The organism is Janthinobacterium sp. P210005, assembly GCF_036231865.1.
Classification (GTDB): Bacteria; Pseudomonadota; Gammaproteobacteria; order Burkholderiales; family Burkholderiaceae_D; genus Janthinobacterium; species Janthinobacterium kumbetense.
Genome location: NZ_JAZARC010000006.1, coordinates 230687 through 288357 on the forward strand (window position 1 = coordinate 230687; position 57671 = coordinate 288357).

48 protein-coding genes, 1 other RNA gene and 1 pseudogene (2 of these 50 running past the window's edge) are annotated in these 57671 nt (G+C 64.2%); 24 read left to right on the forward strand and 26 right to left on the reverse strand.

The genetic code is table 11. The features are described from left to right. The 9 genes and pseudogenes from VPH40_RS22915 to VPH40_RS22955 all read left to right on the forward strand — a co-directional run. Positions 1–80, forward strand: the 3' end of a protein-coding gene (locus tag VPH40_RS22915) for a carbohydrate ABC transporter permease (protein ID WP_328574601.1). The gene continues 817 nt to the left of window position 1, outside the view; 80 of the gene's 897 nt are visible here — the last part of the coding sequence; its start codon lies off the left edge, out of view; the stop codon is at positions 78–80. Next, positions 68–895 (forward strand): carbohydrate ABC transporter permease, encoded by an 828-nt coding sequence (locus VPH40_RS22920; RefSeq protein WP_328574602.1) that lies wholly within the window; start codon positions 68–70, stop codon positions 893–895. Before VPH40_RS22915 ends, VPH40_RS22920 begins: the two co-directional genes overlap by 13 nt. A gap of 21 nt (positions 896–916) precedes the next feature. Then, a complete protein-coding gene (locus VPH40_RS22925; protein WP_328574603.1) occupies positions 917–1957 on the forward strand; it encodes an NAD(P)-dependent alcohol dehydrogenase in 1041 nt (346 codons plus the stop codon). Positions 1958–1959: 2 nt separating this feature from the next. Beyond that, positions 1960–3075, forward strand: a pseudogene (locus VPH40_RS22930) (ABC transporter ATP-binding protein); the annotation flags it as partial. Between the two features lie 55 nt (positions 3076–3130). After that, positions 3131–4021 (forward strand): AraC family transcriptional regulator, encoded by an 891-nt coding sequence (locus tag VPH40_RS22935; RefSeq protein WP_152250393.1) that lies wholly within the window; start codon positions 3131–3133, stop codon positions 4019–4021. A gap of 17 nt (positions 4022–4038) precedes the next feature. Further along, the gene (gene xylB, locus VPH40_RS22940; RefSeq protein ID WP_328574604.1) at positions 4039–5508 is read left to right on the forward strand and encodes a xylulokinase; all 1470 of its coding nucleotides are present in this window, start codon (positions 4039–4041) and stop codon (positions 5506–5508) included. 85 nt (positions 5509–5593) lie between these two features. Next, positions 5594–6253 carry a TetR/AcrR family transcriptional regulator gene (locus tag VPH40_RS22945; RefSeq protein ID WP_289916947.1) on the forward strand — a complete coding sequence of 220 codons (660 nt, stop codon included), beginning with the start codon at positions 5594–5596 and terminating at the stop codon, positions 6251–6253. Further along, positions 6237–6809 carry a cytochrome b gene (locus tag VPH40_RS22950; protein ID WP_328574605.1) on the forward strand — a complete coding sequence of 191 codons (573 nt, stop codon included), beginning with the start codon at positions 6237–6239 and terminating at the stop codon, positions 6807–6809. The genes VPH40_RS22945 and VPH40_RS22950 overlap by 17 nt, the downstream gene beginning before the upstream one ends. 229 nt (positions 6810–7038) lie before the next feature. Further along, the gene (locus tag VPH40_RS22955) at positions 7039–8664 is read left to right on the forward strand and encodes a methyl-accepting chemotaxis protein (RefSeq protein ID WP_328574606.1); all 1626 of its coding nucleotides are present in this window, start codon (positions 7039–7041) and stop codon (positions 8662–8664) included. Here the strand turns inward: VPH40_RS22955 and VPH40_RS22960 are convergent. After that, positions 8661–10775: a TonB-dependent siderophore receptor gene (locus tag VPH40_RS22960; protein WP_328574607.1), complete on the reverse strand. Its 2115-nt coding sequence runs from the start codon at positions 10773–10775 to the stop codon at positions 8661–8663. The two genes, VPH40_RS22955 and VPH40_RS22960, sit on opposite strands and share 4 nt — an antisense overlap. Before the next feature lie 458 nt (positions 10776–11233). On the opposite strand from VPH40_RS22960, the gene VPH40_RS22965 reads away from it, so the two are divergent. After that, positions 11234–13048, forward strand: coding sequence for a putative bifunctional diguanylate cyclase/phosphodiesterase (locus VPH40_RS22965; RefSeq protein ID WP_077408092.1), 1815 nt, complete (start codon positions 11234–11236; stop codon positions 13046–13048). On the opposite strand, the gene VPH40_RS22970 is transcribed toward VPH40_RS22965, so the two are convergent. The 10 genes from VPH40_RS22970 to VPH40_RS23015 all read right to left on the reverse strand — a co-directional run bounded on the left by VPH40_RS22970 (position 13039) and on the right by VPH40_RS23015 (position 24700). Further along, entirely contained in the window at positions 13039–15489 is a 2451-nt protein-coding gene (locus VPH40_RS22970) for a TonB-dependent siderophore receptor (protein WP_328574608.1), read from the reverse strand. The genes VPH40_RS22965 and VPH40_RS22970 overlap by 10 nt on opposite strands. Before the next feature lie 77 nt (positions 15490–15566). After that, positions 15567–16520, reverse strand: a complete 954-nt coding sequence (locus tag VPH40_RS22975; RefSeq protein WP_328574609.1) for a FecR domain-containing protein — start codon at positions 16518–16520, stop codon at positions 15567–15569. Beyond that, entirely contained in the window at positions 16517–17059 is a 543-nt protein-coding gene (locus VPH40_RS22980; protein ID WP_099666753.1) for a sigma-70 family RNA polymerase sigma factor, read from the reverse strand. Before VPH40_RS22980 ends, VPH40_RS22975 begins: the two co-directional genes overlap by 4 nt. A gap of 122 nt (positions 17060–17181) precedes the next feature. After that, positions 17182–17535 carry a DUF3325 domain-containing protein gene (locus VPH40_RS22985; protein ID WP_328574683.1) on the reverse strand — a complete coding sequence of 118 codons (354 nt, stop codon included), beginning with the start codon at positions 17533–17535 and terminating at the stop codon, positions 17182–17184. Beyond that, positions 17535–19169 carry a PepSY-associated TM helix domain-containing protein gene (locus tag VPH40_RS22990; protein WP_328574610.1) on the reverse strand — a complete coding sequence of 545 codons (1635 nt, stop codon included), beginning with the start codon at positions 19167–19169 and terminating at the stop codon, positions 17535–17537. Before VPH40_RS22990 ends, VPH40_RS22985 begins: the two co-directional genes overlap by 1 nt. After that, on the reverse strand, positions 19166–19504 hold the full coding sequence (locus tag VPH40_RS22995) for a DUF3649 domain-containing protein (RefSeq protein ID WP_251350631.1): 339 nt from the start codon (positions 19502–19504) through the stop codon (positions 19166–19168). The genes VPH40_RS22990 and VPH40_RS22995 overlap by 4 nt, the downstream gene beginning before the upstream one ends. Positions 19505–19506: 2 nt before the next feature. After that, complete coding sequence (locus VPH40_RS23000) at positions 19507–20250, reverse strand: DUF4198 domain-containing protein (protein ID WP_305062623.1); 744 nt, start codon at positions 20248–20250, stop codon at positions 19507–19509. A 376-nt stretch (positions 20251–20626) separates the two neighbouring features. Beyond that, positions 20627–23023, reverse strand: coding sequence for a TonB-dependent siderophore receptor (locus VPH40_RS23005; RefSeq protein ID WP_328574611.1), 2397 nt, complete (start codon positions 23021–23023; stop codon positions 20627–20629). 91 nt (positions 23024–23114) lie between these two features. Then, a complete protein-coding gene (locus tag VPH40_RS23010) occupies positions 23115–24215 on the reverse strand; it encodes a FecR family protein (RefSeq protein WP_328574612.1) in 1101 nt (366 codons plus the stop codon). Beyond that, a complete protein-coding gene (locus VPH40_RS23015) occupies positions 24215–24700 on the reverse strand; it encodes a sigma-70 family RNA polymerase sigma factor (protein WP_180278703.1) in 486 nt (161 codons plus the stop codon). The genes VPH40_RS23010 and VPH40_RS23015 overlap by 1 nt, the downstream gene beginning before the upstream one ends. Before the next feature lie 168 nt (positions 24701–24868). Here VPH40_RS23015 and VPH40_RS23020 point away from each other — a divergent pair, with 168 nt between their 5' ends. After that, the gene (locus VPH40_RS23020) at positions 24869–26500 is read left to right on the forward strand and encodes an alpha-D-glucose phosphate-specific phosphoglucomutase (RefSeq protein WP_328574613.1); all 1632 of its coding nucleotides are present in this window, start codon (positions 24869–24871) and stop codon (positions 26498–26500) included. Between the two features lie 47 nt (positions 26501–26547). On the opposite strand, the gene VPH40_RS23025 is transcribed toward VPH40_RS23020, so the two are convergent. The 5 genes from VPH40_RS23025 to groES all read right to left on the reverse strand — a co-directional run bounded on the left by VPH40_RS23025 (position 26548) and on the right by groES (position 31570). Further along, complete coding sequence (locus VPH40_RS23025; RefSeq protein ID WP_171985176.1) at positions 26548–28086, reverse strand: POT-type proton-dependent oligopeptide transporter; 1539 nt, start codon at positions 28084–28086, stop codon at positions 26548–26550. Positions 28087–28204: 118 nt separating this feature from the next. Further along, positions 28205–28762, reverse strand: a complete 558-nt coding sequence (locus VPH40_RS23030) for a GNAT family N-acetyltransferase (RefSeq protein WP_099666761.1) — start codon at positions 28760–28762, stop codon at positions 28205–28207. Between the two features lie 93 nt (positions 28763–28855). Continuing rightward, positions 28856–29332 carry a hypothetical protein gene (locus VPH40_RS23035; RefSeq protein WP_305062618.1) on the reverse strand — a complete coding sequence of 159 codons (477 nt, stop codon included), beginning with the start codon at positions 29330–29332 and terminating at the stop codon, positions 28856–28858. 247 nt (positions 29333–29579) lie between these two features. Next, positions 29580–31229: a chaperonin GroEL gene (gene groL, locus VPH40_RS23040; RefSeq protein WP_034786546.1), complete on the reverse strand. Its 1650-nt coding sequence runs from the start codon at positions 31227–31229 to the stop codon at positions 29580–29582. A gap of 50 nt (positions 31230–31279) precedes the next feature. Continuing rightward, the gene (gene groES, locus VPH40_RS23045) at positions 31280–31570 is read right to left on the reverse strand and encodes a co-chaperone GroES (RefSeq protein ID WP_010400979.1); all 291 of its coding nucleotides are present in this window, start codon (positions 31568–31570) and stop codon (positions 31280–31282) included. Between the two features lie 524 nt (positions 31571–32094). Between groES and VPH40_RS23050 the strand changes: the two genes are divergently transcribed. The 5 genes from VPH40_RS23050 to VPH40_RS23070 all read left to right on the forward strand — a co-directional run bounded on the left by VPH40_RS23050 (position 32095) and on the right by VPH40_RS23070 (position 34347). Then, positions 32095–32841 (forward strand): hypothetical protein, encoded by a 747-nt coding sequence (locus VPH40_RS23050; RefSeq protein WP_328574614.1) that lies wholly within the window; start codon positions 32095–32097, stop codon positions 32839–32841. Positions 32842–32970: 129 nt separating this feature from the next. After that, positions 32971–33261: a DUF904 domain-containing protein gene (locus VPH40_RS23055; RefSeq protein WP_306558416.1), complete on the forward strand. Its 291-nt coding sequence runs from the start codon at positions 32971–32973 to the stop codon at positions 33259–33261. Next, positions 33261–33572 carry a cell division protein ZapA gene (locus VPH40_RS23060; protein ID WP_034747344.1) on the forward strand — a complete coding sequence of 104 codons (312 nt, stop codon included), beginning with the start codon at positions 33261–33263 and terminating at the stop codon, positions 33570–33572. The genes VPH40_RS23055 and VPH40_RS23060 overlap by 1 nt, the downstream gene beginning before the upstream one ends. A gap of 54 nt (positions 33573–33626) precedes the next feature. Continuing rightward, positions 33627–33804, forward strand: a non-coding RNA gene (gene ssrS / locus VPH40_RS23065) — 6S RNA. A 78-nt stretch (positions 33805–33882) separates the two neighbouring features. Next, positions 33883–34347 carry an EVE domain-containing protein gene (locus VPH40_RS23070; protein ID WP_328574615.1) on the forward strand — a complete coding sequence of 155 codons (465 nt, stop codon included), beginning with the start codon at positions 33883–33885 and terminating at the stop codon, positions 34345–34347. Positions 34348–34354: 7 nt separating this feature from the next. Here the strand turns inward: VPH40_RS23070 and VPH40_RS23075 are convergent, their stop codons facing one another. The 3 genes from VPH40_RS23075 to VPH40_RS23085 all read right to left on the reverse strand — a co-directional run bounded on the left by VPH40_RS23075 (position 34355) and on the right by VPH40_RS23085 (position 37853). Further along, on the reverse strand, positions 34355–35836 hold the full coding sequence (locus VPH40_RS23075; RefSeq protein WP_328574616.1) for a GGDEF domain-containing protein: 1482 nt from the start codon (positions 35834–35836) through the stop codon (positions 34355–34357). A 192-nt stretch (positions 35837–36028) separates the two neighbouring features. After that, entirely contained in the window at positions 36029–36859 is an 831-nt protein-coding gene (gene lgt / locus VPH40_RS23080) for a prolipoprotein diacylglyceryl transferase (protein ID WP_152283306.1), read from the reverse strand. 79 nt (positions 36860–36938) lie between these two features. Beyond that, entirely contained in the window at positions 36939–37853 is a 915-nt protein-coding gene (locus VPH40_RS23085) for a LysR family transcriptional regulator (RefSeq protein WP_328574617.1), read from the reverse strand. Between the two features lie 182 nt (positions 37854–38035). Between VPH40_RS23085 and ilvD the strand changes: the two genes are divergently transcribed. Further along, entirely contained in the window at positions 38036–39901 is a 1866-nt protein-coding gene (gene ilvD, locus VPH40_RS23090; RefSeq protein WP_289898712.1) for a dihydroxy-acid dehydratase, read from the forward strand. 220 nt (positions 39902–40121) lie between these two features. After that, positions 40122–40433 carry a c-type cytochrome gene (locus tag VPH40_RS23095; RefSeq protein WP_099666767.1) on the forward strand — a complete coding sequence of 104 codons (312 nt, stop codon included), beginning with the start codon at positions 40122–40124 and terminating at the stop codon, positions 40431–40433. Positions 40434–40454: 21 nt separating this feature from the next. Here VPH40_RS23095 and VPH40_RS23100 read toward each other — a convergent pair whose 3' ends face one another. After that, positions 40455–41462 (reverse strand): SDR family oxidoreductase, encoded by a 1008-nt coding sequence (locus VPH40_RS23100; protein WP_328574618.1) that lies wholly within the window; start codon positions 41460–41462, stop codon positions 40455–40457. Between the two features lie 91 nt (positions 41463–41553). On the opposite strand from VPH40_RS23100, the gene VPH40_RS23105 reads away from it, so the two are divergent. Continuing rightward, positions 41554–42456 carry a LysR family transcriptional regulator gene (locus VPH40_RS23105; protein ID WP_328574619.1) on the forward strand — a complete coding sequence of 301 codons (903 nt, stop codon included), beginning with the start codon at positions 41554–41556 and terminating at the stop codon, positions 42454–42456. Here VPH40_RS23105 and VPH40_RS23110 read toward each other — a convergent pair. From VPH40_RS23110 to folD, 5 genes are all read right to left on the reverse strand, one after another. Then, positions 42449–43591 (reverse strand): branched-chain amino acid ABC transporter substrate-binding protein, encoded by a 1143-nt coding sequence (locus VPH40_RS23110; protein ID WP_070257968.1) that lies wholly within the window; start codon positions 43589–43591, stop codon positions 42449–42451. The genes VPH40_RS23105 and VPH40_RS23110 overlap by 8 nt on opposite strands. Positions 43592–43840: 249 nt before the next feature. After that, positions 43841–44218, reverse strand: a complete 378-nt coding sequence (locus VPH40_RS23115; protein ID WP_328574620.1) for a hypothetical protein — start codon at positions 44216–44218, stop codon at positions 43841–43843. Beyond that, positions 44215–44640 carry a DNA polymerase III subunit chi gene (locus tag VPH40_RS23120; protein WP_328574621.1) on the reverse strand — a complete coding sequence of 142 codons (426 nt, stop codon included), beginning with the start codon at positions 44638–44640 and terminating at the stop codon, positions 44215–44217. The genes VPH40_RS23115 and VPH40_RS23120 overlap by 4 nt, the downstream gene beginning before the upstream one ends. Before the next feature lie 5 nt (positions 44641–44645). Further along, positions 44646–46730 (reverse strand): M3 family metallopeptidase, encoded by a 2085-nt coding sequence (locus VPH40_RS23125; protein ID WP_442906680.1) that lies wholly within the window; start codon positions 46728–46730, stop codon positions 44646–44648. Between the two features lie 79 nt (positions 46731–46809). Continuing rightward, on the reverse strand, positions 46810–47655 hold the full coding sequence (gene folD, locus VPH40_RS23130) for a bifunctional methylenetetrahydrofolate dehydrogenase/methenyltetrahydrofolate cyclohydrolase FolD (RefSeq protein ID WP_099666771.1): 846 nt from the start codon (positions 47653–47655) through the stop codon (positions 46810–46812). A 541-nt stretch (positions 47656–48196) separates the two neighbouring features. Here folD and aceE point away from each other — a divergent pair. The 4 genes from aceE to VPH40_RS23150 all read left to right on the forward strand — a co-directional run bounded on the left by aceE (position 48197) and on the right by VPH40_RS23150 (position 56225). Then, complete coding sequence (gene aceE, locus VPH40_RS23135; RefSeq protein WP_251350656.1) at positions 48197–50893, forward strand: pyruvate dehydrogenase (acetyl-transferring), homodimeric type; 2697 nt, start codon at positions 48197–48199, stop codon at positions 50891–50893. A gap of 94 nt (positions 50894–50987) precedes the next feature. Further along, positions 50988–52652 (forward strand): dihydrolipoyllysine-residue acetyltransferase, encoded by a 1665-nt coding sequence (gene aceF, locus VPH40_RS23140; RefSeq protein WP_305062610.1) that lies wholly within the window; start codon positions 50988–50990, stop codon positions 52650–52652. A gap of 10 nt (positions 52653–52662) precedes the next feature. Then, positions 52663–54447, forward strand: a complete 1785-nt coding sequence (lpdA, locus tag VPH40_RS23145) for a dihydrolipoyl dehydrogenase (RefSeq protein WP_328574622.1) — start codon at positions 52663–52665, stop codon at positions 54445–54447. Between the two features lie 608 nt (positions 54448–55055). Then, positions 55056–56225, forward strand: a complete 1170-nt coding sequence (locus VPH40_RS23150; RefSeq protein ID WP_328574623.1) for a hypothetical protein — start codon at positions 55056–55058, stop codon at positions 56223–56225. 23 nt (positions 56226–56248) lie between these two features. On the opposite strand, the gene VPH40_RS23155 is transcribed toward VPH40_RS23150, so the two are convergent. Continuing rightward, on the reverse strand, positions 56249–56968 hold the full coding sequence (locus VPH40_RS23155; protein WP_289898705.1) for a TetR/AcrR family transcriptional regulator: 720 nt from the start codon (positions 56966–56968) through the stop codon (positions 56249–56251). Between the two features lie 144 nt (positions 56969–57112). On the opposite strand from VPH40_RS23155, the gene VPH40_RS23160 reads away from it, so the two are divergent. Beyond that, positions 57113–57671: the 5' end (the start) of an HlyD family secretion protein gene (locus VPH40_RS23160; RefSeq protein WP_328574624.1), read on the forward strand. 635 nt of this gene lie beyond the right edge of the window; only the first 559 of its 1194 coding nucleotides appear in the window; its start codon is at positions 57113–57115; its stop codon lies off the right edge, out of view.

The following is a 57671-nucleotide window of genomic DNA, read 5'->3' on the forward strand; positions in this document are numbered from 1 at the left end:
GCATGGCCGTGCTGATGATGCTGGCCACCACCGTCATCTTCACCTTACTCTGGAAGCGGGTCGCCAAATGGGAAAATTAACGATCAGGCGCGGCGTTGGCGCCGTCACCACCACTGCCATCACCACGGTGATCGTCCTTGTGGCGCTGTTTCCCATCCTGTGGGCCGTGCTCAATTCCTTCAAGGAGCTGATGGACATCGTCACGCCCGTGCCGCGCTTTTTCTTCAGCCCGACCCTGGCTAACTACAAGCAGGTGCTGGCCAGTCCGGAAGTGCTGACGGGACTGGGCAACAGCGTGGCCATCGTCGGCGTGGCCGTGCTCCTGGGCGCTGTGCTGGGCGTGCCGGCCGCGTATGCGATCGCCCGCTATCCGGTTCCCGCCAAGAAGGATATCCAGTTCTTCCTGCTGTCCTTGCGCTTCTTGCCGCCCGTGGCCGTCGCCATTCCACTGATTTCGATCTGGATCGACCTGGGCTTGTACGACTCGCGCCTGTCGATGGTGGTGACGTATCTGCTGGTGACCTTGTCGACCATCATCTGGCTGTCGATTCCCGCCTTTGCGCGCATCCCGAAAGAGATCGAGGAAGCGGCGGCGCTCGATGGCTATGGCCCGTACCAGGTGTTCTGGCACGTTGCCCTGCCGGTGGCCTCGAAGACCCTGATGGGCGGCATCGTCTTCAGCTTCGTGCTGGTCTGGAATGAACTGATGATCGCGCTGGCGCTCACCTCGTCGAAAAGCATGACCCTGCCCGTGGTGGCGTCGGCTTTCACGTCGATGGGGCAGGAAGTGCCGTGGGGCGTGGTGAACGCTTCCACCGTGCTGCTGGCGCTGCCGCCGCTGCTGTTCGTCGGCATCCTGGGCCGGTTGCTCAACTCCATGCTCAAACATAAATAACGATAAACAAGGAAGACAATCATGCAAGCACTCGTACTGGAACAGGCGCATTCAATCACCTTGCGCGACATCGACGTGCCGCTCGCCGTCGGCCCGCGCGACGTGAAAATCAGGATTCATACCGTAGGTATCTGCGGCAGCGACGTGCATTACTTCAAGCACGGCAGGATCGGCCCCTTCGCCGTCGAGGCGCCGATGGTGCTCGGCCACGAGGCCTCCGGCGTGGTGGCGGAAGTGGGCGATGAAGTCACGCACCTGAAGGTGGGCGACCGGGTCTGCATGGAGCCGGGCGTGCCGCAGTTCGATTCGCCGGCCACCATGCGCGGCCTGTACAACCTCGATCCGGCGGTGCGCTTCTGGGCCACGCCGCCCATCCACGGCTGCCTCACGCCGTACGTCGTGCATCCGGCCGCGTTCACCTTCAAGCTGCCCGACAGCGTCAGCTTCGGCGAAGGCGCCATCGTCGAACCGCTGGCCATCGGCTTGCAGGCGGCGAAAAAGGCGGCCATCAAGCCGGGTGACGTGGCCGTGGTGATCGGCGCGGGCACCATCGGCGCCATGAATGCGCTGGCCGCGCTGGCGGGCGGCTGCTCGCGCGTGATCCTGGCCGACCTGGTGCCGGAAAAGCTGGCCCTGTTCGCGGACAATCCCGCCGTGACCACGGTCGACGTGCGCCACGCCAGCCTGGCCGACACGGTGCGCGAGGCTACCGATGGCTGGGGAGCCGACATCGTCTTCGAGGCCAGCGGCAGCATGCGCGCCTACGACAACATCGTCGACCTGCTGTGCCCGAACGGCTGCCTGGTGCTGGTCGGCATGCCGCCGGATAAGGTGCCTTTGGATATCGTCGCCATCCAGGCCAAGGAAGTGCGCATCGAGTCGGTGTTCCGCTACGCGAACATCTTCCCGCGCGCCATCGCCTTGCTGGCCTCCGGCAAGATCGACGTCAAGCCCTTCATTTCGCGCACCTTCGGCTTTGCCGACGGCGTGCAGGCGTTCGAGGAAGCGGCCAAGGGCCATCCGCGCGACGTCAAGATCCAGATCGAACTGGCGGGAGACTGATCATGGCAAATATCGCCTGCAGGCAGCTGCACAAGACGTATGACGAGAAGACGGCCGTGCTGCAGCCGTTCGACCTGGAAATCGATGACGGCGAATTCATCGTCCTGCTGGGGCCATCGGGCTGCGGCAAGTCGACCTTGCTGCGCATGATCGCGGGCCTGGAAGACATCAGCGGCGGCGAGCTGCTGATCGGCGGCGCCGTCGTTAACGACTTGCCGCCCCGCGCGCGCAACGTGGCGATGGTATTCCAGAACTACGCGCTGTATCCGCACATGACGGTGTACGACAATATCGCCTTCGGCCTGCGCCGCCTGAAGGTGCCGAACGACGAGATCGAGCGTCGCGTGCGCGAGGTGGCGGCCATCCTCAGCCTGGACAGCCTGCTCGATCGCAAGCCACGCGCCATGTCGGGCGGCCAGCAGCAGCGCACGGCGATTGCGCGCGCCATGATCAAGACGCCGCAGGTGTTCCTGTTCGACGAACCGCTGTCGAATCTCGATGCCAAGCTGCGCGCGCAGCTGCGTGCCGACATCAAGCGCTTGCACCGTCGCTTGCGCACCACCACGTTGTACGTCACGCACGACCAGCTCGAAGCGATGACCCTGGCCGACCGGGTGGTGCTGATGAAAGGCGGGCATATCGAGCAGATCGGCACGCCGGCGGAACTGTACAACCATCCGCGCACCCTGTTCGCGGCCGGCTTCATCGGCACGCCGGCCATGAACTTCATCGATGGCGTCGTCGAAAAGGAGGGCGGACAAACGGTGCTGGTGTGCGCCGGCTACCGCTGGCCCCTGGTGTCGCCACGCTTCGCCGCGCTGCCGGCGGGCATGCGCGTGGTCTTCGGCCTGCGCCCGAATCATTTGCGGGCGGCGCCAGCGCAGGCACGAACGCAGGAACCGGCTGGCACGCATGGCCTGGCGTGCGTGGTCGACCTGGTCGAGCTGCTGGGCGCGGAAGCGCTGATCAGTTTTCAGTGCGGCGCCTTGACCTTGTCGGCCCTGCTGCCGGCGAATGCGGCCAACAGTGCGGTGCAGGTAGGGCAGACCCTGGCGCTGGCCTTCGATGAAGAGCACATGCATCTGTTCGACGCCGACAGCGGGCTGGCCGTGGCGCTCAGTGGTCAGTAAGTGGTTAGAATAGCTGGCACCGAGACTGCGCAAGGGAACTGCCGTGACGCCTGACCTGGAACTGATCCACAAACCGATCCACGAATCGTTTCGCGCGTGGGCGCACGGCTTTCCGCACACCGTGGCGAAATGGCATTTTCATCCCGAGTACGAGCTGCACTTCATCATTACATCGAGCGGAAAATTTTTTATCGGCGACCATATCGGCAGTTACGGGGCGGGCAATCTGATCCTGACAGGGCCGAACCTGCCGCATAACTGGGTCAGCGAATTGCCGGAAGGCGTGGTCCTGCCCGAGCGCGACCTGGTGCTGCAGTTTTCCAGCGACTTCATCGAACGTTGCGCGCTGCTGTTCCCGGAAATGGCGCCCCTGAAAGCCCTGCTGGCCGAGGCGGGCAGGGGCTTGCAGTTTCCCGATGCGCTGGGCCTGCGCCTGGTGCCGCTGATGAAGGAATTGACGACGGCGCAGGGCTTGCGCCGCGTCGAACTGTTTACGCGCCTGTTCGGCGAGCTGTGCGACTGCCGCGAGCGGCGCCCGCTGGCCAGCGTCACCTACCTGGCGCAGGCGGGGCGCTACATGTCGTCCACCATCAACCTGGTGCTGGCCTACATCAAGCAGAACATCACCCTGGATTTCTGCGAGCAGGACGTGGCCGACGTGGCGGAAATGAACACCTTGAAATTCACGCGTTTCTTCCGCAAGCATACGGGCACCTCGTTCATTCAATACGTGAACCAGGAGCGCATCGCTCTGGCCTGCGAGCTGCTGATGAACACGGACATGAAGGTTACCGATATCTGCTACCGCACTGGATTCAACAACCTTTCCAATTTCAACCGCCAGTTTTTGGCCCACAAGCAGATGTCGCCGTCGAAATTCCGCTCCTGCCTGCTGATGAACATGCCCGAGCCGTCAGGCGACGGCCATTCTTAACTTTCTTTTGGAATCAAATGACTTATCTCGGTATCGATATCGGCACTTCCGAAGTCAAGGCCATCCTCACCGATGACGCCCAGGCCATCCTTGCCAGCGCCGGCGTGACCCTGCGCGTCTCCAGTCCCCATCCCGGCTGGTCGGAACAGAATCCCGAGGATTGGTGGCATGCCACCCTGGACGTCATCGCCGCCATCCGCGTCGCGCAGCCGGTGGCGTTTTCCGGCCTGCGCGGCATCGCCCTGTCGGGCCAGATGCATGGCGCCACCCTGCTCGACAAGCAGCAGCACGTGCTGCGCGCGGCCATCCTGTGGAACGATACGCGCGCGTTTGCCGAATGCGTGGAACTGGAAGCATTGGTGCCCGAGTCGCGCGCCATCACGGGCAACCAGGCCATGCCGGGTTTTACGGCGCCCAAGCTGCTGTGGCTGCAAAAGTACGAACCGTCGCTGTTCCGCGCCACGGCCAAGGTCTTGCTGCCGAAGGATTACGTGGCGCTGCGCTTGACAGGCGAGTATGTGTCCGACATGTCCGACGCTTCCGGCACCCTGTGGCTGGACGTGGCCAGGCGCGACTGGTCCGAGCGCATGCTGGCCGCTACTGGCTTGACGCGCGAGCATATGCCGCGCCTCGTCGAAGGTAGCGCCGCCGCCGCGCAGGTGCGCCCATCCCTGTGCCAGGAGTGGGGCATCGCGCATCCGGTGCTGCTGGCCGGCGGCGCGGGCGACAACGCGGCCGCCGCCGTGGGCCTGGGCGTGGTGGAGCCGGGCGCCGGCCTGCTGTCGCTGGGTACCTCGGGCGTGCTGTTCGCGGGCAGCGATGGTTTTGCGCCGAATCCGGGCCAGGGCGTGCATGCGTTCTGCCATTGCCTGCCCGAGCGCTGGCACCAGATGAGCGTGATCCTCAGCGCCGCCTCCAGCCTCAGTTGGGTGGCGCGGCTGACGCAGTCGGGCGACATCGGCGAACTGACAAGGCTGGCGGAGAACGTCGAGGCGCGCACGGCACCCATCTTCCTGCCGTATTTGAGCGGCGAACGCACGCCGCACAACGACGCCTCCGCGCGCGGCGTGTTTTTCGGCCTGTCGACGGAACACGGGCGCGCCGAGCTGGCCTACAGCGCGATGGAAGGCGTGGCCTTTGCCATGGCCGACGGCAACGCAGCCTTGCGCAGCGCCGGCACGCAGCTGCAGGAAGCGTCATTCGTGGGCGGCGGTTCGCGCAGCCGCTTCTGGGCCCAGCTGTGCGCGAATGCGTCCGGCCTGGACGTGCTGCGCCACGACCATGGCGTGGCCGGCGGCACCATGGGCGCGGCGCGCCTGGCGCAGATGGCGGTGACGGGCTTGCCGCCCGCGCAGGTGTGCACGCGCCCGCCCGTGCAGGAAACGGTGGCGCCGCAAGCGTCCGCCGTGCTAGACGACCGCCTGGCGCGCTACCGGCGCCTGTATCCGCTGCTGCGCGCGGAGTTCGCGGGAGCGGCTGCGCACTGACGCCGGCAGGTATTTTTGCATTGACATACGCAACGTATGTCAATAACATGCTTTCACATACGCTACGTATGTGAAAGGACTGACCATGCCCGTCTCCACCGTATCACCCCCGCGCCGCAGCCGCAGCAGCATGATCGAGGAAACCCGCGCCCGGCTGCTGGCGGCGGCGCGCCATGCGTTCGCCGAGCAGGGGTATGCGAATACCTCGATGGATGATTTCACGGCCGCCGCCGGCCTGACCCGCGGCGCGCTGTACCACCATTTCGGCAGCAAGGAAAAATTGCTGCTTGCCGTGATCGATCAGCTCGAGGGCGAAGTGGGCGAGCGCCTGCAAGCCATGGCGGACGCCGCGCCCTCTTCGTGGCAAGCGTTTCGCCGCCGCTGCCAGGGCTACCTGGAACTGGCGCTGGTGCCCGAACTGCGCCGCATCATCCTGCAGGATGCGCGCGCCATGTTCGGCGACGTGCCGCAGGCGCACCAGAGCGTCGGCATCGCCGCGTTGCAGGCGGCGCTGCAGGGGCTGATCGATGAAGGCGTGGCGCTGCCTGCGCATACTGGCGTGACGGCCCGCATGCTGTATGGCGCCGTGACCGAAGCGGCCTTCTGGATCGCCGAAGCCGATGGCGACCCGCCCGCGCGGCTGGCCATGTCGCTGGCCGCCCTCGACAAGCTGCTCAGCGGCCTGCTGGCCGACCCCGCATCCGCTTTCACTTCCCAGGAACCGCCCCATGCAATGGAAAAATAACGCCGACCGTTTTGGTGCGCTCGCCAAGTTCTTTCACTGGACCAGCGCCGCCGCCTTTATCGGCGCGTATGTCGTTGTCTACTATGTGATCTGGTTCCTGGACGAAGAGGCGCCCGGTACGCTGGCGGTATTGAACGTGCACTGGATGCTGGGCTTACTGGTGGGCGCGCTGGTGCTGCCGCGCCTGGCGTGGCGGCTGCTCGACGTGCAGCCGCAGGACCCGCCCGGCTCCGCGCTGGAGCACAAACTGGCGCACGCCGCGCACTGGGGCCTGTATGGCTTGCTGATCGTGCTGCCCCTGACCGGCTACGTGGGCACGGGCCTGCATACCGACTTTGGCCTGTTTACCGTGCCCAGCTTTCGCGATACGGCGCTGTTCGAGTCGATGGCGACGACTTTCGGCGTGACATGGGAAAGCTTCGAGGCGCCGGTGGATATCGTGCACCACTTCCTGGGCAAATGGGTAGCCTGGGGCGTGGTGGGCCTGCATGTGCTGGCCGCCGTGTTCCATCACCGCGTGCGCAAGGACGATGTACTGACCCGCATGCTGCCTTGATGCGGGTACGGGCAAGCTTGCCCGGATGACCATGACGGTGACGGAAAATCATGACCATCCAGTCAACCTTGCGCTGTAATTTGTTGTTTCTATGTTGAAAGTGTTTCTCTAACGAAAGCGCTGCTTGGTTTTTCACGGGGCGCGCCCCATGATTTCCCTATTTGGTGAGAATTGGATAGTTTTGGTGGCGCCTTTGTTGCCATCCTGTTCTTGCCGCCGGGAGAAACACATGCAACTCGCGAATCTGAAAATCTCCGTCCGCCTGGGTCTGTTGGGCGCCTTCTTCTTTCTTGCGCTGGTGTTCGTTGGCGCGCGTGGCTGGAGCGCGCTCGACGCGGCCAGTGCGCGCAGCGCGGACGCCATGCAGCGTTCCGTCGCCTTGACGGAAGCGGTCGACGCGGCGCGCAGCGCGCAGGTGGAATTCAAGATCCAGGTGCAGGAATGGAAAAACATTCTGCTGCGCGGCGGCGATGCGGCCGCCTTCCAGCGCTACCGCGAAGCGTTTGTCGCCAGCGGCGCGCAGACGCGCAAGGAATTGAAAAGCCTGCAGGCGATGATGGGCGCATTAAAACTCGACACGGCACCCGTGGAGCAGGCGCTGCAGGCGCACGACGCGCTGGGCGTGAGCTACCTGGCGGCGCTGCAAAAGTATGACGGCGCGCGCGCCGACAGCGCGCAGGCCGTCGATGCGCTGGTCAAGGGCATGGACCGCGAACCGACGCGCCAGATCGACGCCATCGTCACGGCCATCGGCAAGCAGTCGCACGCCCTGATGGCGCAGATGAAGGAGCAGGATGATGCCGCGCACCGCAGCGCCAGCATCGCCATGCTGGCCACCGTGCTGGTGACCCTGGTCGTGGGCTCCGTCACCGTGTGGTGGCTGATCCGCAGCATCACGGTGCCGCTGGGCGCGGCCGTCGGCATCGCCCAGCAGGTGGCGGCCGGCGACTTGCGCGCCGTGGTGGCCGACGGCAGCCGCGATGAAATCGGCGACCTGCTGCGCGCCTTGAAAGCGATGAGCGGCAACCTGGCCGCCATCGTGGGACGGGTGCGCGCCGGCACGGACGCCATCGCCACTGCGTCCGCTGAAATCGCCAGCGGCAATATGGACCTGTCGTCGCGCACGGAGGAGCAAGCCAGTTCGCTGGAAGAAACGGCCGCCTCGATGATCGAGCTGACGTCCACCGTGCGGCAGAATAACGACAACGCGGACCAGGCGCGCCAGCTGGCCGGCGGCGCTTCCGACGTGGCGCAGCGCGGCGGCGAGGCCGTGGCGCAGGTGGTGCAGACCATGAGCCATATCAATGCCTCGTCGAAGCGCATCGTCGACATCATCGCCGTCATCGACGGCATCGCCTTCCAGACGAATATCCTGGCCCTGAATGCGGCCGTGGAAGCGGCGCGCGCGGGCGAGCAGGGACGCGGCTTCGCCGTCGTGGCGACGGAAGTGCGCAACCTGGCGCAACGCTCGGCCGCAGCGGCCCTGGAAATCAAGCAGTTGATCGGCGAATCCGTGCGCACGGTGGAAGAGGGCAGCGTGCTGGCCGGCCAGGCGGGGCGCACGATGGATGACGTGGTGAGCAGCGTGCAGCGCGTCAACGCCATCATCGGCGAGATCGCCGTGGCCAGCGTGGAGCAGCGCGACGGCATCGAACAGATCAGCATCGCCATCAGCCAGATGGATGGCGTGACGCAGCAGAACGCGGCCCTGGTGGAGCAGGCCGCCGCCGCCGCGGACGCGCTGCAGCAGCAGGCGGCCAGCCTGGCCGACGCCGTCAGCATCTTCAAGCTGCATGCGGCGCCGGCGCTGGCGTCGACGCCGGAACTGAAGCCGGGCCGGCTGGCGCTGGCTTAAAACGTGTACTTCGCCGTCAGCACGGCGCTGCGCGGATCGCCGAATGCATTGCCGCTGTCGATGCTGCTGATGGCCTGGTAGTAGCTGCGGTCGAAGACGTTGGTCACGCTCAGGCGCACGTCGAGCTGGCGGTTCACTTGCCAGCCCGCGTTCAGGTCGGCCACCGCGTAGCCGCCCTGGCGGATGGCGCTGTTGGTCTTGTAGATCTGGTTCTGCGCCCGTAGCGCGCCGCCGACGCGCCACGCATCGGACAGGCGATAGCTGGTGGACAGGCGCAGCAGGCGGCTGGGGCGCTCGGCCGCATAGCGCGCGCCGACGGCATTGCTGCCTTGCGCCTTGGCGTATTCGGCCGTGTTGTAGGTAAAGCCCGCGTTGACCTGCCAGCGCGGCGTCAACGCGCCGGACACGCTCAGTTCAAACCCGTCGCTGCGCACTTCACCGGCCGCCTCGGAGCAAGACAGCAGGCCGGGACCGCACTGCGTCAGCGGCAGCGCTGTCGCCAGGTTCTTTTGCACGATGCGGAACACGGCCGCCGAGGCGTTCAGCGCGCCGCCGAAGTATTCGCCCTTCACGCCCGCTTCCATGTTGATGCCCGTGACGGGATCGAGCAGCACGCCATTCCTGTCGACGGCGCTTTGCGGATTGAAGATGCTGGTCCAGCTGCCGTACAGCGAATGGTGGGCGTCGACGTCGTACACCAAGCCGGCATATGGCGTGACTTCCCGGCTCACCTTGTAGCCGGAGCGCGCGCCCGAAAACGTGTTGATGGCGCGATAGTCGTACCAGTCGACGCGGCCGCCCACCAGCAGGGCCAGCGGATCGGCCAGGCTGAAGCGGGCCGTCGTGTAGACGCCCGTCTGCTTCGTCTTGCTGTCCTGGCCATAATAGAAGGTGCCGATCGCGGGTTTCACGGGCGCGCCCGTATCCCAGCGCACGGGGTTGAAGGTGTAGCTGTAGTCGGGCACCGACTTGTAGCCCTTGTCCTCGGTATCGCGCGTGCGGTAGTTGGCGCCGAAGACGATTTCATGGCGGCGGCCCAGCAGGCTGAAAGGACCGGCTGCCTGCGCATCGACTATGCGCTGCTGGCGGTCGTAGACAAAGGCGTTGGCCGCGCTGAGGCGGAACAGATTTGTCTTCGGCACGCGGGCGATGCCCGTGACGACGGAGTCGAGTTCGTCCTGCAGCGCCTGCGCCGCCAGTTTGACCTTCCAGCCGTCGCCCAGCCGGTGTTCGAGTTCGGCGAACAGGCGCGTGTTTTTCTTGTTCCAGAAGGTCCAGTCGGGCGCGTTGCTGGCCGAGCGGTCGAGCGGCAGGAAACTGCCGTCGAGCGCCGTTGGCAAGCCGTACCACGTGGAGCCGGGATTGCGCTCGTCGTTGACGTGAAAGCCCACGCTCAGGGTCGTGTCGCGCGACAGGTCGGCATCGGCGGTGGCGTAGAGCAGGGCGCGCTTGTGGCGGTAGTTCGAGATGAACGTGTCGGTATCCTGGTAGGCGGCCACGGCGCGTCCGCGCAGGCTGCCCGCCTGGTTCAGTGCGCCGCGCGCATCGACTTCGCCGCGGTAGTCGTTGTAGCGGCCGATGCTGCCCGTGAGCGACACCTCGTTCTGCGCCGTGGGGCGCTTGCGCACGAAATTCATGGTGCCCGACGGGTTGCCCACGCCATTGAGCATGCCGGCCGCGCCGCGCAGGATTTCGACGCGGTCGTACATGGCCAGGGTGGCGAAACCGAGGGTGTCGCCGTCGGCCGACATGGTCAGGCCGTCTTCCGTGAAATTGCTGATCGAGAAACCGCGCGAATAAAAGCTGGCGCGCTCAGTGGCGCCCTTGTTCAGGCTCAGCCCCGGCGTGATATTGGCGATGTCCTCGACCGAGCGGATATTCATGTCGTCCATTTGCTGGCGTGTGACGACGCTGACCGATTGCGGCGTCTCGCGCACGGACAGGTTCAGGCGCGTGGCCGCGTTCATGCTGCCGCTGGTGTAGGAGCCGCTGCCTTCGGTGGTGGCCGAGGCAGCCTGCGCGTTGACGTGCACCTCGGGCAGATTCTGTTCCTGCTGCTGCGTCTGGCCAAGGGCTGGTGCACCCAAGGTGCCGAGAATGGCCGCGGCCATGAGGGTTGGCGCCAATGCGGCGGCCTTTCGCTGTGCGCTGTGTATTGTCATTGATTACTCCCGGTGTCGCGATGATGTGGTGGATGAAGCAGGCGGATGCCTGTTTCAAAATATGCGTCGCTGGGGGAGTGTTGCGCCTGGCTTGCCTGGCCATGCCGCTGCGGTCCTGGCGTGGGCGCAGGGACTCAGATGAATGGAGTTGACTCCCAAGAATGAGAATCATTCTCATTTTAGTGTTGCGCAGCAATTGTTGCAATAATTGGTGAGATTGTCTGTGGGAGGATTGCAACAGTGATCACGCCCCACCGTGATTGACACCAGTCAAGCGGCGCCCGATCAGGCAAATATCGCGCCGGAATTCTTATATTATTTCCTTTCCGCATGGTTCCGCGCCCGGCCGCATGGCGCGCGTTGCAAAGGAAAAGCATGTCTTCCACCTCTTGCCTGCCGGGTGACGCATGACGACGCTGCTGCTGGCGCTGTGCCTGACCCTGGCCGTGATGCTGAGCGTGCTGCTGGCCTGCCAGTGGCAGGCGGCGCGCACGTGGCGCCTGCGCCATGCGACAGGCGTGGTGCTGCAGGCGGCGCAGGCGCAGCGCATGGCAGATGCGCTGGCGCTGCTGCACGCCTTGCCTGCGGCCGTCGTCGGCACCGACCACGCTGGCGTGGTGCGCTACCTGAATCCCCGCGCCAGCGCCATGGGTGGGCTGTTAGGCGACGATGGCCTGGGCCAGCCCGTGACGCAGTTGCTGCCGCTGTTCCATGACGGCACGCCCATCGATGCGGCGCGCCAGGTGCGCGATTGTGTGGCGCAGCAGGAAGTGCTGGAAGTGGCGCGCGGCGCCGTGCTGCTGCGCCACCTCGACGGCAAGCGCATCGACGTGCAGTACAGCTGCGCGCCGCTGGCGCAGGGCGGCGCGGTGCTGCTGCTGCACGATGTGTCGGCGCGCCGGCGTGCCGAGCAGCAGCTGGAATTCATCGCCCACCACGACGGTTTGACGGGCTTGCCGAACCGGCTGCATTTCCAGATCCGCTTCGAGCACGGCATCGCCTACGCGCGCCGCCACCAGGCGTTGCTGGCGGTGCTGTTCGTCGATATCGACCGCTTCAAATCCATCAACGACAGCCTGGGGCACGACGTGGGCGACCAGGTGCTGACGGAGTTCGCGCGCCGGGTGCAGCAGTGCGTGCGCAAGGTCGACACGGTGGCGCGCCAGGGCGGCGACGAATTCATCATCCTGCTGACGGAATTGCGCACGGCGCACGATGCCGAGCGGGTGGCCGAGAAAATCGTCGGCGCCATCGCCGCCCCCTTCGTCATCGGCGAATACAGCCTGTCGGTGGCGGCCAGCGTGGGCGTGGCCCTGTACCCGGACGATGACGACGACGTCAATGCGCTGATCGAAAAGGCCGACCTGGCCATGTATGCGGCCAAGCGCCACGCGCCCGGCACCTGCCTGCGCTACGCGCCGCGCATGCAGACGCAATCGTATTCGCGCACCATCCTCGAGACGGCCTTGCGCCACGCGCTCGAACGCAATGAATTCGCCCTGTTCTACCAGCCGCGTATGGACTTGAAGACGCGCACGATCACGGGCGTGAAGGCGCTGCTGCGCTGGAAGCACCCGGAGCTGGGCCTGATGATGCCGCTCGACTTTTTGCCGGTACTGGAGGAAATCGCCCTGATCCTGCCGGTGGGAGCGTGGGTGATGGCCACGGCGGTGGAGCAGGCGCGCAGGTGGATCGCGCAGGGGCAGATGCTGACGGTGTCCGTCAGCCTGTCGGCGCGCCAGTTCTACCAGCGCGACATCGCGCGCAATTTCGCCGCCGCGCTGGAGGCGGCCGGCGTGCCGGGGCATTGCATCGAGCTGGAAATCGCCGCCGGCATCCTGATCGACCGCAACCAGAACTGCGAACTGATATTGCGCCAGTTCCGCCAGCTGGGCATGGCGATCGCCATCAGCGATTTCGGCACGGGCGACGCTTCGCTCAATTACCTGAAGCGTTTTCCCACGGATGCCGTGAAGATCGAAAAGTGCTTCGTCGACGACGTGGGCAAGCCGGGCGGCGACGGCGCCATGGTGCGCGCCATCGTGGCGATGGCGCGCACGCTGGGATTGCGCACCATCGCCGGCGGGGTGGAAAGCGGCGAGCAGCTGGAACTGCTGGCCGAGATGGGCTGCGACGAGGCGTTTGGCTATTTCCTGGGCCGCGCCATGGCGCCCGAGGGCATCGAGGTGCTGCTCAAAAGCAGTGAAGCCATTCAGAACTGATAGCGCAGCGACAGCATGGCGTTGCGCGGATCGCCGTAGTAGCCGCCCATGCCCGTCGAGTAGTACTTCTTGTCGAAGACGTTATTCACGTTCAGGGTCGCCATCAGCTGCGGCGTGACCTGGTATTGCGCCATCAGTCCCGCCACGGCATACGCCTTCTGCGTGAAGTGTTCGCCGTTCGGCCCGCGGTCATCCATGTAGATATCGCTCTGCCAGTTCACGCCGCCGCCCAGCACCAGGCCAGGCACGCCCTGCGTCAGGCGCCATGTGGTCCACAGCTTGGCCATGTTCTGCGGCTGGTTGGTCTGGATGCGCTCGCCGGCGGCGTTGCGGATGCGGCTATACGCATAGCTGGCCGTCAGCTGCCAGTCGGGGCGCAGCTGGCCCGATACTTCCGCCTCGACGCCGCGCGTGGTGGCGCCCTTCACCGTGTGATAGGCGTAGGAGCCGCCGCCCGTGCCGATGATCCAGATATTGCCCGGATCGGCTTCGGCCAGGTTTTCCTGCTTCAGCTGGAACAGGGCCGCGCTGGTGGTGAGCTTGCCGCCGAAGAATTCGCCCTTGGCGCCCACTTCGTAGTTCTTGCCTTCTAGCGGCGCCAGGAAGCGGCTGTTGACGTCGCGCTGGCTTTGCGGCGTGAAGATGCTGGTGTAGCTGGCGTAGGCCGACCAGTGCTGGCCCAGGTCGTAGACCAGGCCCGCATACGGCGTGATCTTGCCGTTTTCGCGCATGGCGTCGTACAGGTCCGTGTCGTTGAAATAATCGCTGCGGATGTCGCGCTTCCAGTACGACAGCCGCGCCCCGACAATCACCGACAGCGCGTCCGTCGGGCGCAGGCGCAGGGTCGAATACACGCCGCTTTCCCGTTCCTTGTCGTACGAGCTGCCCAGGCGCGTGCCGCTGTAGTCGGGCACCGGCATGGCGCCATGCCAGGCGTGGATATCCGGCACCGTGTAGTCGTAGCCGTCGAGGCGCCAGTTCGGGTAGATGGGGCCATTCGTCTTGAGTTCCGAGGCGCTCACGCCCAGCACCAGTTCATGCTTGCGGCCGAAGGCCTGGAACGGGCCGCTCACGTACGCGTCGAGCGAGGTCTGTTGCGGCTTGCTGTGCCAGTTGGCCAGCCACAGCTTCATGCCGCCGCCCGTCACGCGGTCCGGGTAGCCGTTGCCGGAAAAACCCTGCAGGGCGTCGTACTGGTTGCTGCTGCGGCTGACGGCCACCTTGGCGATCCAGTCGTTGTCGAAATAGTGGTCGAGCGTGGCGAACAGCATGTTCTGTTCGCGGTCATACGTGCTCCACGCGGCCGTGCCGTTCATCGAGCGGGGAAAATGGGTTTGCGAGCCGTCGGCGTAGAACACGGGGAATTCGCGCCCCGCGCCCTTGAGCTTTTCCTTTTGGTAGTTGATGCCGGCGCTGAGCACCGTCGAAGGCGACAGGTCCGCTTCGACGATGGCGTACAGCACGTCCTTTTTCTGCTGGTAGCGGTCGATGAACGAGCGCTGGTCTTCATGCGCGGCGACGAGGCGCGCGCGTACCTTGCCGTCCGCCGTCAGGGGCGTCGAGACATCGCCCTCGACGCGGTAACGGTCCCATGATCCCAGCTGCGCGCCGGCCGTGGCGGCAAACGTGCGGCCCGGGCGCTTGCGCACCAGGTTGATGGCGGCCGACGGGCTGCCCGTGCCGCTGATCAGGCCTGTCGCGCCGCGGATGACCTCGACGCGGTCGTAGATGGCCATGTCGTAGGTACGCGCTTCCAGGCTCTTGCTGGTCGGGATACCGTCGAACATGTACGACGTGACTTCGAAGCCGCGGGAAAACACCTGGTCGTATTCGCGCGTGCTCGACGAATGGTCCACCGTGATGCCGGGCGCCTGCAACAGCACGTCCTGCAGGGTTTTCAAGCCCTGGTCCTCGATCTGCTGGCGGGTGATGACGCTGACGGCTTGCGGCGTTTCGCGCAGCGACAGGTTCAGGCGCGTGGCGCTGGTCAGGCCCGCGTAGCCGCGCTTGCCTTCCGTGGTGCCGTCGCGCAGGGCGCTGGAGCTGACGGCCACTTCGCCCAGGGTGGCGGCGATCGGCGCGGCGGGCGAGGCAGCACCCGACTTGCGCAGCACATAGCTGCGTTCCCCGCTGGGCAGTGCTTCGAGGCCCGTGCCGGCCAGCAGGCGGGCCAGCGCCTGCGGCACCGTGTAGCTGCCGCTCAGGCCCGGCGTGCGCACGCCTTGCAGCAGTTCGGCCGCCGCGCCCACGCTCACCTTCGCCTCGATGGCAAAGCTGGCGATGGCGGCGGACAGCTCGCCCGCCGGCACGTTGAAGGCCGTTTGCGCGGCAACCGACGCGGCGGCGGCATCGGCTGCCATGGCCGGCGCCTGCGCCAGCGACAGCAGGAGCACGGCGCTGCCGATGGCGCGCGCGAGGGGAGTCAGACGAGGAGGGTGCATGGTCTTGCCTTTCCGGTGAGTGTCGTTGTAATACTCACAGGACAGGCAGCGGTGAAAAAAGGGGCCAATTTTGTAAGTTATTTTTTGCGGGCCGCGATGGTGACCCAGTACGGGCTGCGGTACAGCACGTCGACGGGCAGCATGCGCGCCAGGCTGTCCAGCACGGCGTCCGTGTCGTCGAGCTGGAAGGCGCCCGACAGGCGCAAGCCCGCCACCTGCGGTTCCACGCGCAGCAGGCCGGGGCGGTAGCGCGACAGCTCGAAGGCGAAGGCGTCGAGACGCATGTCCTGCGCCGCCAGCATGCCGCGCGCCCAGGCATCGGCTTGCAGCGGCGCTGGCACGGGCAGGCTGGCGTGGCTGGCGTCGAAGCGGCCCTGCTGGTTCGCCACGAGCGTGCGGACGGTGGCCGAGGGCGCGCGCGGCGTGATTTCCACCGCGTGTTCGAGCACCGTCACGCGGCTGCCGCCGTCGTCGACGCGCACGGTGAAGCGCGTGCCCAGCGCGCGGATGCGCCCATGGCAGGTGGCGACGATGAACGGGCGGCTGCCCGCGTGGTCGGGGCGCGTCTGCACCAGCACTTCGCCGCGGCGCAGGGTCAGACGGCGTTCGTCGGGGCCATACGCCACATCGACGGCGCTGTCCGTGTTGAGCACCAGGGTGCCGCCATCGGGCAAGGATATGTCGCGCCGCTCGCCCACGCCGCTGCGGTAATCGGCCAGTATCTCGTGGCGCGCCAGCAGCCAGGCGGCGGGCGCCGCCATCAGCGCCAGCAGCAGCTGCACGGCCACGCGGCGCTGCGGACGGCGCAGCACGGGCACGGCCAGCTCCGGCGGCAGCAGACCGGCGGTCTGGCTCACCTGCTGCACCCTGTTCCAGGCGCGCGCGTGTTCCGGGTCGAGCGCGCGCCACTGCGCACTGGCGGCCAGGTCGTCCGGCGTGGCCTGGCCCGACTGCTCCAGCAAATACCATTCGACGGCCTGGCGCGCCACCTTGCGCGACAGCAGAGGAGGCGGTGGCGCGGCCGCGCTCATGGCAGCAGGTCCGGCGCCAGCAGCACGCATTCGGTCAGCGCCTCGGCCATGTAGCGCTTCACGGAGCGCTCGCCGATGCCCAGTTGCGCGGCGATGTCCGCATAGGCATGGCCTTCGATCTGCGCCAGGATGAAGACGGTGCGCACCTTCGGTTTCAGTCCGTCGAGCATGGCATCGACCGCTTGCAGCGCCTGCAGGATTTGCGCGCGCTGCTCGACGGAGGGCTGGTGCTGCTCTGGCTGCGCGGCCAGCGCATCGGCCCACGCCCGTTCCAGCGACTGGCGCCGCAAGTGATTGATCAGCAGGTGCTTGGCAACGGTGGCCAGGTAGGCTTTCGGCGCGCGCAGGGCCGGCGTTTGCGGCTGTGCCGGGGCGCCGGCCAGCAGGCGCGCGAAGGTATCCTGCATCAGGTCGGCCGCATCAAAGGCATTGCCCAGGCGCCGCTGCAGCCAGTGTGCCAGCCAGCCGTGGTGCGCGCGGTAATGGTTTTCCAGCTGCGTGGGCAGCAGGGGAGAGGGCGCGAACGGACTGCCTGGCATGGTGGGGAAAACCTTAATGCAAATAAGAATTATTCTCATTTTAGCGCGATGACGGAGGTGATGCAATCCGCTGTTGCTGCGTCGCCACGCATGACCGTCGCGTGGCGGCGCAGCCAGTCCCGCTACAACACGGCCAGCGCGATGGCGGCCAGCACGGCCGCGCCGCCGATGAGGCGCGCCAGGCGCATGGCCTGGTGCGGCGCGTAGGGCAGCAGCCAGATCAGCAGCAAGCCGCAGCCCGTCAGGCTGCCGACCCAGTAGACGAGGCCGTAGCCGCCGCCGGCGATGTGCATGGCCCAGGCTAGGCCGGCCGCCAGCGCCAGCCAGCCGGCCCATTGCAAGCGGCGGCGCAGTGGCGCAGGTGGTTCGGCGCCGCGCCCGTGCAAGTCGGCGTAGTGGCGGTCCATCGCCAGGCACAGCGAGGACAGGCCTGCGTAGCACAAGGCAAAGACGAGGAAATTGGCTAACAGTTCCATCACGCGGCCTCCATCGTTTGCGCCGGTTTTACCGCGTCCGTTGCCTTGTGTGCCTTGGCCGCTTTCACGGGCAGCGGTTTCAATTTGAACGCCGCATACGCGAGGCCCAGGCCCAGCACCAGCACCACCAGGTCGAAGGCGGCCACCGCCACGGGGCCGCGCCCCAGGAACAGGGTCACGCCCAGGTGCGATTCGGTGGTGAGGACGTTCAGCACGGGCAGCGACGCCAGCAGGAAGGCGCCGGCGGCCAGCTGCATGCGCCACATGGCGCGCGACGGGCGCAGCTGGGCGATGATGGCGGCCAGGGCCCAGGCGCCGAAGAAGCAGGCGATTTCCTCCTGCGGCCGGTCTTCCATCGTCACCGACAGCAGGCGGTTGGCCCAGAAATAGGCGCCGAAGGCGATCGGGATGCCGGCGATGGCGCCGATGTTGAGCGCTTCCACCAGGCGCAGGCCGAAGCTGGCGCGCTTGCCGGCGGCCAGCGCCTTGGCCTGCTTCTGGCGCGTCTTGACGGCCCACAGCAAGGCGCCCGTGGCCACCATGGCGCAGCCGGCCAGGCCGGAGAGGAAGAACAGGGCGCGCAGCAGCGGTCCGCCGAAACGGGCGATGTGCAGGCCATACATGACGCCGTGCGTGGCGGCCGCGCCGGGCAGCGCGTCGCCGTCGGTGGCCAGCAGCTTGCCGGACACGCCATCGAATTCCAGCGACGGCTGCTTCGACGACATGTCGCGTCCGGACGCGCGCGACAGCGTCACGGTGGCGTTGGCGTCGCCCGGATTATTCACGGAGATGCGCTCGACCTTGCCGCCGCCCCAGTGCTGTTCCGCCTGGCGCACGAGGGGCGCGAACGGCGTCAGCGGCGCGGCCACGCCGGTCGCCTTGCGCTCGTCCGAGCGGCCCGGGAAGGCTTCGGCAAAGAAGGCATCCTGGTCGCCCTTGTAGGCGGCCGTGGCACCGGACGGCATGTACAGGAACATCAGGGTGACGAGGCCCGTGTAGGTGATCATAATGTGGTAGGGCAGGGCCAGCACGGCCGTCACGTTGTGCGCGTCCAGCCACGAGCGCTGGCCCTTCTTCGGCCGGAAGGTGAACAGGTCCTTGAAGATGCGCTTGTGCGTGACGATGCCGCTGATGATGGAGACGAACATGAACATGGCGCAGAAGCCCACGATCCAGCGGCCCCAGATGGCGGACATGTAGTGCAGGTCGAAATGCAGGCGGTAGAGGAATTCGCCGCCCCGCGTCTCGCGCGGCTTGGACAGCACTTCGCCCGTGGCCGGGTCGGCCTTTTCGCTATGAAAATTGCCGCGCCGTCCGCGTTTCTTTTCGCCCGGTTGCGACGGTTTGCTCCAGCCCAGCTGCGTGGCGGGATTGCGCTCGCCGGGCAGGCTGATGAACCAGCGCGTGGCGCCCGTGGCCCGCTCCTGCATCGCCTGTTGCGCGACCTTGGCCGCCACTTCCGTCGTCACTTCGCTGGCGGCGGCGCCATGCAGCTCGGGCTGCATCCACAGGGTGATTTCATTGCGGTAGTAGCTGGCCGTGCCGGCGCAAAACACCAGCAGCAAGATCCAGCAGACGAGCAGGCCGGACCAGGTGTGCAGCCATGCCATCGACTGGCGGAAACCTTCTTTCATGCGAGACTCCAGGATAGTGCGTCCATCCACTGCAGGATGGCGGCGATGACGGCGGCGGGAATCAGAAGGCCCAGCCAGGCGCGCAGGGCGCTGCGCGTGGCGAAGACCCACATCACGGCGCAGGTATAGATGGCAAACGACAGCAGGGTGGCTGTCATGACGGCTTCGGAGCGGGCCATGGGCAGGCTCACCGACAGCAGCATGGTGACCAGCGCGGCCAGCACGTAGCCGCCGACGATGGCCGCCACGCTGCGCGAAGCCACGCCGAGGCGGTACACGGCCCCGGCGGAGAGCCGCAGGCGCGGCATTTTTTCAGTGGTGGCTGGCGCTTGCATGGTCAGTCGTGATCCTTGCTCGGTGGCAGGGCCGGGCCGGCCGGCAGCGGCGTCACGCCTTGCGGCTGCACCAGGCTCAGGGTCGTCACGAACATGGCCTTGTCATAGGCTTGCGCGCCGCGCTGGCCGGCCGTCTTGTCCGTGTGCTGCACTTCCAGCACATAGGTGCCCTTCCATGGCAGCGGGAAGCTGACCAGGCCTTGCGCATCGCTCCACGCTTCCTTGCCCCAGCCCGACTGCACCACGGCGTTGACCTTGGCTTGCGCCAGCGGCTTGCCCTGGTAGCTGACCTGGAACTGGCCTGGTTTGCCGGTCGGCACCAGGTCCAGGGTCAGCGCGGGCGCTTGCGCCTTGCCGTCGGCGACCAGGCGCGCGGCCGGGACCCACACGGTGCGCGTGGCCTTGCCATCCTTTTTCTCTTCCCACGACGGGTAGTTGTCTTCCTCGACGATGATGCTTTCGCCGGCGCCCACCTTGCCATTCAGGATGAACGCGCCGGCCGTCTTGCTCGCCTGCAACGGCTGCGCGCCCTTGGCGGACACCCACGTCACGTTCTTGATGCTGAACTTGTCCAGCAAGCCGGGCGAGGCTTCGCGCAGGTTGTCGCCGAATTCTCCGAAGTACACGCTGGCCGCCTTGCCGTCCTGCTGCAGCCAGATCTGGTGCGCGCTGGCCGTGCCGGAAACGAGGGCCGCGCCCAGCAGGGCGGCGAGGGCGCCGAGGCGCGCGATGGAAGTGAGGTGCATGGTGTATGCCTTAGTTTGTGGTGAGAAACGTGGTTGTCGCAGCGGTGCAAAGTACCGGAAAGTGGCGGCGGCAGCGCCGGCCAGCGAACGTGCTCGCGCCATGAAACGACCTTTTTGCGTTATGGATATGGGAAGGCTTGCTTGGCAGGGATGCCTGGCTGGCGCAGCGTGTCATCCAGCTGCGCATCGGCCATGCCGTCCTGGCCGGTCGATGGCAGGCAGGACATGCGAGATGCAGACTCCGAACGGAATCCAAATGTGAATGAGAACTATTCTTATTATAGTGCGAGGTTGCGAGACATGCAAGAGTGTGATGTTGTAAACGCGCACGGCCACCGCAGTGACGCGGCGGCCGTGCGTGCGCGGGAGCGCGAGTTTACAGCTGGCCGCGCAGGGTCAGCATGGCGTTGCGCGGTTCGCCATAGAAGTTGGAACCATACGCGGCCCACACGCGCGTGTAGTATTTTTTGTCGAACATGTTGTTCACCGTCAACGACAGCTCCAGCGTGGGACTGAGGCGGTAGCCCGCCTGCAAGCCCACTGTGGTGACGGGGCCCTGTTCGAATTTCACGGGCCCGTTCAGGCGGTACATGCTGCTGACGCTGCGCAAGCCGCCGCCCACGCTGATCTTGTCGAGCGCGCCGGCGAGCCGGTAATTGGTCCACAGGTTGAAGTTGTGGCGTGGCGCGATGAAGGAATACAGTTGCGCTTTCTGGTCATCGCTGCCTTCGAGGGTGCGCGTGCTGGTGTAGGAATAGCCGCTCGTGATGTTCCAGCCCGGCAGGGGGCTGCCGCTCAGCTCGGCTTCCAGGCCCTGGCTGCGCATCTTGCCGGCGCCGATGGAAAACAGCGGATTGGCCGGATCGGGCATGTCGCGGTTCTCGTCTTCCATGCGGAACAGGGCCGCATGCGCATTGACGTTCTTGTCGAACAGCTCCGCCTTCAAGCCCAGTTCGAATTGCTGGCCCGTGCGCGGCTTCAGGGTTTGGCCTGCTGCGTCCGTGGTGGTCTGGGGCGAGAAGATGCGCGTGTAGCTGCCGTAGGCCGACACCTGCTTGTCGAGCTCATAGACCAGGCCCGCGTACGGCGTGAACTTGGCCCTGATGGTGTTGCTGACGTCGGTGACCTGGTTGAAATACGTATTGCGGTTGACGGCATGGTTGTCCCAGTGCGTCAGGCGCCCGCCCAGGTTGACGGCCAGCCGGTCCGTTGCCTGCAGGCGGGTGCGCGCGTACAGGCCGAACTGTTTGGTGCGGTTGTCGTTACCGTCAGTAAAAGTGTAACTGGCCTGGGGGATATTGTTATCCGGATGGTAGATGTTGATCGGGGTGACCTTGCCGCCGCCGTAGCGGAAATTCTTGTGCACCTGGCGGTAGTCGGCGCCCACGATCAGGTCGTGGCTGCGGCCGAACGCCTGGAAGGGCGTGGCCAGGTAAGCATCGAGTCCCTGCGTCTTCCAGTGGCTGCGGTAGCTCCAGGTTTTCAGGCAGCTGTCGCCCGTGACAGGGTCTGCCGAACAATCGGACCAGCCGAAACGGCGCGATGGTTCGTCCTGTTCGCGGGACAGGGCGGTCACCTTGAACTGGCCGCCGTTGTCCAGCTTGTGATCGAGTTCGGCAAAATATTCCGTGACCTTTTCCGTGATGTGGTTCCAGGCCGGGTCCAGGTAGGTGGAGCGGGGCACGTCGAGCAGGCGTCCGTCTTCATAGGCGGGCAGGCCGAAGGCGGGACGGCCCTTGTATTCCTGCCAGGTGACGCCGCCCGTCAGCACGGTGCCCGGCGCCAGGTCGATGGCCACGGTGCCGTACAGCAGCGGTTTTCCCGCATACACATGGTCTACGAAGGAGCGCCGGTGTTCATACGCGGCCACCAGGCGGCCGCGCACCTTGCCGTCCGCGCTCAGGGGGCCCGTCACGTCCGCTTCCGCATAGTAGCGGTCCCAGGAACCCGCGCTGAGCACGCCGCTGGCGGCGAAGGTGTCGCGCGCCCGCTTGCGCACAAGGTTGATGGTGCCGCCAGGGTCGCCCGCGCCCTGGAACAGGCCGGCCGGCCCGCGCAGCACTTCCACCCGGTCATAGATGGCCAGGCCGTAGCCGGCCGACAGGTCGTTGCCCGTGCTGGCGGGCGTCATCACGCCATCGACCTGTACCGAGTCAAGCGCATGGCCGCGCGAGTAAAAATTGCCGTGGTTACCGCCCGTGCTGCTCGCTTCGACGGTGATGCCCGTCACGCCGCGCATGGCGTCGTCCAGGCTCAGCAAATTCTGGTCGTTCAGCTGCTGGCGCGTCAGCACGGAGACGGACTGGGGAATGTCGCGCAGGCTTTGCCGGCCCTTGCCGATGCTCACCGCTTGCGCCGCATACGACTTCGTCAGCTCGGTATCGATGGTCGCGTCCTGGCGCGCGCTGACGGTGATTTCCGCCAGGGTCGCCACCTTGCCCGTGGCGGCGGGCGCCGGGCGGATGATGACGCTGCTGCCGTCGATGGCAGCCGTCAGGCCGCTGCCGGCCAGCAGACGCTCCAGGCTGTCGGCCACGCTGAGGGTGCCACTGACGGCGGGCGCCGTCTTGCCGGCCACCAGTTCCGGCGCAAACAGCAGTTGCAGATTGGCTTGCCGCGCCAGCTCATTCAGGGCTTGCCCCAGCGGCTGGGCGGCGATGGCCAGTTTGACGGGGGACAAGGTTTGCGCCTGTGCCAGGGGGATGTTGCCCAATGCCAGCATGGCGGCCAGGGCGAGGGGAGCGGGTGTCAGATTGAGGCGGGGGGACCACATGTTGCATTTCTCCAGGTTAATTTATTGTCGATTAACTTGGTAGACGCAGCAGCGGAGAAAATCCTCACCTGCGAATGCGAATTGTTTTCATTTATTGCAGTTGCATGGCCGGCGCCTGCGCGGCGGCTTTCGGCGCCATGCCGATGGTGCTGACGGTGCCGTTGCGGACGATCTGCACGGGCAAGAGCTGCGGCAGGGCAGCGGCGAAACGGTCCAGCTGGGTCAGGCTGAAGCTGCCGCCGATGCGCAGCCTGGCGACGGCGGGATCGCGCACGACGAAGCCCGTGTCGCCATAGCGTTCGAACTCGGCCAGCGCCGCGCCCAGCGGCACATTGTCGAAGGTGATCCTGCCGTCGCGCCACGACGCCACGCTGCCCGGGGCCAGGCTGGCGATGGCCGACAGGCGGCCGCTGGCATCGCTGCTGACGCCCTGGCCGGCCCGCAGGTCGACCCGGTCTTGCCGCGCACCCGCCACACGCACCTGGCCATGCTGCACGGCCACGCGCAGCTTACCGTCGTGCTCGAGGGTATTGCGCACGGAAAACTGCGTGCCCACCACCGTCACTGTCAGGGGACCGCTGAGCACGTCGAAGGGCTGGCCCTGCTTCGATTGCACCTGGAACAGCGCTTCGCCGTGCGCCAAGCATACTTCGCGCCGCTGGCGGTACAGGGTGACGTGCAGCTGCGTGGCCGTATCGAGCTGCAGCTTGCTGCCGTCGGGCAGCGCGACGGCCAGGCGCTGGCCGCGCACGGTGGCATACGACTGGCTGAATACGGCTTGCTGTTGCCACCACTGGTAGCCGCCCGCGCCCACGCTCAGCAGCAGCATGGCGGCGGCCGCATACGGCAGCGCGCGCAGGGAGCGCAGAAACGGGCGGCGGGGCAATGGCGCTGGCGCCGCCGGGGGCACCGCCCAGCGCGCGGCGACCTGCGGGGGAATCCGGCGCGCCACGCGGTGCGTGCTTTGCAGTTGCGCATAGGCTTCGGCATGGGCCGGATCGGCCGCCAGCCAGGCGGCAAACTCGGCCTGTTGTTGCGCATCAAGGTTGCCGTGCCGGCTGAACCAGGTGGCGGCCGCCAGCGCCACGCCATCTTGCGTGGCGGCAAAGTCGGCGTACTCGCGCAAGTCCGCCTGCTCCTGGGCAGAGGGGCCGAAATCATGGCGGGGCGAGTGGGCGGTCATGGGCGCCATTATGTGGCTTCCCGCAAAGAATGCAACTGCGCCTGGCAACTGAGCATGCCGCGCGCGATATGTTTTTCCACCATGCTCACGGAAATGCCCATGCGCGCGGCGATTTGCGCGTGCGGCAATTCCTCGAACACGTGCAGCACGAAGGCGTCGCGGCAGCGGGGCGGCAAGGCGTCGATGGCGGCCACGCAGGCTTGCCAGTCCTGGCTGCTTTCCAGCGCCTGCTCCGGCTGCAGATGACGGGGGGCGGCCGGATGCGCGGACTCCGGCAGGGCGTCGAGCTCCTCGTGCTGGCGCAAGGCGGCGCGGCGGTGCTTGTCGATCAGCAAGTTGCGCGCCGTGCGGTACAGCAGCGCGCGCGGTTCGCGCACGGCCGCTTCACCCAGCACGCGCGCATAGCTTTCCTGCACCAGGTCGGCAGCGGCCTCGCGGTTGCGCAAGCTGCGCCAGCAAAAGTTCAACAGTTCTTGGTAATAGCGTGCAACCACGGCGTCCGATGTATGAGTCCGCAGCCAGGAATGCCGCATATGAGAATGATTCTCATTATATGTCATGCCGGGATGTGGTGCTAAGCGGCTTGGCGCACCGTGGCAGATGTACAACGCTTTGCCGCTTGCCTGGCATGCGTTAACATGGGAAGTTAATATGGAGGCAAGATGGCTATACAAATCATCAATACGGCGCCGATAGCCGGCCAGCGGCCCGGCACTTCGGGCTTGCGCAAGAAGGTGGCTGTCTTCAGCGCACCGCAATACCTGGAAAATTTCGTGCAGAGCGTTTTTGACACGCTGGGCGACTGCCGCGGCCAGACCCTGGTGCTGGGCGGCGACGGCCGTTATTACAACCGCGCGGCCATCCAGACGGTGCTGCGCATGGCGGCCGCGCACGGCTACGCGCGCGTGCTGCTGGGGCAAGGCGGCATCCTGTCGACGCCGGCCGTCAGCTGCGTGATCCGCAAGCATGGCGCCAGCGGCGGCCTGATCCTGTCGGCCAGCCATAACCCGGGCGGCCCCGATGGCGATTTCGGCATCAAGTACAACATCGCCAATGGCGGCCCGGCGCCCGAAAAAGTCACCGAGGCCATGTTTGCGCGCACGCAAACGATCACCGAATACCGCATCAGCGACGCTGCCGACATCGACCTCGATACCCTGGGAGTGGTGCGCATCGAGCAGATGACGGTCGAGGTGATCGATCCGGTGCTCGATTACGCGGAACTGATGCAGCAGCTGTTCAACTTCGACGCCATCCGCGCCCTGTTCGCGGGCGGCTTGCGCATCTGCTTTGACGGCATGCACGCCGTTTCCGGCCCGTATGCGACGGCCATCCTGGAAGGCATGCTGGGCGCGCCCAAGGGCAGCGTCATCAACGGCGTGCCCCTGGAAGACTTCGGCGGCGGCCACCCGGACCCGAATCCCGTCAACGCGCAGGAATTGATCGCCATCATGGCGGCCGACGATGGGCCCGACTTCGGCGCCGCCTCGGATGGCGACGGCGACCGCAACATGATCGTCGGCCGCCGCTTCGACGTGACGCCCTCGGACAGCCTGGCCATCCTGGCCGCCAACGCCACCGTGGCGCCCGGCTACCGCGCCGGGCTGAAAGGCATCGCCCGCTCCATGCCCACGTCGGGCGCGGCCGACCGGGTCGCCAGCGCGCTGGGCATACCGTGCTACGAGACGCCGACGGGATGGAAGTTCTTCGGCACCCTGCTCGACGCGGGCCTGGCCACCCTGTGCGGCGAAGAAAGCTACGGCACGGGCTCGAACCACGTGCGCGAAAAGGATGGCCTGTGGGCCGTGCTGTTCTGGCTCAACCTGCTGGCTGAGAAAAAGCAATCGGTGGAAGAGATCGTGCGCGCCCACTGGGCGACCCATGGCCGCAATTATTATTCGCGCCACGATTACGAAGACATCGACAGCGCCGGCGCGGCGCAGCTGATGCAGGCCGTGCGCGGCCAGCTGGCCGCCTTGCCGGGCCAGGCGCTGGGCGGCTACACGGTGGCGCTGGCCGACGATTTCAGCTACACGGACCCCGTCGACGGCTCGGTGGCGACGCAGCAGGGCATCCGCATCATCATGACGGACGGCGCGCGCATCGTGCTGCGCCTGTCCGGCACGGGTACCGAAGGCGCCACCCTGCGCCTGTACCTGGAGCGCTACGCAGCCGATCCGGCGCAGCATGACTTGCCGACCCAGCAAGCGCTGGCGGGGCTGATCGCCGTGGCGGAAACAGTGGCGCAGATCCGCTCGCGCACGGGGCGCGATGGGCCGACGGTGACGACGTAAAAAAAGGGCGCCCGAGGGCGCCCTTTTTGCGTTACATCAAACCGGCATCACGCTTTCGCCGGGATGACCGCCTGGCGGTAGTTGTCCACCATCTTGTAGCGCTTCGCATACAGACCGAAGGCCAGCATGGCGACGGCGGCGAAGGCGGCGAAGAAGAACATCTGGAAGGCTGTCACGCTGATGCCGCTCTCGGCGATCTTGCCGATCACGCCTTCGTTCATGACGCTGCGGTTGACGATCAGCACCCACAGGTTGCCCACCGTGGTCGACAGGTTCCAGAAGCTCATGATGGCGCCCTTCATGGACACGGGCGCCTGGCTGTACGCAAACTCCAGGCCCGTGGCCGAGACCAGCACTTCGCCGAACGTCAGCAGCGCGTACGGCAGGATCTGCCACATGATGGAGACGGCGTTGCCGCTGTCGAGGGCCAGCTGTAGCAGACCGATGACGATCCACGCCAGCGAGGAAAAGCCGATACCGGCCGTCATGCGGCGCAGGGCCGTCGCTTCCAGGCCGAAGCGGTTCAGCATCGGGTACAGCACCAGGTTGTTGAACGGGATCAGGAGCATCACCAGCATCGGGTTCAGCGCCTGCATCTGCGCCGGCAGGAACCAGCTTGGTTTTTCCATGGTGTTCGCCTGCACGATCCACGTCGAGGCCTTCTGGTCGAACAGCGAGAAGAACGGCGTGACGAGGGCGAAGATGACGAGGATGCGCAACACGGCGCGTACGCCTTCGACGGCTTCGTCAGGGTGGATGCCGCGTGCGCGTTCCAGCTGCATGGCCGTGCCGATGCTGCCGAACGCCAGCAGCAATACCAGCGCGGTACACGCGGCAATCACGAAGCCCCATTCGGGAATGCTGTAGAACGCATACAGGGCGCCGATCACGCCGACGTAGGCCACGTACAGGCCGGGACGCGAACCGCCATCGACACGGGCCAGCAGGGCCGTGCGGGCCACGCGGGTGAACGAATCGGGATTCGGCGGCGCCGGCGGCACGTGCACGTATTTCTTGGCGCCCATCCAGAAGACGATGGTGGCGGCCAGCATCATCAGGCCGGGGATGCCGAAGGCGATCGACGGGCCGAAGTCGCGCAGGAACATCGGCATCAGCAGCGAAGCGAAGAAGGAGCCGAAGTTGATGATCCAGTAGAACAGGTCGAATACCAGCTTGGCCTTGTGCTTGTTGGTCTGGTCGAACTGGTCGCCGACAAACGAGGCCACCAGCGGCTTGATGCCCCCGGAACCGAAAGCGATCAGGAACAGGCCGAAATAGAAGCCGTTGACGCTGTTTTCAAACAGGGCCAGGCAGGCATGGCCGGCGCAATACACGAGGCTGAGCCAGAAGATGGTGTTGTACTTGCCAAAGAAGCGGTCGGCCAGCCAGCCGCCCAGCAGCGGGAAGAAGTACACGCCGATGACGAAGGTGTGGAAGACGTGCTTGGCTTCGCCCGTGCGCTGGTCGATCGGGATCATCAGCAGCAAGGTGCTGATGAGGAATGGCGTCAGGATGTTGCGCATGCCATAGAAGCTGAAGCGTTCGCAGCCTTCGTTGGCGATGATGTACGGTATTTGCCGCGGCATTTTGCCCGTGGCGGTTTGTGTCTCGGCCGATGACATTGGCTCTCCCCCAAGTTTTTTTTGTAAGTCGCGATGCTAAGGCCTGCCGCGTTTGCTTGCAACAGAAAAAACGGCCTGTCCGCTATTTCGCAGAGATTTGTAAGGTATTGATTTTCATAAAGACATTACTTTCGGCACTTGCACGCGCCGGGCGGGGCAGCCACAGCTGCATTTGCAGCATGCCATCCGATGCGGGACAGTCTTCCAGGGTAAAACCGCAACCGAGGTACAGGGTCAATGCCGCGTGGTTGTCCTGCGCCACGGCCAGGCGCACGCGGCCCAGTTCGGGAATGGCGCAGGCATGGGTGATGGCGGCCTGCACCAGTTGCCGTCCCGCGCCGCGCCCGCGCGCCTGCGGCGCCACGTACACGCCCCACAGGCTTGCCTTGTCATGCACGACGGCAATCGGTTCGCGGCGCAGGCCGGCCAGCGCGATCAATTGTTCCTCGTCGAAAGCGCCAAATATTATTTGGTGGGAAGTGGCGCGCAAGCGCTGGGCTATCTGTGCCAGCGGCAAGCCGCTTTCCGCCGCATGCGTGGTGCAGAAGGCGGCGGGCAGTTCGGCGATGCCGGCCAGGCGCAGCGCGCGGTAGGCGGCAACGTCGTCTGGCGCGAGGGGACGGACAGTGATGGCTGGCATGTGGGCGAGTATCGGGCTTCGATGCCAGAAAGTAAAGCTTGCGCTGCAAGGCAAGCTTCCCTGGCCATCGCGCCCGTCGCCGGCGCAGGGGCCTTACTGCGTGGCGACGCGCTGCATGGGCGCATTGTCCTTGCGCCATTGTTCCAGGCTGATCAGCTCAGCGCTGACGATGTCGTCGACGAGGATGCGCTTGCCGTCGGGCGAAACGACGAAACTCTCCCACCGGTGCGCCACATCGGGCGTGCTTTCGAAAAAGCTCAGCTGATAACAGGCGACGCCATCGACGAGGCGCGTCTCGGGTGACGTTTCCATCACGGCACCATGGGCGCGGCCGCCCGACGCCTTTTCGATATGCGCCGACCAGGCCTTGATTTCCGGCAAAGCCATCAAGGCATCGATGGCGCGCGCGTTCTGCTCCGGCGCCGCCGTCTGGCTGCTCGCGGCGGGGGCATTGTCTGCCTGCGGCGCGGATTGCTGGTGCAGGTAGAAAGCGCCGAGCCCGGCGGCCAGCAAGCCGGCCAGGATGCCGGCGATGATGGTGGTTTTGGAAGAGGAGGCGCGTGGCGGCATGATGGTGAGCATGGGAAAGAGGGACGATGGCGGCCATGCTAAAGCAAAACGCCCAGGCCGGCAATCGCCGGGCTTGCCAAACGGGTTTGCGAAACGGGTTTGCCAAATCACCAGGCGAAAAAAAGCCACCTTCCGTAGAAGGTGGCTTTCGGGGCCGCCGGGAGGCGCTGGCAGCTTTTGGTCTGCCAGCCCTGTCCCTGCGTATGCGGCCAGTCGCGCCGTCGCCTGCGCGACTGGCCGCCGGACATTACATCATGCCGTCCATGCCGCCCATGCCGCCCATACCACCCATGCCGCCGCCCATGCCGCCGCCTGCTTTGTCGTCAGCGATTTCGCAGACCATGCAGTCGGTCGTCAGCATCAGCGAAGCGATCGAAGCGGCGTTTTGCAGCGCCGAACGGGTCACTTTGGCTGGGTCCAGGACGCCCATTTCAACCATGTCGCCATACGTGCCGTTGGCAGCGTTGTAGCCGTAGTTGCCCGAGCCAGCCAGTACGGCTGCCACGACGACCGAAGCTTCTTCGCCAGCGTTTTGCACGATCATGCGCAGTGGCTCTTCCATTGCGCGCAGGACGATCTTGATACCAGCGTCTTGATCAGGATTGTCGCCCTTGACCGTGATGTTGGCGCGTGCGCGCAGCAGGGCTACGCCGCCGCCTGGCACGATGCCTTCTTCCACGGCAGCGCGGGTTGCGTGCAGTGCATCTTCAACGCGGGCTTTTTTCTCTTTCATTTCGACTTCGGTGGCTGCGCCAACCTTGATCACGGCAACGCCGCCAGCCAGTTTGGCGACGCGCTCTTGCAGTTTTTCACGGTCGTAGTCCGAGGTCGCTTCTTCGATCTGTACGCGCACTTGTTTCACGCGTGCTTCGATCGAGGCAGCTTCGCCGGCGCCATCGATAACGATGGTGTTTTCCTTGCCCACTTCGATGCGTTTCGCTTGGCCCAGTTCGGCCAGGGTCACTTTTTCCAGGGTCAGGCCGACTTCTTCAGCGATCACTTGGCCGCCGGTCAGGACAGCGATGTCTTCCAGCATGGCTTTGCGGCGGTCGCCGAAGCCAGGGGCTTTCACTGCGCAAGTTTTCAGGATGCCGCGGATGTTGTTCACAACCAGGGTCGCCAGCGCTTCGCCTTCGATGTCTTCTGCGATGATCAGCAGTGGACGGCCAGCTTTTGCGACTTGTTCCAGTACCGGCAGCAGGTCACGGATGTTCGAGATTTTCTTGTCGCACAGCAGGACGAATGGGCTGTCCAGTACGGCAACTTGTTTCTCTGGGTTGTTGATGAAGTATGGCGACAGGTAGCCGCGGTCGAACTGCATGCCTTCAACGATGTCCAGCTCGTCGTTCAGTGACTTGCCGTCTTCTACGGTGATGACGCCTTCTTTGCCGACTTTTTCCATCGCTTCAGCGATACGCTCGCCGATCGAGTAGTCCGAGTTCGCCGAGATCGCGCCAACTTGGGCGATTTCCTTGGTCGTGGTGCAAGGACGGGCGATTTTCGCCAGTTCTTCGACGGTGGCTGCAACAGCCTTGTCGATACCGCGCTTCAGGTCCATCGGGTTCATGCCGGCGGCAACGAACTTCATGCCTTCGCGCACGATGGCTTGTGCCAGCACGGTCGCGGTGGTGGTGCCGTCGCCGGCGTTGTCGCTGGTGCGGGAAGCAACTTCCTTGACCATTTGCGCGCCCATGTTCATGAGCTTGTCTTTGAGTTCAACTTCTTTCGCTACCGATACACCATCCTTGGTGACGGTAGGGGCGCCGAACGAGCGCTCCAGGACCACGTTGCGGCCTTTCGGGCCCAGCGTTACTTTGACTGCGTTGGCGAGGATGTTGACGCCTTCGACCATCTTGGCGCGCGCTGCGTCGCCGAATACTACTTCTTTAGCTGCCATGTTCAATTCTCCTGAGTTTCGGGATGTATCTGTCTACAACGTGGAAACAATTACTTGACGACGATCGCCATGATGTCTTCTTCGCGCATGACCAGCAGCTCATCGCCGTCAACTTTGACGGTTTGGCCGGCGTACTTGCCGAACAGGACGCGGTCGCCCACTTTGACATCCAGAGGACGGACTTTGCCGTCGTCGAGAATCTTGCCATTGCCTACGGCAAGGACTTCGCCTTGATCCGGTTTTTCAGCAGCTGCATCAGGAATGATGAGGCCGGACGCAGTTTTGGTTTCCTGGTCGAGGCGTTTGACGATGACGCGATCGTTCAATGGGCGCAGATTCATACAAAACTCCTTAAAGTTCAATGGATAAGTGTTGCTAAATGAATACATGCCTGGCGCAGCGCCAGGCGTGCTTTCAGTGACCGCCGTTGAAAGCAGCCCGCAACGGTCAAGCAAACCCCATGGCATCGAGTGCGTGCCGGCGCTGGGCAGTGGTGGCATCGCGGCGTCGCCCGCCGCGTAGCGTTCCCTGCTGTTGTCCGGCATGCACCATCATGTCCTGAGGATTGCTACGAAAGAGTTTGTTAGCACTCTCTACTAACGAGTGCTAATTATAGGGACGGTAGGGGGCTTATTCAAGGGGAACATATAGATAGATGCTGAGCAGAGCCTGCATCTACACAGGGTTTGCGCCAGCACAAGCCTCGTTCCCGGGCGTCAGCAACAGGCGCGACTCTAGCATGTCGTTCGGAGAGGGGGTGTTCCTGTACGCACAGGAAACAGAGTTTGACTATGAAATTTGATAAGATGATTGCAATTGCATATCAATATCGCCACATATCACCGCTCGCGCCAGAAAGAACACCATGCCATTCCCGCTTTCCCGTCCCGCCCTGCGCCTGCTGGGTGCCACCGTCATCGGCTTCGCCTGCCTGGGCAATGCCGCCGCGCAAACGCCCACCATCGTCGATGAAATCACCGTGGCGGCCCTGACCCCGCTGGAAAAGGACATGCTGCTCAATGACTTGTTCAACGACTTGAACAAGGATGACGACGACCAGGAAGCCCATGTGTGGGACAACGGCGGCAACCGCGGCGTGCTGGTGAAAGTCACGTATAACTTCAGCAATTCCGGCATGACGGAGCACAGCCTGAAGGCGCACGTCTGCCGCGACCTGAAATTCGTCGTCACGGCGGGCGGCAAGTCGCAGGACCTGAGCCGCCGCACCTGTTCGCAAAACAGCGGCAACTGGGATGTGCAGGGCAAGGATCCGGCGCCCGTCGTGTATCCGCCATTCCTGTCCGACGTGACCATCGCCAAGCTGAATGCCAAGGAAAAACAAGCCTTGCTGACGGCTGCCGTGCGCACCTTGAAGGATGAAGAGGATGGCAAGACGCGCCAGTGGAGCAACAAGGGCCTGGGCAATGCGGTGCCGCTGGCAGTGCGCCTGACGCCCTCGGGAACGGACGCCAAACCTGGCAGCTACCGCAGTACTTGCCGCGACTTGACGATGGTGCTTGACGGCAAGAGTGGACAACAGACGCTGACGCGCCGCTCGTGCGAAAACCGCTATGGCGGACTGGATATCGAACCCGATTACGTCGACGAGTAAAACGCCGCCATCGCGGCGCTGGCGGATGCGTGCAGATGGCGAAAAGCGCCGGAAAAAGCGTGTATTGTCCGCCAACTGCCCTTCATTGATGTAAATATGTGTGACAGCGGCGTGATTCGATTGACGCCCATGGAGCGTCCGCCCTATAGTGGCGGGATGATTTCCGAATTCAACGAATTATCCGACAAAATAGGTCTGCTGGCCGAAATGACCCATGCGCTGCGCCGTGAAAACGCGCAATTGCGCAAGGACAATGCCGCGCTGGCCGCCGACAACGCCCTGTACGTGCAACGCATGCGCGAGGCGCAGGAGCGGGTGGAAGCGTTGCTGGAAAAAATTCCCGAACTGGTGCAAGCTGGCCTGGAGCAAGCCGCTTCGGAAGCGGGCGCCTATATTGCCGAGAACGAGAAGGAAGCGTAATGCCGCGTGTCGATGTCAATATCATGGGCCAGTCCTACAGCATGGTGTGCCGCGACGGCGAAGAGCGCGCGCTGCGCGAAGCGGCGATCTATCTCGATAGCAAAATGAAAGCCATCCGCGACGCGGGCAAGGTCAAGGGCAACGATCGCATCGCCGTGCTGGCCGCCCTGGGCGTGGCTGCGGAATTCCTGTCCGTGAAGTCGCCGCAAGGTCCGCTGTCGGAATTGACGATACTGGAAGTGAAGCAGAAAATCTCGGCCATGCACACAGTATTGGATAGTGCTCTGACGCCCCAGGAAAACCTTTTTTAAGCGCGTACGCGACGATTTGTCTTTGCGATGCGCGATCAAAGGAGTAAACTTGGGTCTACCCTGCGGTGTTCGCGATTGCCATATATTCCTTGAACCATTTATGCGCATCGGTTGCGAATTTTGTTTGATGGGAGTGAGCGTCGCTCGTTCGACGAACCCGAAATTGAACTAACGTGACCACCTTGAACCGTTTGGTTCGGGATGCCGGCATAGCGGCACAGGCGGGGCCCAATTTGCAGTACCAAGAAAACGGTTGCAGCATCATGCTCAGCCGTTTTTTTACGCCTGTTGCTTTTGATAGGGAGTGAACATGAAACAATACTGGCTGATGAAATCCGAACCCGATGAAGTGAGCATCGACGACCTGATGGCCGCGCCGCAGAACACCATGCCGTGGTTTGGCGTGCGCAACTACCAGGCGCGCAACTTCATGCGCGATGGCATGCAGCCGGGCGATGGCGTGCTGTTCTACCATTCCAGCTGCCCGCAGCCGGGCGTGGCGGGCGTGGCCGAAGTGGCCAGCGGCGCGTATCCCGATCACAGCCAGTTTGAAGCGGGCGGCAAATATTTCGATGCCAAGGCGACGCCGGAACAGCCGCGCTGGATCAGCGTCGACGTGCGCGGCCTGAAGAAGACGGCGCTGCTGCCCCTGTCCGAGATACGCCAGATGCCGGAGCTGGAAGACATGCTGCTGCTGAAGAAGGGCAGCCGGCTGTCGATCACGCCCGTGACGCCGGCGCAATGGAAAGTCATTACCGGCAAGCTGAAAGCCTAGTTTAGGCCTAGGTTTCGACCCGGTTGCGGCCATTCTGCTTGGCCCGGTACAGGGCCTGGTCGGCGGCGGCCAGCAATGCTTCCGGTGTTTGTCCTGCGTCACTCAAGGCCAGGCCGATGCTGGCCGTGACCAGGCCGCCGCGCGACGGCGCGTGGGCGATGGCGGCCGCGGCGATCGCTTCCTGCATCTTGTGCGCCACCGCCAGGGCGCCCGCGCCATCGGTGGCGGGCAGGATGGCGGCAAACTCTTCGCCGCCGAAGCGGGCCGCCAGGTCGCTGGCGCGCGGCAGTGCGGAATGCAGGGCCGCCGCAATCTGCACCAGGCAGGCGTCGCCATACGGGTGGCCGAAGGTATCGTTGAGGCTTTTGAAGAAATCGATATCGATGATCAGCAGCGCCAGCGCTTGCTGGTTGCGCGCGGCGCGCTGCCACTCCAGCTGCAAGGTCTGGTCGAAGCAGCGCCGGTTGGCGATGCCCGTCAAGCCATCCGTCAGCGACAGCTTTTCCAGCTTGTCATGCGCCGCGCGCAAGGCCAGTTCGCTTTGCATGTAGCGGCTTTGCAGGGTGGCCGAGCGCAGCGCGTGGACCGTCAGCGCGACAAACAGGGCGCTGGCCGCCAGGTAAAAATGCTCCCGCAGCACGACGAATCCCAGTCCCAGCAGGGCTGCCGTGAAGAAGATGGGGCTGAAGTTGTCAATCAGCAAGGTCAACGGCCGCGGCGGCCGCGCCTCTTCCTCGCCCGGCTGCACGCGCATGGCCAGCACCGCCAGCAGCAGGAAAGGCATGCTGGGCAGTATCTCGCTGGGACCGGATTCGGCCAGCGCGTGCAGGGTCAGGTAATTATAGGCGCCCGCGCAGGCGGCGTAGCACCACAGGAACACGCTGAGCAGCAGGTAGAAGCGCCCTTGTGCGCCATCGCGGCGGTGCGCCAGCAGGCGCAGCGAGGCGCAACAGGCCAGGACGAGGTTTTCTACGTTGTATGTCGTCACCAGCAGGCTGGCGGGTATCGGCGCGATCGAGCGCTGGTCGAAGGGCGAGACGGAAAAGATGGCCGTGTAGGTCAGGTAGGCCGCCAGCAGCACTTGCACGGCGTCCAGCCATTGCAGGGTGCGCGAAGGGTGGCGGTCGCTGACCGAGGAAATGGCCAGCAGCAAGGGCGCGCCATACATGAAATAGGCAAAATCGGAGAAATACGTCGTGTCGGACGCCACATGGCCGCTCAGGTCTTGCCAGGCGGAAAGGGCCATGCCCACGCTCCAGAACAGCATGGCGGCCGCAAACAGGCCCCAGCCCGTGCGCACGACGCCAGGGGCGCTCAGGCTGGCGTTGCGGCAGCAGGCGGCCAGCGCCAGCAGTGGCGCCGTCACGCCGAACAGGTAGCTCACGGCGGGACCGCGCGTCCCGGCCCAGGCCGTTAAGGCTAGCTGCGCCAGCACGTAGCCGCCCGCCAGCGCCAGCCAGAATGTCGTGGTCTTCCTCGCATACTGCATGGATGGGACTCCCCGCTCGAATTGCCAACACAGCATGATTGCATGCCCTGCTCTTGCTGCAGGGTAAAGCGATCATTGCGCTATCGCAAGCGAAGATTCATTCCGCAAGGAAATTATGCTGCTTTGAGGGAAAGGTTGCCGGAGGAGGGGGATGGCGCGCCTGCCTTGCGCGCCATCGGGGGAGCAGCGGTTTTACGTGTTTGCGGGGCGGGCCTTGGTGGGCGGCGTGCCCATCACCTGGCTTTTATACGCCCACACCAGCAGCGCGATGGCGCCGACGATCATCGGCAAGGACAGCATCTGGCCCGAGGTGATCGGCACGCCCAGCCATACGACTTCCCAGTCCGGCGTGCGGAAGTATTCCGTGAAGAAGCGCGCGCAGCCGTACAGCAGGGTGAACATGGCGCCGACGGCCATGCGCGGACGCTGCTTGCGCGCATACAGCCACAGGATGATGAACACCAAAATGCCGTCGACCAGCATCTGGTAGATGGGCGACGGGTGCACGGGATACGGGATGCCCGGCCATTGCATGGCCCATGGCAGGGTGTCCGGGGCGATGCGGCCCGGCAGTTCGGCATTGATGAAGTTGCCCAGGCGGCCGGCCGCGTAGCCGAGCGGCACCAGCGGCGCGATGAAGTCGAGCACGTCGAACAGGTTGCGGCCCGCCTTGCGGCTCCACAGGTACATGGCCAGGATGACGCCGAGGAAGCCGCCATGGAAGGACATGCCGCCATGCCACACCATGAAGATTTCGAGCGGATTGTGCATGAAGTACTCGGGGCGGTAGAACAGCACTTCGCCCAGGCGCCCGCCGATCACCACGCCCAGCATGCCGTAGAACAGCATGTCGTCGAGGTCTTCCTTCTTCCAGCCCAGCACGGCGATATGCGGCTGCTTGATGCGCACGCGGCCCAGGATAATGAACAGGGCGAAGGCCAGCACATACATCAGGCCGTACCAGTGCACGGCGAGCGGGCCGATCTGGATGGCTATCGGGTCGGGCATCGGGTGTATCAGCATGGGGTTTCTTTCTTTGTTTAAAGCTAAGGTTGCGTAGTATGGGGGCGCTTGCGGTTTTTTGCCTTAGCGGCCACTTAATTTAACTGGCAGTACCGCCGCCGATCTGCTTGCGCAGCAGCGCCAGAAAGCCTTGCAGCACGGCGGACGGGTTGTCGCGGCGCCAGGCCAGGCCCGTTTCCACCAGCGGCGTGGCGTCCTGCAGCGGCCTGTATTCTACGCCCGGGCGCATCAGATTCGATACCGATTGTGGCACAAGCGCGATGCCCATGCCAGCCGAGACGAGGCTGACGATGGTTTGCATCTGGATCGCTTCCTGGCCGATCTGCGGCGTGATGCCGGCCGCGCGGTACACGCCGAGGATGGCGTCGTGCAGGGCCGGCGAGATCGCGCGCGGGAAAATGATCAGGGGCAGGGGCGGCACGTCGCGCAGGCGCACGGGTCCCGGCGTGTTCAAGATGTCGAGGCCGGACGGCGCGGCCAGCACCAGCGGTTCGGCCAGCACGGGCAGGTAGTCGAGCGCCTCCTTTGCTTTTTCGGGCAGGGGCGGGATCAGCAAGCCCGCATCCGTGCGCCCGGCTAGCAATTCGTCCAGCTGCAGGTCGGACGTGGCTTCCTGCAGCGCGATCTGCACTTGCGGATAAGCCGTCTGATACGCGCGCAGCAGCGGCGGCAGCACGCTGTAGTCGGCCGAGGAAACAAAAGCCAGGCTCAGGCGGCCCGCCTCGCCCTGCGCGGCCCGCCGCACCAGTGCGGGCAAGTCCTGTGCCTGCGCCAGCAGTCGGCGCGCCTCGGGCAGCAGGGCGTTGCCGGCCGGCGTCAGCTGCACTTCGCGCCGGGTGCGCACGAACAGGGGTGCGCCCAGCAAGTCTTCCAGGGCCATGATGGTTTGCGACAGCGGCGGCTGCGTCATGTGCAGGCGCGCGGCGGCGCGGCCGAAGTGCAATTCCTCGGCCACCGTGACGAAATAGCGAAGTTGTCGTAATTCAAGATTCATATGCATTTCCATGCTGATCGGATGCTGTGATACATAAAACGACTCACAGACACGTGCATCATATATTTGACAGTGGGACGCGCGCAAGGCAATCTGACGTACCCCCACTGCATGCAGGGTTTTACTGCGAATTTTTCTGTAAGCCCGCACAGTCAGGCACCAACACTTTTGGAAGGTCCATCATGCCGCAATACCGCTCCCGCACCACCACCCACGGCCGCAACATGGCTGGCGCCCGCGCCCTGTGGCGCGCCACCGGCATGAAGGATGGCGATTTCGACAAGCCGATCATCGCCGTCGTCAACTCGTTCACCCAGTTCGTGCCCGGCCACGTGCACCTGAAAGACCTGGGGCAGATGGTGGCGCGCGAGATCGAAGCGGCCGGCGGCGTGGCCAAGGAATTCAACACCATCGCCGTCGATGACGGCATCGCCATGGGCCACGGTGGCATGCTGTATTCGCTGCCGTCGCGCGACCTGATCGCCGACTCCGTCGAATACATGGTCAACGCCCACTGCGCCGACGCGATGGTCTGCATCTCGAACTGCGACAAGATCACGCCGGGCATGCTGATGGCCGCCATGCGCATCAATATCCCCGTCGTCTTCATCTCGGGCGGGCCGATGGAAGCGGGCAAGGTCGTCAAGGTGGTCAACGGCACGCAGAAGATCATCAAGCTGGACCTGGTCGACGCCATGATCAAGGCGGGCGACAGCACGGTGTCCGACGCCGACGTGGCGGAAATCGAACGCTCGGCCTGTCCGACCTGCGGTTCCTGCTCCGGCATGTTTACGGCCAACTCGATGAATTGCCTGACCGAGGCGCTGGGCCTGGCACTGCCCGGCAACGGCACCATCCTGGCCACGCACTCGGACCGCCAGCAGCTGTTCCTGCGCGCGGGCCGCCTGATCGTCGAACTGGCCAAGCGCCACTACGAGCAGGACGATTACAGCGTGCTGCCACGCTCGATCGCCACCAAGGCAGCGTTTGAAAACGCCATGGCGCTCGACGTCTCCATGGGCGGCTCGACGAATACCGTGCTGCACCTGCTGGCCGCCGCGCACGAGGCGGAAGTGGCATTCACGATGGCCGATATCGACCGCATCTCGCGCAAGGTGCCGTGCCTGTGCAAGGTGGCGCCGATGACGGACAAATACCATATCGAGGACGTGCACCGCGCCGGCGGCATCGTGGGCATCCTGGGCGAACTGGCGCGCGCCGGCCTGCTCAACACGACCCTGCCGACGATCCACGCGCCCACCCTGGCCGACGCCATCGCGCAAAACGACATCATGTGCACGGACAATCCGGCCGTGCATGAACTGTTCCGCGCAGCGCCAGGCGGCGTGCCGACGCAGACGGCGTTCTCGCAGTCGGAGCGCTTCGCTGCCGTCGATACGGACCGCAGCACGGGCTGCATCCGCGACAAGGCGCACGCCTACTCGCAGGATGGCGGCCTGGCCGTCTTGTATGGCAACCTGGCGGAAAAGGGCTGCATCGTCAAGACGGCGGGCGTCGATGAAAGCATTTTGAAATTCTCGGGCAAGGCGCGCGTGTTCGAAAGCCAGGACGCGGCCGTCGCTGCCATCCTGGAAGACACCGTGCATGAGGGCGACGTCGTCATCATCCGCTACGAAGGCCCGAAAGGCGGCCCCGGCATGCAGGAAATGCTGTACCCGACTTCCTACATCAAGTCCAAGGGCCTGGGCAAGGCGTGCGCGCTGTTCACGGACGGGCGCTTCTCGGGCGGTTCCTCGGGCCTGGTGATCGGCCATGCGTCGCCGGAAGCGGCCGAAGGGGGCGCCATCGGCCTGGTGGAAGAGGGCGACTTTATCGACATCGACATCCCCGAGCGCACCATCAACCTGCGCGTGACGGATGCCGAACTGGCCGCGCGCCGCGCCGCCATGGAAGCGAAGGGCGATGCGGCATGGCTGCCCGTCAACCGCGACCGCTACGTGTCGCAGGCGCTGCAGGCGTATGCGGCGCTGACGACGTCGGCCGACCGGGGCGCCGTGCGCGACCTGTCGCAGCTGAAGAAGCGCTGATTTGTTGCGCAGGTAAGACAGCCGGCCCCGATCTGCTGCGCGGGGCCGGCTGTCGTTACATCGCCTTACAAACAACATGGTCATGGGCGCGCAGATGGGGCAGAATATGACTGCCTCCCGTCTACATTGCGTTACTACATTGAAACGCTTGATCTGGGCTCGTGGTGCATCTGCGGAAACACAGTAAAATGCCGCAGGAAGTAACTTTGGAGAAAAGACAATGAAACGTTTTATGTTGGTGAGTGTATTGACCGTATCGGCTCTGGCATCGCAAGCAGCGTTGGCCAATCCGGACCTGGCGAAAGCAAAAAACTGCATGGCTTGCCACGCGGTGAGCACGAAACTGGTGGGCCCTGCGTTCAAGGACGTGGCAGCCAAGTACGCTGGCCAGAAAGACGCGGAAGCCAAGCTCGTGGCGAAAGTCATGAAGGGCGGTTCCGGCACCTGGGGCGCGATCCCGATGCCAGCGAACCCGCAAGTGAGCGATGCTGAAGCCCACACCCTGGTCAAATGGGTACTGGCACAGAAATAATCTGTGCCGCAGTACCTGCAGTCAGCGCGCCGGCAATCCCGGCGCATTTTTTTTGCCTGCCGCCTTCAGATTGCCCATGCCTTCCAGTGTCGTCCGCACCGCCTCGTCGAGCGGCGTATGCGGCTCCTGGCCCAGCACGGCCAGCAGCCGCGCATTGTCCATGGACAGGGGCGTTTGCCACAGATAGCGCATCTCGCGCATTTCGCGCAGGGTCGCCACGAACGGCGACGCCAGCGCCACCAGCCACCACGGAAAACGCCGGATGACAGGTGGCGCGCCGGTCGCCTGCTCCACCGCGCGGGCAATCGCGCCCGTCATTTGCCGGCCGTCGTGGTCCCAGTGGCCCGCCATGTGAAAGCGCGCAAAGGCGGGCAAGGCGGCGCGCATGGCCAGCAATCGCACCATCGTGCGCGCCACGTCGGGCAGGTAGGACCACTGGTGGCCCACGCCGGGCGCGCCCGGATACAGGATGCTGCGCACGCTCTGGCCAGGCTTGACGAGGCCTTGCGAAAACCAGTTATTGCCGGCGCGGGGACCGAAGAAGTCGCCCGCGCGCACGATCAGGACCCTGGCACCCTGCGTGGCGGCCCGTTCCAGGCGCGCTTCCAGTTCCACGCGGATGGCGCCCTTGCGCGTGAGCGGGCGCTGCGGCGCGTCCTCTGTCAATACAGGAAAGGCGTCGGGGCCGAAGTTGTACACGGTGCCAGGCAGCACGATGGTGGCGTTTTCGGCAATCGCCGCGGCGATGGTGTTGTCGAGCATGGGCAGCACCAGCTGGCCCCAGTGGCGGTAGCCGGGCGGGTTGACGGCGTGCACGATGACGGCGCAGCCTTTCGCGGCCGCCAGCACGTCCGCGCGCGACAGCGCATCGCCGCGCAGCCATTCGACGTGATCGCCCCGTGGCGACGGCGTTTCTCCCCGCGTCAGGGCGCGCACCTGCCAGCCCGCCGCCAGGAGCTGGCGCACCATCTCGCCGCCGATGCCGCCCGTGGCGCCCAGTACCAATGCCGTGTTTTTCGTGTTGTCCATCCTGACCTCCGTGTGGTTGATGGAGCCAGTATCTGCCGCGCAAGGTTAATTGGGAATTGACGAGCATCGATCACAGGCTATACATTTATGTATGATCAATTCGATTGCCTGGGAATACTATCGTTCGCTGCTGGCCGTGCTGAAGCACGGCTCCCTGTCCGGCGCGGCCCGCGCGCTGGGCATCACGCAACCCACCGTCGGCCGGCATATCGCCGCGCTGGAACAGGCGTTGGGCGCGACCCTGTTTACGCGCTCCCAGCTGGGCTTGCTTCCCACGGAAGTGGCGCTGGCGTTGCGGCCCCATGCGGAAACCATGGAGCATACGGCAGCCCTGATGGAGCGCGCCGCCAGCAGCCACGGGCAGGGCGTGGCCGGCGTCGTGCGCATCGCGGCCAGCGAAGTGGTGGGCGTGGAAGTGCTGCCGACTATCCTGGCCCGCCTGCGCGCGCGCCATCCGGGCTTGATCATTGAATTGGTATTGAGCAACAAGGTGCAGGATTTGCTGCGCCGGGAAGCGGACATCGCCGTGCGCATGCTGCGTCCGCGCCAGGAGCAGCTGGTGGCGCGCAAGGTGGGCGATATCGAACTGGGCCTGCACGCGCATGCGGATTACCTGGCGCGGCACGGCATGCCGCTGGCACTGGCCGACCTGGCGCGCCATGCCGTCATCGGCTACGACGAAGCGAGCCCCTTCGTGCGCAACGCGGGCGCCGCCTTCCAGGGATTTTCGCGGGAAAACTTTGCCTGGCGCAGCGACAGCGACCTGGCGCAACTGGCCCTGATCCGCGCGGGCGCCGGCATCGGCGTGTGCCAGGCGGGGCTGGCGGCGCGCGATCCGGCCCTGCGGCGCGTGTTGCCGCAGGCGTTTGCGCTGCCCATGGAAACGTGGGTCACCATGCATGAAGACTTGCGCGGCAGCCTGCGCTGCCGCGCCACCTTCGACGCGCTGGCCGAAGGATTACGCGATTACGTTGCCAGCCAGCCGCTTATTTAACGACTTCCATCTTGGTTTTCTTGCCGTCGCGATAGGTGAACAAGGTCAGCGCGCCATCCTTGATGTCGCCGTTGGCATCGAACGAGATCGGCCCCGTCACGCCCTGGTAGTGCACCTTGGCCAGGAACGGCAGGTAGACGGACGGTTTCGACGACTTGGCATCGGCCATGGCGGTGGCCATGGTCATCACGGCATCGTAGACGTAGGGCGCGTACAGCTGCACTTCCATGTTGTACTTTTGCTTGTAGCGGGCGCGGAAATCGTCCATGCCTTTTTGCTGCGCGCCCGTCACGCCGCCCGCTTCCGCGCAGGTGACCATGTCTTCACCCACGGCGTCGCCCGCCAGCTTGCCCAGCGGTTCCGTGCACAAGCCATCGCCGCCCATGAACTTGGCCTTGATGCCCAGCGCCTTCATCTGGCGCAGCATGGGGCCGCCCACGGAATCCATGCCGCCAAAGAAGATCAGGTCGGGATTTTTCGACTTGATGCTGGTCAAAATGGCATTGAAATCGGTCGCGTTGGCATTGGTAAATTCCTTGCCGACGATTTGCACGCCGGGCGCCGCCTTCTTGGCGCCTTTAACGAACTGTTCCGCCACGCCCTGGCCGTAGGCCGTGCGGTCATCGATGACGGCGATTTTCTTCGCCTGCAGCTTGCCCACGGCATACGCGCCCAGGGTGCCGCCCAGCTTGTTGTCATTGGCCACCACGCGGAAAGCCGTGTTGAATTTTTGCTGGGTATACGTGGGGTTGGTGGCGGCAGGCGAAATCTGCGGAATGCCGGCATTGAAGTAAATGCGCGAGGCGGGAATCGTCGTGCCCGAGTTCAGGTGGCCGACGACGCCGTTGACCTTGGCGTCGACCAGCTTTTGCGCCACGGCCGTGCCCTGCTTGGGATCGGCCGCGTCATCTTCGGGCACCAGCACGAATTTCACGGCTTTGCCGTCGATCTTGAAGCCTTTTGCGTTCAAGTCCTCGATGGCCATCTTGGCCGCGTTCTCGTTATCCTTGCCCAGGTGGGAGCTGGCGCCAGAGACCGGGGCGACGTGGCCGATCTTGATGATTTCCTGCGCGCCCGCATGGCCGGCAAAGGCGAGGGCGACGGCGAGAGGAAGGACTTTGGTCTTGAGCAGCATAAACATTCTCCAATGGATAAAGATACGGCGGCGTCTCGTGAAAACCGCTTCGAGGGGCGGTGCATTTGAAGAAGGTACAACAAAAAACAGGCGGCGCAAAGCCGCTTTTGGGGCTTTTTGCATTTTGTCGCAACAATCACCAAAGTGAGGCGCGATGCACCGATTTCGCAGGCGCGAGCGCACCAAAGAATGGCGTTGGAGGGAAGAATAGGATAGGTCGGGTCAGCGCGTAGCGCGTAACCCGATTGCTCAGGGCTGTGCGGGAGGGTGCAGGTGACCTAATTCATGGCTGACGGCATGGGCGACGATCTGTTCCAGCGATTGCTGCAAGTCTTCGCGCAGGGCGCCGCGCATGCCGATCAGGGCGTTTTGCAGGGCCGTCTGCAGGACGTGGGCGATGCGCTCTTCCAGCAGGTGGTCGATCTTGCCTTGCACCTGGTGCAGGATGCGCTGCGTCAGGCGCTGTTCGATGGCGTCCCAGTCGGGTTGCACTATGCTCGGTGGCAACACCGGCGCTTCCTCGACGGCAGGCGCAGCCGCAACTGGAGCGACAGGTTCCGGTACTTCCGGCCCCAGCAGCACTTCCGTCAGCAGGGGGATGCCCTGGTCGAATGGTTGATCACTCATGACTTGCCTGCCACGAAGTGGGTCGGTTGCACGTTTTGCTGGCGGTAGTGCAGGAAGCGCTGGCGGCCCGCCTGCGCATCTTGCTCATCCATGGAGACGATCTCGAAGACGCGCTGGAATTGCGCGTAATTAGCGGGCGGCAACTGCGACAGGTTGACGAGGATGTCGTGGTGCGGCAAGTCCGCCGCTACGTCATCGGTCAGGATGATGGGCGTCTGCGCCGCCAGCGGATCGCCGGCCAGCACGTGGGGCAGGAAATCCGTGGCGGAAATGGTCCACATGGCGCTGTTCAAGGCGTCGAGCTGGGCGGCATCTTGCGTCAGGACGACGACCTTGTTGCCGGCCATATACGCCTTGCGCGCCAGGCGGCAGGCGTAGGCCAGCTTGTCCGGCACATTGCTGTGAAAATCGACGCGGCTCATGGCGATCAAGCGGCCATGCCGCTGTGGCGCAGCAGGGCGTCGATCGATGGTTCGCGGCCGCGGAAGGCCGTGAACGATTCCAGCGCGGGGCGCGAGCCGCCGACGGACAGAATTTCCTGCAGGTAACGCTTGCCTGCCGCCGTGGTGGCGGCTGGGCCCAGCACCTTGGCTTCCTCGAACGCCGCATACGCGTCGGCGGACAGCACCTCGGCCCACTTGTAGCTGTAGTAGCCAGCCGCGTAGCCGCCGGCGAAGATGTGCCCAAAGGAATTCTGGAAGCGGTTGAACGGCGGCGGGATGAGCAGCGAAAACTTGGCGCGCACGCCGTCGATCAGTTGCTGCACGCTCTGGCCTGTGCTGGCATCGTAGTCATAGTGCAAATGCATGTCGAGCAAGGAGAATTCCACCTGGCGCAGGGTTTGCAGGCCGGACTGGAAATTCTTGGCCGCCAACATCTTGTCGTACAGCGCGCGCGGCAGCGGCGCGCCCGTGACGGCATGCGCCGTCATGTGCTCGAGCACTTCCCATTCCCAGCAGAAGTTTTCCATGAATTGCGATGGCAGTTCCACGGCATCCCATTCGACGCCGGCAATGCCCGACACGCCCAGCTCGTCGACCACCGTCAGCATGTGGTGCAGGCCGTGGCCGAATTCGTGGAACAGGGTGATGACTTCATCGTGCGTGAACAGGGCTGGCTGTACCTTGCCGTCGACCACGGCCGGTTCCGTAAAGTTGCAGGTGAGATAAGCGATCGGCGTTTGTACGTGTTGCGCGTCGGCGCGGCGGCCGCGCGCGTCGTCCATCCAGGCGCCGCCGCTCTTGCCCGCGCGCGCATACAGGTCCAGGTAGAACTGGCCGATCAGCTTGCCGTCGCGCTCGATGCGGTAAAAACGCACATCCTTGTGCCAGACGGGCGCCGTATCGAGCTTGATGTCGACGGCGAACAGGTTCTGGATCTGGCGGAACAGGCCGTCGATCACCTTGTGTTCAGGGAAATACTGTTTGACTTCCTGGGCCGAGAACGCGTAGCGGCGTTCCTGCAGCTTTTCGGAAGCGTACGGCACGTCCCATGCTTGCAGTTCGGCAATACCCAGTTCTTCCTTCGCGAATTGTTTCAGTTCTAACAAGTCTTTCTCGGCGAACGGGCGCGCGCGTTTGGCCAGGTCTTCCAGGAAAGCGATGACTTGCGCGGGCGAAGTGGCCATTTTGGAGACCAGCGACACTTCGGCGAAATTGGCGTAGCCGAGCAGTTTTGCCTCTTCTTCGCGCAATTGCAACAGAGTGACGATGTTGTGCGTATTGTCCCAATCCTCTTTCTTGCTGAAGACGTCGCCCTGGTCCGATGCCTTGGTGGCATTGGCGCGGTAGATGGTTTCGCGCAGCGCGCGGTTGTCGGCAAATTGCAGGATCGGGTAATAAGAAGGGAAGTGCAGCGAGAATTCGTAGCCTTGCTTGCCTGCCTTGTCGGCGGCGGCGCGCGCGGCGGCCTTCACGTCGTCGGGCAAGCCGGCCAGGTCAAGCTCATTCTCGACCAGCAACTTGTAGTCATTGGTGGCGTCGAGCACGTTTTCGGAAAAGCGCGTCGAGATGGCCGCATGTTCTTCCTGGATGGCGCCGAAGCGCTCTTTCTTGTCTTCGGGCAACTCGGCGCCGCCCAGGCGGAAGTCGCGCACGGCATTGTCGACGATGCGCCGGCGTGCGGGTGACAGGCTGGCGAAATCGGCGCGGGCCTGCAATTGCTTGTATTTGCCGAAGAGGATTTCGTTCTGGCCCAGTTCTGTCCAGAATTCCGTCACCTTGGGCTGGTTCGCATTGTAGGCGGCGCGCAGCTCGGGCGTATCGACCACGCTGTTCAAGTGGTTGACGATGTTCCAGGCGCGGCCCAGGGTTTCGGCGATCTGGTCCTGGGGCGCGACGAAGTTTTCCCAGCTCACTTCTTCCATGGGCGCTTCCAGCTGCGCCACCGTGGCGCGCGCCTGGGCCAGCAGGGTATCGATGGCAGGTGTGACATGCTCGTGCGTGATTGCGTCGAAGCGTGGCAGGCCGGAAAAATCAAGCAGGGGATTGGTGTTCATCGTCGGTTCGTCCATTCTGTCTTCATATATGAAGCGCCTGAAAAATGTTCAAGGCCAGGCAACGCCGCCATGAGCATTGTCTCAGGTGCTCCTCTTAAATGCGCTCGGCGGCTTCGACCGTGTTCATCAGCAACATGGTGATCGTCATCGGACCCACGCCACCCGGTACCGGGGTGATGTGCGACGCCACTTCCTTGATGCCGGCAAAATCCACGTCGCCGCACAGCTTGCCGTCGTCGTCGCGGTTCATGCCCACGTCGATGACGATGGCGCCCGGCTTGACCATGTCGGCCGTCAGGGTGTTGCGGCGGCCGACGGCGGCCACGACCACGTCTGCCTGGCGTGTGTACAGGCCCAGGTCCGGGGTCGCGCTATGGCAGATGGTGACGGTAGCGTTCGCTTGCAAGAGCAGCAGGGCCATCGGCTTGCCGACGGTGTTGCTGCGGCCGATGACGACGGCGTGCTTGCCGCGCAAGTCCACGCCCGTGCTTTCGATCAGTTTCATGCAGCCATACGGCGTGCACGGGCGGAAGCCGGGCAAGCCCGTCATCAGTTCACCGGCGCTCAGGACGGAATAGCCGTCCACGTCTTTCGTCGTGGCGATCGCTTCGATGACCTTGTGCGGGTTGATGTGCTTGGGCAAGGGCATTTGCACGAGGATGCCGTGGATGGCCGGGTCGGCATTCAGGCTGGCGATGCGTGCCAGCAAGTCCGCTTCGGACAGGTCCGCTTCATATTTTTCCAGCACCGAGTGAAAACCCACGTCGCCGCACGCCTTGACCTTGTTGCGGACATACACCTGGCTGGCCGGGTCTTCGCCGACGAGTATCACGGCCAGACCGGGCTGGGTGCCCTTGGCCGTGAGGGCGGCGGCGCGCGTGGCGATCTCGCTGCGCAGTTTTTGGGAGAGGGCGATTCCGTCGATCAGTTGTGCTGGCATGGTAGGGAGGCTGAGAGCTGTGGGAGGGAAAAGTCAGATTATAAAGCCGGGCGGCGCAAAGGGGCGGTTTTGGCGCCAATGCCGTGACGTTAAAAAGCGGGCCGGAGACGCGGGCCTGAGAAAATGCCGATGGCGGCGTTGCAACTCCTTGCCGTACTGGCGTACTGTCTGTGTCGCCGCGCCTTGCCCTCGACATTTTTCAGGCCCGCTTGGCCCGGTATGCCTGCGCGGACGACTGGGGTTTTAATTCGGTTTGCTGATGTGCTCGTAGAGCAGGGCCGGCCAGGGCATGCAAGTTTTCCGGTTTCGGCGCTATTTGCTACTCTGATCACCCTAATTTCCGGGCAGAATTTGCGGCAGTGCAGCATAAATTTCATAGGGTAATTTCACAATACGAAATGCTATATCGTAATTTGAAAAATAGTAAATACGCTGTTAGAATCCCCACACTAAACCGACTTAATAGTAAATAATCAGCGAAATACCGTCCGACAGCGATCCGGAAAATCGGGGTGGGGCGTTCACAAAGGAGACTCAACAGATGTCAGCTCAACTGAACCAGGTAACGACACAGATCGGCACCGACCCGGATATGCAGGAAACCAAGGAGTGGCTGGACGCGCTCGAAGCCGTGCTGGAAAATGAAGGTCCGGAACGCGCGCATTACCTGATGGAGCGCATGGTTGACCTGGCCCGCCGCCGCGGCGCCCAGATCCCGTTCTCCAGCACCACCGCCTACGTCAATACCATCCCCACCAAGCAAGAAGCACACTGTCCCGGCAACCTGGAATACGAAGAGCGCCTGCGCTCGTGGATGCGCTGGAACGCCATGGCCATGGTCGTCAAGGCCAACCGCGCCGACGGCGACCTGGGCGGCCACTTGTCCTCGTTCGCTTCGCTGGCGAACATGCTGGGCATCGGTTTCAACCACTTCTGGCACGCGCCGACGGCCGACCACGGCGGCGACCTGCTGTACATCCAGGGCCACTCCTCGCCCGGCGTCTACGCGCGCGCCTTCCTCGAAGGCCGCCTGACGGAAGAGCAAATGCTGAACTTCCGCAAGGAAGTCGACGGCAAGGGCCTGTCCTCATACCCGCATCCGAAGCTGATGCCTGATTTCTGGCAGTTCCCGACCGTGTCGATGGGCCTGGGCCCGCACATGGCGATCTACCAGGCGCGCTTCCTGAAATACCTGCACGCACGCGGCATCGCGAAAACCGACAACCGCAAGATCTGGGCCTTCTGCGGCGATGGCGAGATGGACGAGCCGGAGTCCTTGGGCGCGATCGGCCTGGCCGCACGCGACATGCTCGACAACCTGGTCATCGTGGTCAACTGCAACCTGCAGCGCCTGGACGGCCCTGTGCGCGGTAACACCAAGATCATCCAGGAACTGGAAGGCGAATTCCGCGGCGCCGGCTGGAACGTCGTCAAGGTCATCTGGGGCCCGGGCTGGGACGCCCTGCTGGCACAGGACAAGGAAGGCATCCTGCAGCGCGTGATGATGGAAACCGTCGACGGCGAATACCAGAACTACAAAGCGAAAGACGGCGCCTACGTGCGCAAGCACTTCTTCGGCAAGCATCCGAAGCTGCTGGAAATGGTTGCCAACATGACGGACGACGACATCTGGCGCCTGACCCGTGGCGGCCACGATCCGCACAAGATCTACGCGGCCTTCAAGATCGCCCAGGAACACAAGGGCCAGCCGACCGTCCTGCTGGTGAAAACCATCAAGGGCTACGGCATGGGCAAGTCCGGCGAAGCGCGCAACACGGCGCACCAGACGAAAAAACTGGACGACGAAGCCATCCGCGAAATGCGCGACCGCTTCTCGCTGCCGATCCCGGACGACAAGCTGGCCGACATCCCGTTCTTCAAGCCTGCCGACGATGCGCCGGAAATGGTCTACCTGCACGAGCGCCGCAAGGCCCTGGGTGGCTACCTGCCGCAGCGCCGCCAGAAGTCGGAAGAAACCCTGCCCGTGCCTGGCCTGGACGCGTTCAAGAACGTGCTGGAAGCGACGCCTGAAGGCCGTGAAATCTCGACCACGCAAGCGTTCGTGCGCGTCATTTCGACCCTGCTGAAAGACCCGAACCTGGGCCAGCGCGTCGTGCCTATCCTGGTCGATGAATCGCGTACCTTCGGCATGGAAGGCCTGTTCCGCCAGATCGGCATCTACAACCCGAAAGGCCAGTTGTACGAGCCGGTCGACAAAGACCAGGTCATGTACTACCGCGAAGACAAGGCTGGCCAGATCCTGCAAGAGGGCATCAACGAAGCGGGCGGCATGAGCTCGTGGATCGCCGCGGCGACGTCGTATTCGACCAACGACCGCATCATGATCCCGTTCTACACCTTCTACTCGATGTTCGGCTTCCAGCGCATCGGCGACCAGGTATGGGCTTCGGCCGACATGCGCGCCCGCGGCTTCCTGATGGGCGGCACGGCCGGCCGCACGACCCTGAACGGCGAAGGCTTGCAGCACGAAGATGGCCACAGCCATATCTTCGCCGCGACCATCCCGACCTGCATGCCGTACGACCCGACCTTCAGCCATGAAGTCGCCGTCATCATCCAGGATGGCCTGCGCCGCATGATCGCCAACCAGGAAGATGTGTTCTACTACATCACGATCATGAACGAGAACTACGCCCAGCCAGGCATCAAGCCAGGCCAGGAAGAAGGCATCCTGAAAGGCATGTACAAGCTGCAGGAAGGCCCGGCGGACGCCAAGCTGCGCGTACAGCTGATCGGTTGCGGCACCATCCTGCGCGAATCGATCTTCGCCGCCGAATTGCTTGCCAACGACTGGGGCGTGGCTGCGGACGTGTGGTCGGCGCCGTCGTTGACCCTGGTGGCCCGCGATGGCCAGGATGCGGAACGCTGGAACATGGTCAACCCGTCGAAAGAGCAGCGCGTGCCATACGTGACGTCGCTGATGCAGGACACGGACGGCCCGATCGTCGCCACGACCGACTACATGCGCGCGTTTGCAGAACAGATCCGCGCCTTCATGCCGAAGGGCCGCACTTATAAAGTGCTGGGCACCGATGGCTTTGGCCGCTCGGACAGCCGCGCCAAGCTGCGCGAGTTCTTCGAAGTGAACCGTTATTATGTCACCGTGGCTGCGCTCAAATCGCTGGCTGACGAAGGCAAGATCGACGTGTCGGTGGTGGAGCAGGCGATCGCCAAGTACGGCATCGACGCGAACAAACCGAATCCGGTGACCCAGTAATCGTTGTGCGGACCCGATGATGCCAGGGCGGTGCGAAAGTGCCGCCCTGGCGTGTGTGCGGGTCCATCTGACAAATAAAATAACGGAGCAAGCTATGAGCATTGTGGAAGTCAAAGTCCCGGATATCGGCGATTTCAAGGAAGTCGAGATCATTGAACTGATGGTCAAGCCAGGCGATACGGTCAAGGTCGACCAATCCCTGATCACGGTCGAATCGGACAAGGCCAGCATGGAAATTCCATCGAGCCACGCCGGTGTCGTCAAGGAATTGAAAGTCAACGTGGGCGACAAGATCGCCGAAGGCTCGCTGGTCCTGCTGCTGGAAGTGGCGGACGACGCCTCGGTCCCGGTATCGGCGCCAGGGCCTGCCGCTGCCGCCCCTGCACCGGCTGCTGAAGCTGCACCAGCCGCCGCGCCGGCGCCTGCCGCTTCCGGCGCGCCGGCCCTGGTCGAGGTGACCGTGCCCGATATCGGCGACTTCAAGGAAGTCGAAGTCATCGAACTGATGGTCAAGGTGGGCGACAGCATCAAGGTCGACCAGTCGCTGCTGACGGTCGAATCGGACAAGGCCAGCATGGAAATTCCATCGAGCCACGCCGGTATCGTCAAGGAATTGAAAGTCAAGGTCGGCGACAAGGTGGCCAAGGGTTCGCTGGTGCTGGTCGTGGAAACGACCGGTGGCGCCGCTCCTGCCGCTGCCGCCCCGGCCGCAGCGCCGGCGCAAGCCGCCGCCGCACCAGCCGCCGCCGTCGCTTCGGCGCCGGTCGCCGCTGCTGCACCTGCTGCTGCCCCAGTCGCCACCGCCCCTGCCGTCAACGGCAAGCTGGCGCACGCGTCGCCTTCGATCCGCAAGTTCGCGCGCGAACTGGGCGTGGACCTGGCCCGCGTGGGCGGTTCCGGTCCGAAGGGTCGGATCACCCAGGAAGACGTGCAGAATTTCGTCAAGGGCGTGATGTCGGGCGCCGTCGTCGCGCCGAACGCGCCAGTCGCTGCCAAAGGCGGTTCGGGCGTGGGCCTGGACCTGCTGCCATGGCCGTCGCTGGACTTCAGCAAGTTCGGCACGACCGAATTGCTGCCGCTGTCGCGCATCAAGAAAATCTCGGGTCCGAACCTGCACCGCAACTGGGTCATGATCCCGCACGTCACGCAGTTCGACGAAGCGGACGTGACGGACCTGGAAGCGTTCCGCGTCGACACCAACGCGGCCAATGCGAAGAACAAGGATGCGGCCAAGCTGACCATGCTGGCCTTCGTCATCAAGGCCTCCGTCGCCGCGCTGAAGAAATTCCCCGCGTTTAACGCTTCGCTTGATGCCAAGGGTGAAAACCTGATCCTCAAGCAGTACTACAACATCGGTTTCGCGGCCGACACGCCGAATGGCCTGGTGGTGCCCGTGATCAAGGGCGCGGACCAGAAGTCGGTCTCGCAAATCGCCCGCGAAATGACGGAACTGTCGCTGCAGGCGCGCGAAGGCAAGCTGAAACCGGCCGACATGCAGGGCGCCAGCTTCACGATTTCGTCCCTGGGCGGCATCGGCGGCACGCACTTCACGCCTATCGTCAATGCGCCGGAAGTGGCGATTCTGGGTCTGTCGAAAGCCTCGATCAAGCCGGTATGGGATGGCAAGGCCTTCCAGCCGCGCCTGATGATGGGCACTTCGCTGTCCTACGACCACCGCGTGGTCGATGGCGCGATGGGCGCGCGATTCTCCGTGTACCTCGGTGAAGTCCTGGCCGACATGCGCAAAATTCTGCTGTAAGGAGCGATTGATGAGCACAGTAGAGGTAAAAGTACCGAATATCGGCGACTTCAAGGAAGTCGAAGTCATCGAACTGATGGTCAAGGTCGGCGACACCATCAAGGTGGACCAGTCCCTGATCACGGTCGAATCGGACAAGGCCAGCATGGAGATTCCATCGACCCACGCGGGCATCGTCAAGGAAATCAAGGTCAAGGTCGGCGACAAGATCGCCGAAGGCAGCGCGCTGCTGGTGGTGGAAGCAGCTGAAGGCGCGGCGGCAGCGGCACCGGCAGCCGCTCCTGCGCCTGCAGCAGTGGCTCCGGCGGCTGCCCCAGCGGCAGCACCGGCAGCCGTTGCCGCCATCCCGGCCGGCAATTACAGCGGCCAGGTCGACATCGATGTCGACATGATGGTGCTGGGCGGCGGTCCTGGCGGCTATTCGGCGGCGTTCCGCGCGGCCGACCTGGGCATGTCGACGGTCATCGTCGAGCGCTATGCCACCCTGGGCGGCGTGTGCCTGAACGTGGGCTGCATCCCGTCGAAGGCGTTGCTGCACGTCGCTTCCGTCATCGATGAAACGGCGCACATGTCGAACACGGGCGTGACGTTTGCCAAGCCGACCATTGATATCGATCAGGTACGCAAGTACAAGGAAGGCGTAATCTCGAACATGACGGGCGGTCTGGCCGGCATGGCCAAGGCGCGCAAGACGCAAGTCGTCACCGGCGTGGGCCAGTTCCTCTCCGCGAACCACATCGAGGTGACGGCAGGCGACGGCTCGAAAAAAGTCGTGCAGTTCAAGCAAGCCATCATCGCCGCCGGTTCGTCCGTGGTGAAACTGCCTTTCGTGCCGGAAGATCCACGCATCGTCGATTCGACGGGCGCGCTGGAATTGCGCCAGATCCCGAAACGCATGCTGGTCATCGGCGGCGGCATCATCGGCCTGGAAATGGCGACCGTCTATTCCACCTTCGGCGCGCGCATCGACGTGGTCGAAATGATGGATGGCCTGATGCAGGGCGCGGACCGCGACGCCGTCAAGGTGTGGCAGAAGTTTAACGAGAAGCGCTTCGACAACATCATGACCAAGACCAAGACGGTTGCCGTCGAGGCGTTGCCGGAAGGCATCAAGGTCACGTTTGAAGCGGCCGAAGCGGGCGCCACGGCGCCGGCGCCGCAGATCTACGACCTGGTGCTCGTCGCCGTGGGCCGCAGCCCGAACGGCAAGAAGCTGGCGGCCGACAAGGCCGGCGTGCAAGTGACGGACCGCGGTTTCATCAACGTCGACAGCCAGATGCGCACCAACGTGCCGAACATCTTCGCCATCGGCGACCTGGTGGGCCAGCCGATGCTGGCGCACAAGGCCGTGCATGAAGCCCACGTGGCCGCGGAAGCGGCTTCCGGCCAGAAGTCGCACTTCGACGTCAAGGTGATCCCGTCGGTCGCCTACACGGACCCGGAAGTGGCATGGGCCGGCATCACGGAAGACGAAGCGAAAGCCAAGGGCATCAAGGTCGAGAAGGGCCACTTCCCGTGGGCAGCTTCCGGCCGCGCCGTGGCCAACGGCCGCGCCGAAGGCTTCACCAAGCTGTTGTTCGACGCGGAAACGCACCGCATCATCGGCGGCACCATCGTCGGCACGCATGCGGGCGACATGATCGGCGAGATCGCGCTGGCCATCGAAATGGGCTGCGACGGCACCGACATCGGCAAGACCATCCATCCGCACCCGACCCTGGGCGAATCGATCGGCATGGCCGCGGAAGTGTACGAAGGCGTGTGCACGGACTTGCCGCCGCCGCGCAAGCGCTGATGCTGTAGCCGTACCTTGTTACACTCAAAAACCCGCAAGCGATTGCGGGTTTTTTATTGGAGCGGGCTACCACCCGCACCCGACCCTGCGTGAATCGATCTGCAGGTTGAAAAAAACCGCGGAAATGTACGAAGGCGTGTGCACGGACTTGCCGCCGCCGCGCAAGCGCTGATGTTGTAGCCGCACCTTGTCACACTAAAAAAACCCGCAAGCGATTGCGGGTTTTTTTATATCCCTTGATCCTGGCAGCGTAAATCGCAGATGGGGCGTGGCGGATACGCCCCATGTGAAAATTGGTGAGTATTGCCGTATGGAAAAAGTGGCAGAATGGAGGTCTGTCACCATGTTCTTCTTTTTGCTGCAATGGAAGCGTGTGATTTTTCCAGGAATGTTGCCAGCGTGGGGTTCGGTCAAGTTCCGCTGTGCTGATGAGAGCCTGCCCCGGTGGATGAATGCATCCCCTGCTGGCGCCCCTCGGAAGCGGGGACTGCGGTGACCGTCGTCGCGTGGCTCGCCCCGCGTGCTCCTCACGCCTTGTCCGCGCTCCTGATGAACTGCCAGCAGAAGACGCTCCCTACTGGGATAGGCCCTAAGAAAGTTTTGCAACAATGAAAAAATTTACCGCCCTCCATATTGCCGATGTCCGTTTGCGCCGGGCCGATGAGCAAGAGCAAGCCGTGATGCTGCATGCCTTGTACCAGGATGTGGCCGCTATTCTGGCGGCGGGCAAGAGGATCGATGCAATTTTCTTCACGGGCCAGCTGGTGGCGCCCGACGCCTGTGCCGGCACGACGCCCGTGTATGTCTACGAATACTTCCTGCGCCCCTTGCTGCAGGCGGCCAGCTTGCCCGGTGCGCGGTTCTACCTGGTGCCGGGCAGCCGCGCGCAGGGTGTCGCGGCTGCGGCGCTGGGCAATGCCGGCTTCAGCTTTTTCTCCGCTGATGAGCACGCCAGTGCCGAGCAGCGCGCGCACTACAAGAATATCCACGCCGTGTTCCATGGCCACCAGCATACGGGCGATGCCAGTTCGCTGATGAAGTCGCTGGGAATCTTGTTCAAAAGCAATCCCGGCAGCCTGTACGGTGCGCATGGCCAGATGGCGGCGTTTGCCGTACTCGAGTTCGGCACGGACGCGGCCGATGACGGCAAGGCAGGCACGCAGTGGACGGTGTCCCTGCGCGAGTTCGATGACGTGAGCAAGAACTTCGCCCTGTCGGTGCTGTACACGCCGAATGGGCAGGAAACGGGGCAGGTGGATGCCGAGTATGTGTTTGCCACCTTGCTGCCGCAACTGGCAGGCGAGCGTGCCTATCTGGATGGCTTGCTGGGCATGGCGGGTGCGCCGCGGCGCGTGAACGCCGGCGCGGCTGCCGATGCGCGCGAATTCCTGATGGAGCTGGCGTTCGTGATGTTCGAAGCGAAGACCGTCTTCCTCAGCGCGGCGGAGCTGGAGCGCTTTGCCGGCGACTATTGTGGCGTGAAGGGCTGGAACATGGCGGCCGGGGATTGGCTGGCGCCGTTGTATGCGCATGGCTTGCTGCTGCGGGCCGATGGCCAGGTGGCGTTTTCCTTCGATTACTTCCGCACGTATTTCCTGGCGCAGCGCTTTGAAACGTCGTTCGACCTGATGCGCTATGGCCCCGAGCGCTACGATGGAAGTGAGTCTTCACTCAGTCTTGATGGCGCATCGGCGGCCCAGCCTTTCCTGCGCGCGCTGGGCTTGAACGATGAACACGCCGACGCGGCGGCGATGGAAGACTGCAGCCGCCCCGGCTGACCTGGCCGGCCAGCCGTCCCGCGTCAGTCCGCCAGCGGCTGGCGCAGGGTGCCGCGCAGGAACAGGTCGAGACTGACCGTCACCTTGGCGCGCAATTGCGCCACGTCCGGTTGCGCCTGCGGCGGAAACAGCAGGCGCGACATCTGGTCGCCCAGCAGGCAATTGAGCAGGTGCAGCGCCAGCATGGACGGCGTCAACTCGGCGCGGAACAGGGGCGCGATGTCGGGCCGGCTGAAAAACTTGACCAGCATCTCGCGCGTCTGTCCCGGCCCCACCTTGTAAAACGTTTCCGCCAGTTCCGGGTGCGTGGCCGCCTCGGCCACCACCATGCGATTCAGGCGGATCGCCGCCGGCATGGTGACGAGCTGCACGAACAGCAGGCCGAACTCGCCCAGGATGGTGGGCAGGGGCCGCATATCCGTCTCCAGCGCCGGCATGGTCGAGAAGTAGGCGGCGCGGCGCAGTTCCACCACGGCATTGAACAAGCCCGACTTGCCGCCAAACTTCACATAGATCGTGCGCACGGCCACGTGGGCTTCGCGGGCGATCATTTCCAGGCTCACCTTTCCATACCCCTTTTCCAGAAACAGGCAGCCGGCCGTGTGCAGCAGGTTTTCCATGCGCGCTTCCATGTCGGCCGCGCGCGGGCGGCCGGCTGGCTTGCCGCAGCAGGAAAGCTCCTGGGCGGTCTCGTCGGATTCTTTATCGGTTGGCAAGGTATCGCTGAGGCCGGGATCGGGCATGGTCTGGGTCTCTTTATAAGTGGGAAGGTAAGTGATGGCTCACACTGTAGTGCAAATTAAAATGAAATGCAATCGTTTCATTTCTTGACTTTGGCTTTTCTTTGCCCAATAATGAACCTACATCATTTCATTTCCGGAGCGAGTATGTCCAACCAGCCAGGCCAAGCAGAGCACAAGGTGCTGAGCGCCGTCCCACCCGCGGCCCCGGCCGCACCTTCCGCGCCTGCCGCTTCCGCCAGCTCCGCAGCACCGAATAACCGCGTGAAAATCATCGCCGGCCTGATCGTCCTGGTCGCCCTGGGCGCCGGCGCGCGCATGTGGTACCGCAGCCACTACTTCGTGGAAACGGAAAACGCCTATGTGGCCGGCCACGTGCATCCCGTCTCGGCGCGTATTTCCGGCGTCGTCACCAAGGTCTTCATCGACGACAATCAAATCGTGAAAGAGGGCGACGTGATCGCCGAACTCGACCCGTTCGACCAGCGCGTGAAAACCGAGCAGATCGCCGCGCAGATCGCCAGCGCCGAACAGCAAGTGCTGCAGGCGGACGCGCAGATCGCCCAGGTGCAGGCGCAAGCCAGCGGCGCCCAGGCGCAAGTGGCGCAAGCGGACGCGCAATTGCTGCGCGCGAAACAGGATGCGGAGCGTTATGGCCAGCTGTACACGAGCCAGATGAAAGCCGTCTCGAAAGCGGAACTCGACG

Coding starts and splice junctions, on each gene's coding strand:
- VPH40_RS22920 (WP_328574602.1), top strand. CDS start 68: ATGGGAAAATTAACGATCAGGCGCGGCGTTGGCGCCGTCACCACCACT.
- VPH40_RS22925 (WP_328574603.1), top strand. CDS start 917: ATGCAAGCACTCGTACTGGAACAGGCGCATTCAATCACCTTGCGCGAC.
- xylB (WP_328574604.1), top strand. CDS start 4,039: ATGACTTATCTCGGTATCGATATCGGCACTTCCGAAGTCAAGGCCATC.
- VPH40_RS22945 (WP_289916947.1), top strand. CDS start 5,594: ATGCCCGTCTCCACCGTATCACCCCCGCGCCGCAGCCGCAGCAGCATG.
- VPH40_RS22950 (WP_328574605.1), top strand. CDS start 6,237: ATGCAATGGAAAAATAACGCCGACCGTTTTGGTGCGCTCGCCAAGTTC.
- VPH40_RS22955 (WP_328574606.1), top strand. CDS start 7,039: ATGCAACTCGCGAATCTGAAAATCTCCGTCCGCCTGGGTCTGTTGGGC.
- VPH40_RS22960 (WP_328574607.1), bottom strand. CDS start 10,775: ATGGCCGCGGCCATTCTCGGCACCTTGGGTGCACCAGCCCTTGGCCAG.
- VPH40_RS22965 (WP_077408092.1), top strand. CDS start 11,234: ATGACGACGCTGCTGCTGGCGCTGTGCCTGACCCTGGCCGTGATGCTG.
- VPH40_RS22970 (WP_328574608.1), bottom strand. CDS start 15,489: ATGCACCCTCCTCGTCTGACTCCCCTCGCGCGCGCCATCGGCAGCGCC.
- VPH40_RS22975 (WP_328574609.1), bottom strand. CDS start 16,520: ATGAGCGCGGCCGCGCCACCGCCTCCTCTGCTGTCGCGCAAGGTGGCG.
- VPH40_RS22980 (WP_099666753.1), bottom strand. CDS start 17,059: ATGCCAGGCAGTCCGTTCGCGCCCTCTCCCCTGCTGCCCACGCAGCTG.
- VPH40_RS22985 (WP_328574683.1), bottom strand. CDS start 17,535: ATGGAACTGTTAGCCAATTTCCTCGTCTTTGCCTTGTGCTACGCAGGC.
- VPH40_RS22990 (WP_328574610.1), bottom strand. CDS start 19,169: ATGAAAGAAGGTTTCCGCCAGTCGATGGCATGGCTGCACACCTGGTCC.
- VPH40_RS22995 (WP_251350631.1), bottom strand. CDS start 19,504: ATGCAAGCGCCAGCCACCACTGAAAAAATGCCGCGCCTGCGGCTCTCC.
- VPH40_RS23000 (WP_305062623.1), bottom strand. CDS start 20,250: ATGCACCTCACTTCCATCGCGCGCCTCGGCGCCCTCGCCGCCCTGCTG.
- VPH40_RS23005 (WP_328574611.1), bottom strand. CDS start 23,023: ATGTGGTCCCCCCGCCTCAATCTGACACCCGCTCCCCTCGCCCTGGCC.
- VPH40_RS23010 (WP_328574612.1), bottom strand. CDS start 24,215: ATGGCGCCCATGACCGCCCACTCGCCCCGCCATGATTTCGGCCCCTCT.
- VPH40_RS23020 (WP_328574613.1), top strand. CDS start 24,869: ATGGCTATACAAATCATCAATACGGCGCCGATAGCCGGCCAGCGGCCC.
- VPH40_RS23025 (WP_171985176.1), bottom strand. CDS start 28,086: ATGCCGCGGCAAATACCGTACATCATCGCCAACGAAGGCTGCGAACGC.
- VPH40_RS23030 (WP_099666761.1), bottom strand. CDS start 28,762: ATGCCAGCCATCACTGTCCGTCCCCTCGCGCCAGACGACGTTGCCGCC.
- VPH40_RS23035 (WP_305062618.1), bottom strand. CDS start 29,332: ATGCCGCCACGCGCCTCCTCTTCCAAAACCACCATCATCGCCGGCATC.
- groL (WP_034786546.1), bottom strand. CDS start 31,229: ATGGCAGCTAAAGAAGTAGTATTCGGCGACGCAGCGCGCGCCAAGATG.
- groES (WP_010400979.1), bottom strand. CDS start 31,570: ATGAATCTGCGCCCATTGAACGATCGCGTCATCGTCAAACGCCTCGAC.
- VPH40_RS23050 (WP_328574614.1), top strand. CDS start 32,095: ATGCCATTCCCGCTTTCCCGTCCCGCCCTGCGCCTGCTGGGTGCCACC.
- VPH40_RS23055 (WP_306558416.1), top strand. CDS start 32,971: ATGGAGCGTCCGCCCTATAGTGGCGGGATGATTTCCGAATTCAACGAA.
- VPH40_RS23060 (WP_034747344.1), top strand. CDS start 33,261: ATGCCGCGTGTCGATGTCAATATCATGGGCCAGTCCTACAGCATGGTG.
- VPH40_RS23070 (WP_328574615.1), top strand. CDS start 33,883: ATGAAACAATACTGGCTGATGAAATCCGAACCCGATGAAGTGAGCATC.
- VPH40_RS23075 (WP_328574616.1), bottom strand. CDS start 35,836: ATGCAGTATGCGAGGAAGACCACGACATTCTGGCTGGCGCTGGCGGGC.
- lgt (WP_152283306.1), bottom strand. CDS start 36,859: ATGCTGATACACCCGATGCCCGACCCGATAGCCATCCAGATCGGCCCG.
- VPH40_RS23085 (WP_328574617.1), bottom strand. CDS start 37,853: ATGAATCTTGAATTACGACAACTTCGCTATTTCGTCACGGTGGCCGAG.
- ilvD (WP_289898712.1), top strand. CDS start 38,036: ATGCCGCAATACCGCTCCCGCACCACCACCCACGGCCGCAACATGGCT.
- VPH40_RS23095 (WP_099666767.1), top strand. CDS start 40,122: ATGAAACGTTTTATGTTGGTGAGTGTATTGACCGTATCGGCTCTGGCA.
- VPH40_RS23100 (WP_328574618.1), bottom strand. CDS start 41,462: ATGGACAACACGAAAAACACGGCATTGGTACTGGGCGCCACGGGCGGC.
- VPH40_RS23105 (WP_328574619.1), top strand. CDS start 41,554: ATGATCAATTCGATTGCCTGGGAATACTATCGTTCGCTGCTGGCCGTG.
- VPH40_RS23110 (WP_070257968.1), bottom strand. CDS start 43,591: ATGCTGCTCAAGACCAAAGTCCTTCCTCTCGCCGTCGCCCTCGCCTTT.
- VPH40_RS23115 (WP_328574620.1), bottom strand. CDS start 44,218: ATGAGTGATCAACCATTCGACCAGGGCATCCCCCTGCTGACGGAAGTG.
- VPH40_RS23120 (WP_328574621.1), bottom strand. CDS start 44,640: ATGAGCCGCGTCGATTTTCACAGCAATGTGCCGGACAAGCTGGCCTAC.
- VPH40_RS23125 (WP_442906680.1), bottom strand. CDS start 46,730: ATGGACGAACCGACGATGAACACCAATCCCCTGCTTGATTTTTCCGGC.
- folD (WP_099666771.1), bottom strand. CDS start 47,655: ATGCCAGCACAACTGATCGACGGAATCGCCCTCTCCCAAAAACTGCGC.
- aceE (WP_251350656.1), top strand. CDS start 48,197: ATGTCAGCTCAACTGAACCAGGTAACGACACAGATCGGCACCGACCCG.
- aceF (WP_305062610.1), top strand. CDS start 50,988: ATGAGCATTGTGGAAGTCAAAGTCCCGGATATCGGCGATTTCAAGGAA.
- lpdA (WP_328574622.1), top strand. CDS start 52,663: ATGAGCACAGTAGAGGTAAAAGTACCGAATATCGGCGACTTCAAGGAA.
- VPH40_RS23150 (WP_328574623.1), top strand. CDS start 55,056: ATGAAAAAATTTACCGCCCTCCATATTGCCGATGTCCGTTTGCGCCGG.
- VPH40_RS23155 (WP_289898705.1), bottom strand. CDS start 56,968: ATGCCCGATCCCGGCCTCAGCGATACCTTGCCAACCGATAAAGAATCC.